At 58.0% G+C, this 56,786-nt stretch carries 51 protein-coding genes, 1 tRNA gene and 6 pseudogenes (2 of these 58 running past the window's edge); 36 read left to right on the top strand and 22 right to left on the bottom strand.

Going from position 1 to position 56,786, the window contains the following annotated elements; all coding sequences use genetic code 11:
- Positions 1 to 73, bottom strand: the beginning of a protein-coding gene (locus tag N8E89_RS16355; RefSeq protein WP_210203856.1) for an RNA polymerase sigma factor. It extends 554 nt beyond the left edge of the window; 73 of the gene's 627 nt are visible here — the first part of the coding sequence; the start codon lies at positions 71 to 73; the stop codon falls past the left edge of the window.
- Between the two features lie 68 nt (positions 74 to 141).
- Positions 142 to 693 carry a tetratricopeptide repeat protein gene (locus tag N8E89_RS16350; RefSeq protein ID WP_106667600.1) on the bottom strand — a complete coding sequence of 184 codons (552 nt, stop codon included), beginning with the start codon at positions 691 to 693 and terminating at the stop codon, positions 142 to 144.
- A gap of 288 nt (positions 694 to 981) precedes the next feature.
- Here N8E89_RS16350 and N8E89_RS16345 point away from each other — a divergent pair, with 288 nt between their 5' ends.
- A complete protein-coding gene (locus N8E89_RS16345; protein WP_106667602.1) occupies positions 982 to 1,302 on the top strand; it encodes a hypothetical protein in 321 nt (106 codons plus the stop codon).
- A gap of 38 nt (positions 1,303 to 1,340) precedes the next feature.
- Here N8E89_RS16345 and N8E89_RS16340 read toward each other — a convergent pair whose 3' ends face one another.
- Positions 1,341 to 1,883 (bottom strand): hypothetical protein, encoded by a 543-nt coding sequence (locus tag N8E89_RS16340; protein WP_146147895.1) that lies wholly within the window; start codon positions 1,881 to 1,883, stop codon positions 1,341 to 1,343.
- Between the two features lie 289 nt (positions 1,884 to 2,172).
- Here N8E89_RS16340 and N8E89_RS16335 point away from each other — a divergent pair, with 289 nt between their 5' ends.
- The 8 genes and pseudogenes from N8E89_RS16335 to N8E89_RS16300 all read left to right on the top strand — a co-directional run bounded on the left by N8E89_RS16335 (position 2,173) and on the right by N8E89_RS16300 (position 10,236).
- Positions 2,173 to 2,904 carry a FadR/GntR family transcriptional regulator gene (locus N8E89_RS16335; protein WP_106667604.1) on the top strand — a complete coding sequence of 244 codons (732 nt, stop codon included), beginning with the start codon at positions 2,173 to 2,175 and terminating at the stop codon, positions 2,902 to 2,904.
- The gene (locus N8E89_RS16330; RefSeq protein WP_106667605.1) at positions 2,901 to 4,481 is read left to right on the top strand and encodes an ABC transporter substrate-binding protein; all 1,581 of its coding nucleotides are present in this window, start codon (positions 2,901 to 2,903) and stop codon (positions 4,479 to 4,481) included. Before N8E89_RS16335 ends, N8E89_RS16330 begins: the two co-directional genes overlap by 4 nt.
- Positions 4,482 to 4,538: 57 nt before the next feature.
- Positions 4,539 to 5,495 (top strand): annotated as a pseudogene (locus tag N8E89_RS16325) (ABC transporter permease); the annotation flags it as partial.
- Between the two features lie 5 nt (positions 5,496 to 5,500).
- Complete coding sequence (locus N8E89_RS16320) at positions 5,501 to 6,376, top strand: ABC transporter permease (protein WP_106667607.1); 876 nt, start codon at positions 5,501 to 5,503, stop codon at positions 6,374 to 6,376.
- A gap of 18 nt (positions 6,377 to 6,394) precedes the next feature.
- A complete protein-coding gene (locus N8E89_RS16315; protein WP_106667608.1) occupies positions 6,395 to 7,312 on the top strand; it encodes a dihydrodipicolinate synthase family protein in 918 nt (305 codons plus the stop codon).
- A 7-nt stretch (positions 7,313 to 7,319) separates the two neighbouring features.
- Entirely contained in the window at positions 7,320 to 8,342 is a 1,023-nt protein-coding gene (locus tag N8E89_RS16310; protein ID WP_106667609.1) for an ABC transporter ATP-binding protein, read from the top strand.
- Positions 8,339 to 9,292, top strand: coding sequence for an ABC transporter ATP-binding protein (locus N8E89_RS16305; RefSeq protein WP_106667610.1), 954 nt, complete (start codon positions 8,339 to 8,341; stop codon positions 9,290 to 9,292). Before N8E89_RS16310 ends, N8E89_RS16305 begins: the two co-directional genes overlap by 4 nt.
- A 14-nt stretch (positions 9,293 to 9,306) precedes the next feature.
- A complete protein-coding gene (locus tag N8E89_RS16300) occupies positions 9,307 to 10,236 on the top strand; it encodes a dihydrodipicolinate synthase family protein (protein WP_106667611.1) in 930 nt (309 codons plus the stop codon).
- Positions 10,237 to 10,423: 187 nt separating this feature from the next.
- On the opposite strand, the gene N8E89_RS16295 is transcribed toward N8E89_RS16300, so the two are convergent.
- Together N8E89_RS16295 and N8E89_RS16290 are read right to left on the bottom strand one after the other, a co-directional pair.
- The gene (locus N8E89_RS16295; protein WP_106667612.1) at positions 10,424 to 10,693 is read right to left on the bottom strand and encodes a hypothetical protein; all 270 of its coding nucleotides are present in this window, start codon (positions 10,691 to 10,693) and stop codon (positions 10,424 to 10,426) included.
- A gap of 120 nt (positions 10,694 to 10,813) precedes the next feature.
- The gene (locus tag N8E89_RS16290; RefSeq protein WP_146147896.1) at positions 10,814 to 11,044 is read right to left on the bottom strand and encodes a hypothetical protein; all 231 of its coding nucleotides are present in this window, start codon (positions 11,042 to 11,044) and stop codon (positions 10,814 to 10,816) included.
- A 427-nt stretch (positions 11,045 to 11,471) separates the two neighbouring features.
- On the opposite strand from N8E89_RS16290, the gene N8E89_RS16285 reads away from it, so the two are divergent.
- From N8E89_RS16285 to kdpC, 5 genes are read left to right on the top strand one after another with little or no spacing between them, the layout of a single operon-like run.
- Positions 11,472 to 11,561 (top strand): K(+)-transporting ATPase subunit F, encoded by a 90-nt coding sequence (locus N8E89_RS16285; protein WP_100003438.1) that lies wholly within the window; start codon positions 11,472 to 11,474, stop codon positions 11,559 to 11,561.
- Between the two features lie 24 nt (positions 11,562 to 11,585).
- Complete coding sequence (gene kdpA / locus N8E89_RS16280) at positions 11,586 to 13,289, top strand: potassium-transporting ATPase subunit KdpA (protein WP_262260510.1); 1,704 nt, start codon at positions 11,586 to 11,588, stop codon at positions 13,287 to 13,289.
- 11 nt (positions 13,290 to 13,300) lie between these two features.
- Positions 13,301 to 13,474, top strand: coding sequence for a hypothetical protein (locus tag N8E89_RS16275; RefSeq protein WP_162707133.1), 174 nt, complete (start codon positions 13,301 to 13,303; stop codon positions 13,472 to 13,474).
- Positions 13,471 to 15,573: a potassium-transporting ATPase subunit KdpB gene (kdpB, locus tag N8E89_RS16270; RefSeq protein WP_106667615.1), complete on the top strand. Its 2,103-nt coding sequence runs from the start codon at positions 13,471 to 13,473 to the stop codon at positions 15,571 to 15,573. The genes N8E89_RS16275 and kdpB overlap by 4 nt, the downstream gene beginning before the upstream one ends.
- Before the next feature lie 12 nt (positions 15,574 to 15,585).
- Complete coding sequence (gene kdpC / locus N8E89_RS16265) at positions 15,586 to 16,155, top strand: potassium-transporting ATPase subunit KdpC (RefSeq protein WP_106667616.1); 570 nt, start codon at positions 15,586 to 15,588, stop codon at positions 16,153 to 16,155.
- 390 nt (positions 16,156 to 16,545) lie between these two features.
- On the opposite strand, the gene N8E89_RS16260 is transcribed toward kdpC, so the two are convergent.
- Positions 16,546 to 18,810 carry an arylsulfatase gene (locus tag N8E89_RS16260; protein WP_262260509.1) on the bottom strand — a complete coding sequence of 755 codons (2,265 nt, stop codon included), beginning with the start codon at positions 18,808 to 18,810 and terminating at the stop codon, positions 16,546 to 16,548.
- A gap of 391 nt (positions 18,811 to 19,201) precedes the next feature.
- Between N8E89_RS16260 and N8E89_RS16255 the strand changes: the two genes are divergently transcribed.
- The gene (locus N8E89_RS16255) at positions 19,202 to 20,017 is read left to right on the top strand and encodes a transporter (RefSeq protein ID WP_262260508.1); all 816 of its coding nucleotides are present in this window, start codon (positions 19,202 to 19,204) and stop codon (positions 20,015 to 20,017) included.
- Positions 20,018 to 20,035: 18 nt separating this feature from the next.
- On the opposite strand, the gene N8E89_RS16250 is transcribed toward N8E89_RS16255, so the two are convergent.
- Complete coding sequence (locus tag N8E89_RS16250) at positions 20,036 to 20,686, bottom strand: hypothetical protein (RefSeq protein ID WP_106667618.1); 651 nt, start codon at positions 20,684 to 20,686, stop codon at positions 20,036 to 20,038.
- Positions 20,687 to 21,012: 326 nt separating this feature from the next.
- Between N8E89_RS16250 and N8E89_RS16245 the strand changes: the two genes are divergently transcribed.
- Complete coding sequence (locus N8E89_RS16245) at positions 21,013 to 21,438, top strand: DUF2721 domain-containing protein (RefSeq protein WP_106667619.1); 426 nt, start codon at positions 21,013 to 21,015, stop codon at positions 21,436 to 21,438.
- A 37-nt stretch (positions 21,439 to 21,475) separates the two neighbouring features.
- On the opposite strand, the gene N8E89_RS16240 is transcribed toward N8E89_RS16245, so the two are convergent.
- The 3 genes and pseudogenes from N8E89_RS16240 to N8E89_RS16230 all read right to left on the bottom strand — a co-directional run bounded on the left by N8E89_RS16240 (position 21,476) and on the right by N8E89_RS16230 (position 26,580).
- Entirely contained in the window at positions 21,476 to 23,764 is a 2,289-nt protein-coding gene (locus N8E89_RS16240; RefSeq protein WP_106667620.1) for a tetratricopeptide repeat protein, read from the bottom strand.
- A gap of 44 nt (positions 23,765 to 23,808) precedes the next feature.
- Complete coding sequence (locus tag N8E89_RS16235; protein ID WP_106667621.1) at positions 23,809 to 24,816, bottom strand: HAD family hydrolase; 1,008 nt, start codon at positions 24,814 to 24,816, stop codon at positions 23,809 to 23,811.
- 92 nt (positions 24,817 to 24,908) lie between these two features.
- Positions 24,909 to 26,580: pseudogene (locus tag N8E89_RS16230) on the bottom strand (arylsulfatase).
- An 876-nt stretch (positions 26,581 to 27,456) separates the two neighbouring features.
- On the opposite strand from N8E89_RS16230, the gene N8E89_RS16225 reads away from it, so the two are divergent.
- Positions 27,457 to 28,245: a DUF481 domain-containing protein gene (locus tag N8E89_RS16225; RefSeq protein WP_106667636.1), complete on the top strand. Its 789-nt coding sequence runs from the start codon at positions 27,457 to 27,459 to the stop codon at positions 28,243 to 28,245.
- A gap of 119 nt (positions 28,246 to 28,364) precedes the next feature.
- Here the strand turns inward: N8E89_RS16225 and N8E89_RS16220 are convergent, their stop codons facing one another.
- A complete protein-coding gene (locus N8E89_RS16220) occupies positions 28,365 to 29,123 on the bottom strand; it encodes a hypothetical protein (RefSeq protein ID WP_106667624.1) in 759 nt (252 codons plus the stop codon).
- A gap of 476 nt (positions 29,124 to 29,599) precedes the next feature.
- Between N8E89_RS16220 and N8E89_RS16215 the strand changes: the two genes are divergently transcribed.
- The 5 genes from N8E89_RS16215 (at position 29,600) to N8E89_RS16195 (ending at position 35,616) form a co-directional block, all read left to right on the top strand.
- The gene (locus tag N8E89_RS16215) at positions 29,600 to 31,399 is read left to right on the top strand and encodes a sensor histidine kinase (protein WP_262260504.1); all 1,800 of its coding nucleotides are present in this window, start codon (positions 29,600 to 29,602) and stop codon (positions 31,397 to 31,399) included.
- The gene (locus tag N8E89_RS16210; protein WP_106667627.1) at positions 31,396 to 32,040 is read left to right on the top strand and encodes a response regulator transcription factor; all 645 of its coding nucleotides are present in this window, start codon (positions 31,396 to 31,398) and stop codon (positions 32,038 to 32,040) included. The genes N8E89_RS16215 and N8E89_RS16210 overlap by 4 nt, the downstream gene beginning before the upstream one ends.
- A 151-nt stretch (positions 32,041 to 32,191) precedes the next feature.
- The gene (locus N8E89_RS16205) at positions 32,192 to 32,518 is read left to right on the top strand and encodes a response regulator transcription factor (RefSeq protein WP_106667637.1); all 327 of its coding nucleotides are present in this window, start codon (positions 32,192 to 32,194) and stop codon (positions 32,516 to 32,518) included.
- A gap of 304 nt (positions 32,519 to 32,822) precedes the next feature.
- A complete protein-coding gene (locus tag N8E89_RS16200) occupies positions 32,823 to 34,904 on the top strand; it encodes an autotransporter outer membrane beta-barrel domain-containing protein (protein ID WP_262260503.1) in 2,082 nt (693 codons plus the stop codon).
- On the top strand, positions 34,885 to 35,616 hold the full coding sequence (locus N8E89_RS16195) for an autotransporter outer membrane beta-barrel domain-containing protein (protein ID WP_315975692.1): 732 nt from the start codon (positions 34,885 to 34,887) through the stop codon (positions 35,614 to 35,616). Before N8E89_RS16200 ends, N8E89_RS16195 begins: the two co-directional genes overlap by 20 nt.
- 15 nt (positions 35,617 to 35,631) lie before the next feature.
- Here the strand turns inward: N8E89_RS16195 and N8E89_RS16190 are convergent, their stop codons facing one another.
- Complete coding sequence (locus N8E89_RS16190) at positions 35,632 to 36,252, bottom strand: FMN-dependent NADH-azoreductase (RefSeq protein ID WP_262260502.1); 621 nt, start codon at positions 36,250 to 36,252, stop codon at positions 35,632 to 35,634.
- A gap of 125 nt (positions 36,253 to 36,377) precedes the next feature.
- On the opposite strand from N8E89_RS16190, the gene N8E89_RS16185 reads away from it, so the two are divergent.
- Positions 36,378 to 36,986: a TetR/AcrR family transcriptional regulator gene (locus N8E89_RS16185; RefSeq protein ID WP_106667630.1), complete on the top strand. Its 609-nt coding sequence runs from the start codon at positions 36,378 to 36,380 to the stop codon at positions 36,984 to 36,986.
- Positions 36,987 to 37,028: 42 nt separating this feature from the next.
- Here N8E89_RS16185 and N8E89_RS16180 read toward each other — a convergent pair whose 3' ends face one another.
- The gene (locus N8E89_RS16180) at positions 37,029 to 37,652 is read right to left on the bottom strand and encodes a TetR/AcrR family transcriptional regulator (protein WP_106667631.1); all 624 of its coding nucleotides are present in this window, start codon (positions 37,650 to 37,652) and stop codon (positions 37,029 to 37,031) included.
- A 277-nt stretch (positions 37,653 to 37,929) separates the two neighbouring features.
- On the opposite strand from N8E89_RS16180, the gene N8E89_RS16175 reads away from it, so the two are divergent.
- From N8E89_RS16175 to N8E89_RS16160, 4 genes and pseudogenes are all read left to right on the top strand, one after another.
- Positions 37,930 to 38,994, top strand: a complete 1,065-nt coding sequence (locus N8E89_RS16175; protein ID WP_106667638.1) for an efflux RND transporter periplasmic adaptor subunit — start codon at positions 37,930 to 37,932, stop codon at positions 38,992 to 38,994.
- A 1-nt stretch (position 38,995) separates the two neighbouring features.
- Positions 38,996 to 40,093, top strand: coding sequence for an efflux RND transporter periplasmic adaptor subunit (locus N8E89_RS16170; protein WP_106667632.1), 1,098 nt, complete (start codon positions 38,996 to 38,998; stop codon positions 40,091 to 40,093).
- Complete coding sequence (locus N8E89_RS16165; RefSeq protein ID WP_106667633.1) at positions 40,090 to 43,140, top strand: efflux RND transporter permease subunit; 3,051 nt, start codon at positions 40,090 to 40,092, stop codon at positions 43,138 to 43,140. The genes N8E89_RS16170 and N8E89_RS16165 overlap by 4 nt, the downstream gene beginning before the upstream one ends.
- 70 nt (positions 43,141 to 43,210) lie before the next feature.
- Positions 43,211 to 44,387 (top strand): annotated as a pseudogene (locus N8E89_RS16160) (alpha/beta hydrolase).
- A 166-nt stretch (positions 44,388 to 44,553) separates the two neighbouring features.
- On the opposite strand, the pseudogene ppk2 reads toward N8E89_RS16160, so the two are convergent.
- Positions 44,554 to 45,475, bottom strand: a pseudogene (gene ppk2 / locus N8E89_RS16155) (polyphosphate kinase 2).
- Positions 45,476 to 45,726: 251 nt separating this feature from the next.
- Between ppk2 and N8E89_RS16150 the strand changes: the two are divergent.
- Entirely contained in the window at positions 45,727 to 45,921 is a 195-nt protein-coding gene (locus N8E89_RS16150; RefSeq protein WP_106665242.1) for a hypothetical protein, read from the top strand.
- Between the two features lie 60 nt (positions 45,922 to 45,981).
- On the opposite strand, the gene N8E89_RS16145 is transcribed toward N8E89_RS16150, so the two are convergent.
- A complete protein-coding gene (locus N8E89_RS16145) occupies positions 45,982 to 47,586 on the bottom strand; it encodes a CYTH and CHAD domain-containing protein (protein WP_162707084.1) in 1,605 nt (534 codons plus the stop codon).
- A 393-nt stretch (positions 47,587 to 47,979) separates the two neighbouring features.
- Here N8E89_RS16145 and N8E89_RS16140 point away from each other — a divergent pair, with 393 nt between their 5' ends.
- Positions 47,980 to 48,303 carry a hypothetical protein gene (locus N8E89_RS16140; protein ID WP_162707085.1) on the top strand — a complete coding sequence of 108 codons (324 nt, stop codon included), beginning with the start codon at positions 47,980 to 47,982 and terminating at the stop codon, positions 48,301 to 48,303.
- 114 nt (positions 48,304 to 48,417) lie between these two features.
- Here N8E89_RS16140 and N8E89_RS29370 read toward each other — a convergent pair.
- Positions 48,418 to 48,528: pseudogene (locus N8E89_RS29370) on the bottom strand (IS1595 family transposase); the annotation flags it as partial.
- Between the two features lie 43 nt (positions 48,529 to 48,571).
- Between N8E89_RS29370 and N8E89_RS16135 the strand changes: the two are divergent.
- The 7 genes and pseudogenes from N8E89_RS16135 (at position 48,572) to arsH (ending at position 51,838) form a co-directional block, all read left to right on the top strand.
- Positions 48,572 to 48,928 carry an ArsR/SmtB family transcription factor gene (locus tag N8E89_RS16135; protein ID WP_106665239.1) on the top strand — a complete coding sequence of 119 codons (357 nt, stop codon included), beginning with the start codon at positions 48,572 to 48,574 and terminating at the stop codon, positions 48,926 to 48,928.
- A pseudogene (locus tag N8E89_RS16130) lies at positions 48,921 to 49,445 on the top strand (arsenate reductase ArsC); the annotation flags it as partial. The gene N8E89_RS16135 and the pseudogene N8E89_RS16130, both read left to right, overlap by 8 nt.
- Positions 49,419 to 49,853: an arsenic resistance N-acetyltransferase ArsN2 gene (gene arsN2, locus N8E89_RS16125; protein WP_410010385.1), complete on the top strand. Its 435-nt coding sequence runs from the start codon at positions 49,419 to 49,421 to the stop codon at positions 49,851 to 49,853. The pseudogene N8E89_RS16130 and the gene arsN2, both read left to right, overlap by 27 nt.
- Before the next feature lie 9 nt (positions 49,854 to 49,862).
- A complete protein-coding gene (locus tag N8E89_RS16120) occupies positions 49,863 to 50,003 on the top strand; it encodes a hypothetical protein (RefSeq protein ID WP_162707086.1) in 141 nt (46 codons plus the stop codon).
- Positions 50,003 to 50,710, top strand: coding sequence for an aquaporin (locus N8E89_RS16115; RefSeq protein ID WP_106665237.1), 708 nt, complete (start codon positions 50,003 to 50,005; stop codon positions 50,708 to 50,710). Before N8E89_RS16120 ends, N8E89_RS16115 begins: the two co-directional genes overlap by 1 nt.
- Positions 50,707 to 51,135, top strand: a complete 429-nt coding sequence (gene arsC / locus N8E89_RS16110) for an arsenate reductase (glutaredoxin) (protein ID WP_210203776.1) — start codon at positions 50,707 to 50,709, stop codon at positions 51,133 to 51,135. Before N8E89_RS16115 ends, arsC begins: the two co-directional genes overlap by 4 nt.
- A 1-nt stretch (position 51,136) precedes the next feature.
- Positions 51,137 to 51,838: an arsenical resistance protein ArsH gene (gene arsH, locus N8E89_RS16105; RefSeq protein WP_410010384.1), complete on the top strand. Its 702-nt coding sequence runs from the start codon at positions 51,137 to 51,139 to the stop codon at positions 51,836 to 51,838.
- Between the two features lie 170 nt (positions 51,839 to 52,008).
- Here the strand turns inward: arsH and N8E89_RS16100 are convergent.
- The 6 genes from N8E89_RS16100 to N8E89_RS16075 form a co-directional block, all read right to left on the bottom strand.
- Positions 52,009 to 52,099, bottom strand: a tRNA-Ser gene (locus tag N8E89_RS16100).
- A 158-nt stretch (positions 52,100 to 52,257) separates the two neighbouring features.
- Entirely contained in the window at positions 52,258 to 53,640 is a 1,383-nt protein-coding gene (locus tag N8E89_RS16095; protein ID WP_262260496.1) for an FAD-binding oxidoreductase, read from the bottom strand.
- Entirely contained in the window at positions 53,637 to 54,449 is an 813-nt protein-coding gene (locus N8E89_RS16090) for an ABC transporter permease (RefSeq protein WP_262260495.1), read from the bottom strand. Before N8E89_RS16090 ends, N8E89_RS16095 begins: the two co-directional genes overlap by 4 nt.
- Before the next feature lie 4 nt (positions 54,450 to 54,453).
- Positions 54,454 to 55,287 (bottom strand): ABC transporter permease, encoded by an 834-nt coding sequence (locus tag N8E89_RS16085; RefSeq protein WP_106665233.1) that lies wholly within the window; start codon positions 55,285 to 55,287, stop codon positions 54,454 to 54,456.
- A 69-nt stretch (positions 55,288 to 55,356) separates the two neighbouring features.
- Entirely contained in the window at positions 55,357 to 56,472 is a 1,116-nt protein-coding gene (locus N8E89_RS16080) for an ABC transporter substrate-binding protein (protein ID WP_106665232.1), read from the bottom strand.
- A 46-nt stretch (positions 56,473 to 56,518) separates the two neighbouring features.
- Positions 56,519 to 56,786, bottom strand: partial view of an ABC transporter ATP-binding protein gene (locus N8E89_RS16075; RefSeq protein WP_106665231.1) — the final stretch only. Its footprint extends 839 nt past the window's final position; the window shows 268 of its 1,107 coding nt (coding positions 840–1,107); the start codon falls outside the window, past its right edge; it ends in the stop codon at positions 56,519 to 56,521.

The following is a 56,786-nucleotide window of genomic DNA, read 5'->3' as shown; positions in this document are numbered from 1 at the left end:
GGACTTCCAGTGCTGACGACTGATATGGGTTCGCCCGACTATATGCAGAAAGTTCGAAATGAGCGATGGTCACTTTGATCCCTTGTTTGTGAACGCCTCACGACCATCGCTCGGGCTCTTCCAAGCCAGGCAATGGCCCAGTCAAATCTTCGACGGCTTCTCGATCGCTTCCTGAAGATCCTTGTATTCTTCGCATGTGGTTCCGCAGATCGACTTGATGGTCATGAGCTGCTCCTTGGCGAGATCGATCTGACCCTTGACGACGTAGGCTTCGCCCAGATATTCGCGAACTTTCGCATATTTGGGATCAAGTGCGACCGACTTCTTGTACCAGGATATGCCTTCGTCGGTTCGCCCAAGCTTGCGAGTTGCATAACCGCGATAGTTGAGGGCTTCCTTGGTGTTCGGATCTTTCAGCGTGTCGAGCATCTCCAGCGCTTCCTGGTATCTTCCTGCCTCGGCCAAGGCGTAGGCGTATTCGGTGCGATCCTTATCGGGAACGAAACTGCTGTTCTTGCTGACGCATTTCTTGCTCCTGGAATCGTAAACCTTGCCTTTCGCACAGGTGGGCGTTGCATCCCCACCCTCACCACCTGCGGCAAACACCGGGGTGGAGAGGGTGCTAACGGCAAGCCCGGCGCCGAGCAAAGCCAATGGAAGCTGATGGCGCAGTGATCTGACGATATTTCTCATGGCGTGTATCTCCGCTGAATAGAACTCACGGATGGAGAACACAGCTGGGCGAAGTTTTATTCATCGCCTGGAGATTATTTTGCAGCCAGGGCACGCGCGAGTGCGACGCCAGCGAAGTAAATCGATTTCCAGAACCTGATCAAAAACAAGAATCCCGTACTCATATCCAGTGTGATTTTAATCCTGAATTCGTTTCGCGCAGGACGGCGAAGGTCTATTCTTGAGACAATACAAATGAATCCATCCACGAAAAGCCCATATGTAATGAACTGCAGAACGGTTGAGCCCATGAACGCCGATGTTACCAGCGGAACGCTCCTGCAATCATTGCTTGCGGGATTTGATGGACGTCCCGCCAAAGCGCCGGATGACGCAAAGCGCAGGTTCGCAGAGCCGCTCTCTGCCGTTGACGCAGCGAAGCAGCTTGTCGACAAGGCCAAGCGCGCGGCAGATATCAGTCTCGATCGTGCGAAGGCGGCACCCAAACCTCACGAAATCACCAATCCGGTATTTGTCGCGCTGTTCGACGCACACCAGCGCGACAGGGAAGTTCTCTTCGCAGCGATGCGCGCGCTTGATGCGGCGCGCCTTGCTGTGAAGGGCCAATAGTTTGCGCATGCGTTGTCGTTAGGCGGTGCCCAAGTAGCTCACGTCCATCCTTCAAACTCGTGGTATGGAATGTCGAGCTCCCTGGCGCAGTATTCTTCGTAGCTCTTCACCTCGTTCCAGGCTTCCGCAACGATAGCAGCCGAGCCTTTGCTCATATTCCAATCGTCGTCCGAGCGAATGCCATTGAGAAGATTTGTCAGAACGGCACTCGTCAAACAGGCGAAGCGGAACTCAAATCGATCAGAGACACCCGTGAAGTGGAAGCTGACAATCTTGTTGTACTGGCCCTGCTGGGAATCCTCTTCAGAACCAAAATAGGGGTTGCCTTGCTCGTCCGCCTCAAAATCATAGATGGAAATTTCCACGCCGCTGACCAGGTCCTTACCCGCGATCTCCGGAAATTGAATCGCATCGAGACGGAATTTGAACGGCACAAAACCTGGCGAATCTGCAAATGAAACATCTGGGTGGATTTCGCAAATCATATCGAATTTGTTCAATTCTGAAACCAGTGCCGGAATTATCTCATCGGAGATTTCCTGCAATGGCGTATACACGGTATATTCCATGCTCATCAGCAATAATCCTTTGAAAAATATATGAAATTATCAATTCGTTCGATCATGGCAATGCAGTGCCCATTATGCATGTTCACGTTTTGTTTTCAAGGACCTCATTGATGTATTTGGCGGGTTTGTGCTGTCGTTGATCACATCGGGCTGCGAGCGTTTCACAATCTGAAACAAGGGTGGAACTGCTTAACAACCAAAGCGCCGCTTGTTCAGTGGATTGAATATCCTGTTGACAGATATCCTACAAGTGGTTAACCAATTCGAAATTGAAATTTCAGACCGGACTGGGTCAGCCTCGATGACGTTCAAATCACTCAAGCCGTTGCACCGCGCGCCATTGCTTCATGTTTCCGTGCAGGAGAGCCTGCGGGCCTACATCAACGAGAATGGCCTTGGAGCCGGTGCACCCATGCCGCCCGAGGGCGAGCTTGCCAGCCAGCTTGGCGTTAGCAGGAACTCTTTGCGCGAAGGCATAAAGGCGCTGGAATCGGTTGGTGTTCTGGAGTCGCGGCGAGGGGTGGGCGTCTTCGTCAAGGCATTCTCGTTCGAACCATTGCTTGACAATCTCGCCTACGGGCTCGGCGGTGCACTCCGTCAGATCGAGGAGGTGCTGGAGATCCGCCGCACGCTGGAGGTAGGCCTTATCGGCAAAACCCTCGAGAGAATTACCGACGAGGATATCCACGAACTGCGGCAGGTCGTGGCGCGAATGCGCATTCATGCTGAACGCAACGAGGCCTTTGTGGACGAAGACAGACTGTTCCACCGACTGCTGTTCCGCTGCCAGGAAAACGAGACGCTGGTCAGGCTCATCGAAGTGTTCTGGCTTGCCTTCTACAAGGCATCCGACTTCGTCAATCTCGAAAATACCGATCCGATGGCCACCTGGCGCGATCACGAAGCGATCGTCGATGCGGTGGAAGCCAGAAATCTCGAAGACGCGCGCAACCGTCTTGACAGTCACTACGAGGGGATCGCGCGGGTGATTGCACATAACAAGACCAATACATCCAATGGGAGGATACTATGAAACTAAGAATGATGGCTTCGGCGCTGGCGATATCCGCGGCACTGATGGGAGGCGCATCTTTGGCACCGGCCACCGCCCAGGCGGCAACCTTGTCGGGTGGTTTTGACGTGGGACCCGGAGGATTCCAGGGTAACTTCAATCCCCTGGCTGCGACAGCCGGGTTCACCTGGCTCAGTGTCTATTACGAGCCTCTCGTCACCTATGACGAGAAGTTGCAGAAGGTCACCGGAGTTCTGGCGGATTCCTATGCGGTCAGTCCGGACCAGTTGACCTACACGTTCAAGCTGGCCGATGCCAAATGGCACGACGGCAAGCCTTTCACGGCCAAGGACGCCAAATTCACGATGGGCCTGGCCATGGACGCGAAATCGGGATCGGTTCTTGCCGCGCGGTTGAAGGCAGTTGCCTCGGTTGAGGCACCCGACGATCATACACTGGTCGTCAAGCTCAGCGCTCCAAGCGCAAGCACGCTTGATACGATGACCAAGGTGATGATGCTGCCCGAACATGCCTTGGCATCCATACCCATCGATCAGCTCGCGAAGAACAGCTGGTGGTCGACGGCACCGGTCGGCACCGGGCCATTCAAGTTCACCAAATACGTGACCGACCAATATGTCGAACTTGCTGCAAACACCGAGTATCGCGGTGGCAAGCCTGCGCTGGAGCGGGTGATCAACCGCTATTTCGCCAATCCGGCAGCAGCTATCGCTGCACTTCGCGCCGGCGAAATCCAGTTTACCTACGTCGATTCCAATGACGTTTCGACGTTCAAGGGCGACGAAGGCTTCAGGGTGATCGAAGGCGACTCATATGTCGTGAACTATCTGGGCTTCAATCACGACTCGCCCATCTGGAAGGATGTCCGTGTCCGCCAGGCTGTGATGTATGCGATCAATCGCGACGCCATCATAAAGAGCCTCTATAGCGGCGCCGCCAAGCCGGCTAATTGCGCCTATGTGGTCGATCAGCTGTTACCGCAGGGCATCGACGCTTATGCCTACGACCCGGAGAAAGCGAAGAAGCTGCTCGAAGAAGCCGGATGGGCGCAGATCAACGGCGACAAGCCGATTACACTGCTGACCTATTATACGACACCGCTGGCGACCAATGTGCTCGCCGCCGTTCAGGCCATGCTCGCACAGGTGGGCATCAATGTCGTCCCGCGAGCGGTCGATACGCCGACTTACAACAGTATCGTGCTCAACCCGGCGCCGGACGTCGCGCAGTTCCAGATGGTGTATGCGGGGCTGCAGAACGGGCCCGATGCGGGCAGCATCAATGTCGGTCTTAACGAGAAGCAGATTCCGCCCGCAGGTCCGAATGTCGTGCGCGCCCGCATGCCCGATCTGAATGCGGCGCTCGATACGGCACTGGCCGAGCCCGACGCCTCCAAGCGCGATACCCGCTATCAGGAAGTCTGCAAGGTGATGAACGCCAATCTGCCATGGGCGACGCTGTGGGTCGCAAATCGCTATGGCGTGGTCTCGGCAAAGGTCAAGGACTTCACCTGGACGCCCGCGCCGGGCGGTGGACCCTATCAGGCCCATCCGGAAAAATGGTCCATCGCCGAATAGACCGTTTGCTTGCTTAAAGCGGGGTGGCCTTGGTCACCCCAACACAGCGGAAACAAAATGCTTCAGTACAGTCTTCGACGCCTGATGATAGGAGTGGGCATGCTCATCGCATTGAGCATGCTGATCTTCCTGCTCTTGCGCCTCACGCCGGGCGATCCGATCGATGCCTATATCGATCCCAATATCCCGATGTCGCCAGCGCAGCTCACCGACCTGCGTAGCCAACTCGGGCTCGACAAGCCCTTGCCGGTGCAATACCTGGCGTGGTTGCAGCAGGCCGTCTCCGGCAACCTTGGCCATTCGATCAAGCGTCAGGACCAGCCGGTATTGGGTCTTGTCCTTTCGCGGATCGGGCCGACCGTGCTGCTGATGGGTTCCGCATTGGTCATTGCCATTATCACCGGGATTGTCACCGGTGTTATCAGCGCCGTGCGCCGAAATTCCGCCACGGACCTGTCGTTCTCGGTTTTCGCGCTCGTCGGGATCTCCAGCCCGGCATTTCTCAGCGCCTTGATCGGTCTTTACATATTTGCCGTGCGGCTGAACTGGGCGCCCTCCGGCGGCATGCTGACACCGGGCGCGGAATTTTCAGTTGCCGATCTGCTCAGTCACCTGATCCTGCCGGCCGCACTTCTTTCCGTCGCGCAGGCCGCATTGATCATGCGCTATATGCGCTCTTCATTGCTGGAAGTGCTTAATCAGGACTATGTGCGAACCGCCCGCGCCAAGGGCGTCAAGGAATTCTGGGTCGTAGCGAAGCACGCCTTGCGCAATGCTTTGCTGCCGGTTGTGACCGTCATCGGTTCGACCATCGGACTGGCTATTGGCGGCGCTATCTTTATCGAGAGCGTGTTCAACTGGCCGGGCATGGGGCTTTTGCTGGTGAACGCCGTAGAAACGCGCGATTACCCGGTTATCATGGGCGCGACCCTTGTCATCGGTGCCTGCGTGATCGTCGTCAATCTGCTGACCGACATCACCTATGCGGTCATTGATCCGCGAGATCAAGGTGGGTTGAGATGCTTGCACGTACTCCTCCCTCCAGCCCGGGTCCAATGGCTCGCGCGTTCCATCGTTTCGGCCATAACAAGGCGGCGCTCTTCGGGGTCTCGGCAATCGTGCCGATGCTGGTGATGATTCTGTCCTATCCGCTGTGGTGGACGTTCAAGCCGAACGACATCGATCTTCTGGCCATGAATAGTGGACCCACCGTAACGCACTGGTTCGGTACCGACGGCGTCGGCCGGGACGTGTTTGCCCGCGTTCTCGAGGGCGGGCGGATTTCACTGCTGGTGGCAGTCGCGTCGACTGCCGTCTCGGCAATCATCGGTTTTCTGGCCGGGGCAATCTCGGCATTTGCCGGACGCTGGGCCGATGCCGTCACCATGCGTTTCGTCGATCTTGTGATGACCTTGCCGCCCGTTATCTTCCTTCTGGTGCTCGCATCGATCGCCGGCACCGGCATCTGGCCGACGGTGCTCGTCATTTCCCTGCTGTCGTGGCCACTGCTGTCGCGCATGATCCGCTCACGCCTGCTCGAATTGCGCGAACGCGACTTTGTCATGGCATCGCGGGGCATGGGGGCGGGGCTCGGACACCTCTTGTTCCGGCATGGCTTGCCGAACTCGATCGATATCCTTGTCGTTTACGCGACGCTACAAATCGCCAACGCGATCCTGCTGGAGGCGGGCCTGTCCTTCCTGGGGCTGGGTATCGCGCCGCCGGCTGCCAGCTGGGGCAATATGCTCAATGCTGCGCGGTCAACTGCGGTCCTTGAACAATTTCCCTGGCAATGGCTGTTCCCCGGCGGCGCACTGGTCCTTGCTGTTCTTGCAATCAATTTCATCGGCGATGGTCTGAGGGATGCCTTCGATCCTCGCGCAGAACTAAACTGAAAACGAAAGAAAGCGAAAATGACGAAATTCCATGGTGTTGTTCCTCCCGTCGTGACACCGCTCAATCCGGACTTCACGGTCGACTATCCGTCTTATACCCGCGTGCTCGAACATCTGATCGGGGCAGGTTGCCATGGCGTGTTCGTGCTTGGCTCGACGAGCGAAGTCGTATTCCACGATGAGACGACGCGCCGGCAAATTCTCGAACACTCGGTGAAAGTGGTCAATGGACGAGTGCCGGTCATCGCGGGCGTGATCGACGCGACGACGGACAATGTCATCCGTCACGCGAAGGTCGCAAAGGCCGCCGGTGCCGCCGCGGCGGTCGTGACCGCACCGTACTACACCGTGACAAGCCAGTCTGAGACGATGGACCATTTCCGCTATATCAAGGATGCCGTGGACATTCCGCTGGTGGCCTATGACATTCCGGTTTGCGTCCATGTCAAACTGGCCCGCCCTACGGTGACGACGCTGGCCAGGGAAGGCGTCATTGTTGGCCTGAAAGACTCCAGCGGCGACGATGGCAACTTCCGTTATGCCCTGCTCGATCTTGCCGAACACAAGGATATTTTCTTGATGACCGGCTCCGAGATTGTCGTCGACAATGCGCTGCTGATGGGCGCACACGGTGTCGTTCCGGGTCTCGCCAATGTCGATCCATCCGGCTATGTGCGGCTGTGGGAAGCGGCGCAGCGCGGTGACTGGATTGCTGCCCGCAAGGAACAGGAGCGGCTCTGCCGCCTTTTTGAGATCGTGTGGATCGCGCAAGGACGAGTGAGCGGCGGTGCCTCGGGCGTTGGCGGGTTCAAGACCGCGATGCGCAGCCTTGGCATCATCAGCACGAATGTCATGCCACGACCGCGGCAGGCGCTCAATGACGCGGAGGCGGCGCGTATCGATGCGATTCTGCGGTCAACCGGCCTGCTTGGCTGAGCCGGATATGGACAAGCGCATCGACCCAATACTCGACATTCGCGGGTTGCGGACAATCTTCCGCACCCGCGGCGGCGAGATTACGGCTGTCAACGGCATCGACCTGACCATTGCGCCCGGTGAAACGGTGGCGCTTGTCGGCGAATCCGGTTCCGGCAAATCCGTAACCAGTCTATCGGTCATGCGCTTGTTGACCCGCAATGTCGGGGCGATTGCGGCGGGCAGTATCCGCTTCAAGAGCAAGGATGGTGCGATCCGGGATCTGGTGGCGCTGGATGAACAGCAAATGCGGGGAATCCGCGGCGACGACATCGGCATGGTCTTCCAGGAGCCGATGTCGAGCCTCAATCCTGTCTTTACCGTGGGTGACCAGATAGCGGAGCCCATTCGGATTCACCGCAATGCGGATCGGAAATCGGCGATGACTGCAGCAATTGCACTTCTGGATCAGGTCGGCATTCCCGATGCGAGACGCAGGGCAGGGCAGTATCCGCACGAGCTCTCCGGTGGTATGCGGCAGCGCGCAACAATCGCCATGGCGCTGGCCTGCGATCCGACATTGCTGATCGCCGATGAGCCAACGACCGCGCTGGATGTGACGATCCAGGCGCAGATTCTCGACTTGCTGCTGAAGCTGCAGCGTGAACGCGGCATGGGCATGCTTTTTGTCACGCACAATCTGGGCGTCGTTGCAGAAATAGCCCATCGCGTGGCTGTGATGTATGCCGGTCGCATTGTCGAGGAAGGCCCTGTTGGCGAGGTTTTTCGCAATCCGCGCCACCCCTATACACTTGGGCTCCTCGCATCGATGCCGCGGCTTGGAGATGCGACCCGCATGAAGCAGGCCGGAGAGAAACTAGCGGCTATCCCCGGGGTCGTGCCGAGTCTCGCGGACATGCCGGGGGGCTGTGCTTTTTCTCCACGTTGCAGCTATGCCCTCGACGCCTGCCGGACGGCGGTGCCACCGCTCGCCGAGGTCAATGCAGCGCATCACAGCCGCTGCATCAGATGGCAGGAGGTAAGCCGATGAGCGTCCCATTCGTTTCAGTTCGTGATCTGGCGAAGCACTATGTTTCGCGCGGCACCAAACTCAATATACTCGAAGGCATTTCATTCGATATCGGCAAGGGCGAGGTGGTCGGTCTTGTCGGCGAATCCGGCAGCGGCAAGACCACGATCGGCCGCTCGGTGTTGCGTCTCGTCGAGCCGTCGTCGGGCAGTGTTCAATTCGACGGAACGGAACTGACGACGCTCTCGTCCGCACAGATGCGGCGGGCGCGGCCGCGAATGCAGTATATTTTCCAGGATCCCTTCGCCAGCCTCTCGCCGCGCATGACAATCGGCGAGATCCTGACCGAAGGTCTGAACATTCAGGGCATCGGAACCCGCAAGGAACGCCTCGATCGGGCGCGAGCCGCACTCGAACAGGTCGATCTGCCGGCCGAAGCGATCAACCGCTATGCGCATGAGTTTTCCGGAGGGCAGCGCCAGCGTATCGGTATTGCACGCGCTTTGACGCTTGCTCCCGAATTCATTGTCGCTGACGAGCCTGTTTCGGCACTTGATGTGTCGATCCAGGCGCAGGTGATCAATCTCTTGCGCGATCTGCAGCAGCGGCTCGGACTAACCATGCTGTTCATCTCGCATGATCTAGCCGTGGTCGAATATATCTGCGACCGGGTGATCGTCCTTTATCTCGGCCGCATCATGGAGATTGCCGCCAGCGCCGATCTTTATGCCCGGCCCCAACATCCCTATACACGGGCTTTGCTGTCAGCGATCCCATCGCCCGACCCGGACGCGCCGCGCAATCGCCAGATACTGAAGGGCGATATACCGAGCCCGGCCAATCCGCCCAGCGGCTGCGTGTTCCGCACACGATGTCCGAATGCGCTGGATGCCTGCGCCAATACGGTGCCGCAATTGCGCGAAATTGCGCCCGGCCAGTTCAAGGCCTGTATCCGCGATGATTTGAGCTGACCCGGGAGTTTGCTGTGATATCAGAAAACCCTGCCATTGCCGGTAATTGGGCCAGTCTGCTCCTGCCGATAGAGGCAGATGACAGTATAGAGTTCAGTAAACTGGGCGACGAGATCGATATCCTGATCGAGGCGGGTGTCGATGGTATCTATTCGAATGGCACTGCGGGCGAATTCCACAATCAGACAGAAGCGGAATTTGACCGCATCCAGCCGGCGCTTGCCGAACGTTGCAAGCGGGCGGGAATGCCTTTCGTCATTGGCGCGTGCCAGCCTGATCCGGCAATCATGCTGAACCGGGTGCGCCGCGCCGCATCGTATGGTCCGGCGGCAATTCAGGTAATATTGCCCGATTGGTGGCCGCTGACCAATGACGAAGCGATCGACTTTCTCCACAGGGCATCCGAGGTAGCAGGTGGGGTTGCGCTGATCCTCTACAATCCGCCCCATGCAAAGCGCGTTCTCTCACCAAAGGATCTTGCGGCAATATTGGCACCGGTACCTGGCGTAACCGGCGTGAAACTGGCTGATGGCGGCAACGACTGGTACGCCGAAGCCCGCACATATTTGCAGGCTGTTTCGCTTTTCGTTCCAGGGCATCATCTCGCCACAGGGGTCAAAGAGGGGGTTGCGGCGGGTTCATTTTCGAACGTCGCATGCCTCAGTCCGCGGGGCGCTCAACGATGGACGCAAATGATCAATGAAGACATTGCTGCCGCTCTGGAGATCGAACAGCGGATCTGCAGATTCATGGACGAACATATCGTGCCGTTCCGGCAGAAACTCGGCTATTCAAATGCCGCTCTCGATAAGTTGCTGGCCGCCGTGGGCAATTGGGGACCTGTGGGAACGCGCCTCCGCTTTCCCTACCGCTGGATTGCCCAGGATGAAGCAGAACGTCTGCGTGAAATTGCGAGGCGGGAATTGGCAGATATACTGGCGTGACTATCACATCCAGCTGACCCTCTTCAAAAAAGTGAGGCCCAGATTGCCACATGGTTTTTTTGCCATGGACGATACTGAGCCTCTGTCGAGATGCCTGTCGGAACTTGTCCGATGCTGTCTCGGCACTCATAAAACGCACTGACGCCGAGATTGTTCCAGCAATTCTGAAAAAAATTTATGGACTACCCTAATGGGATGTCAAAAGGGATTTTCTTATTTCGAACAGTGCTTTGGCTATTGCGATGTCGGCTTCTGAGCCGGCAGTTTCCGCTGTCTGCTGAAGAAGCTGTTCCCCCAGTTCGGACAGAGCCAGCGCTACCTCGTTGCGATCCCAGCCGACACTCAAGGCCTGCTCGGCCAGATACTCAAAACCCGGCTTCAGCGCTTCTTTGCATTCTCTGGTTCTGTCCGATTGATTGTCGGAGCTTTTTGTCGGTTCCATCATCATCATAGCCATGATTTTACGTTCGCAATGAACAGACACAAGGCGTCAAATGGGAGTAACATTCCGCAAATGGAGTAGGTAGCCGGCAGTTCGGGTCTAAACCGGTGTAGCCGGGAGACACTTGGTTGCGTCTTACGCCGCTGCCGCGGAATAAAAACGGTGATAAAGCTCGCGCTCCAGTTTGCCGAGGTCCGTATCGACCAGAGTACGGTCGCCGTGATGCAATAGATACACAGCGCCGCTCTTTTCGATGCAACAAAGGCCGTCGGCATAATAAAAGCCTTCGCCTTCGCACAAACCGAGCGCATGGAGGTCATCGCTATAATCACGCGAAGCTTGGAACTCCTCGAAGCTCATCGTCATTCCGGTCATCCTTCCTGCCGCCATTTCCGCGTCAGCGGATAGTTTGCACCGATTCGCCCGTGCGAAACCAACATCACGGCGGAGGAGGGGGCCTGTAACCACTGTTTTTTTAACTTTGGTATCGCGGCAGGCCGGGCGCCAACGCGAGATCCTTATAGTATTTTTATATCTCTCCCATGGATGCCGTCTCGAATTCATATGCCGTTCCAAGTCATATCTTGGCCGGTCCTGGCCCTGGAGCTATCCGCTCACGGCGGTGACCGATCGTTTTATTTACGTCTTTGCGGGCCCGATCGGACCCGGCGCAGTAATGGAAAAGGAGTTCTTTCGATGGACGTCGTTGTTCTTGGAATTGGCATTTTGTTCTTTGTCCTGTCGCTGGCTTACACCAAGGCCTGCGACAGTCTTTGACGGGAAGGAGTGCCAGATGACTATCGACTACATTCTCGGCGGCGCTGTGACTCTGTTCCTTCTCGCCTATCTCACCTACGCCCTCGTGCGCCCAGAGCGCTTCTGACGCCAGGCACGGAAAGTTCTTCCCATGACTCTCAACGGTTGGTTACAAATCCTGGTTTTCTGCGGGATCATCATTTTGCTCGTAAAGCCGCTCGGTGGCTACATGACGCGGGTATTCAACGGCGATCGCACGTTTCTGTCGCCCATTCTCGTTCCCGTGGAGCGGGGCCTGTATCGCCTGGCCGGGACAAGCGAACGCGAAGAACAGCATTGGACCATCTATACAGCGGCTCTGCTGTTTTTCAGTCTGGCCGGCTTCATCGTTCTTTATTTCCTGCAGCGGTTTCAGGGGGATCTTCCCCTTAATCCCGCGGGAATGGGTGCGACCGAACCCAATCTCGCGTTCAACACCGCCATCAGCTTCGTGACGAATACGAACTGGCAGAACTACGGCGGCGAGAGCACGATGTCCTATCTCGTGCAGATGGCCGGCTTGACCGTGCAAAACTTCGTTTCTGCGGCGACCGGAATTGCCATCGCAATTGCGCTGATCCGCGGATTTGCACGCGCATCGGGCAAGTCGATCGGCAATTTTTGGGTCGATCTAACGAGGAGCACGCTTTATATACTGCTGCCCATCTGTGTCGTCTTGACGCTTGTATACGTCTATCTCGGCGTGCCGCAGACACTGGGAACCTACGCCGTCGCGACGACGCTAGAGGGCGCCAAGCAAACCATCGCCGTCGGCCCGGTGGCCTCGCAGCTGGCCATCAAGATGCTCGGTACCAATGGTGGCGGCTTCTTCAACGTCAATTCCGCGCATCCGTTCGAAAATCCCGATGCGATCTCAAACCTCATCCAGATGGTGTCGATCTTTGTCATCGGCGCGGCATTGACCAATGTGTTCGGCCGGATGGTCGGCAGCCAGCGTCAGGGCTGGGCCATTTTCGCCGCCATGGGCTTGCTGTTCCTGGGCGGTGTGATCGTCTGTTACTGGGGCGAGGCCGCCGGCAATCCGCTGATCCATGCACTCGGCATCGACGGCGGCAACATGGAAGGCAAGGAGACGCGCTTCGGCATCGCCTTGTCAGCGCTGTTCGCCGTCATCACGACGGCCGCATCCTGCGGCGCTGTCAACGCGATGCATGACAGCTTCATGGCGATCAGCGGCATGATTCCGCTCATCAACATGATGCTTGGCGAAGTGGTTATCGGCGGCGTTGGCGCGGGGCTCTACGGTATCCTGCTTTACGTCATCATCGCCGTCTTCGTGGCTGGCCTGATGGTTGGCCGCACGCCCGAATATCTCGGCAAGAAGATCGAGGCCAAGGAAGTCAAGATGGCCATGCTGGCTGTCCTATGCCTGCCGCTGGCAATGCTCGGCTTCACCGCGGTTGCGGCCGTTCTGCCCTCCGCGGTCGCTTCCATCGCCAACGCGGGTCCGCATGGCTTCTCGGAAATCCTTTATGCCTATACCTCCGCCGCGGCAAACAACGGTTCGGCATTCGGTGGCCTGACAGGGAACACGCCCTGGTACAACATCACGCTCGGCGCCGGCATGTGGATGGGGCGGTTTTTCGTGATCATTCCGGCTTTGGCGATCGCCGGTTCTCTTGTGACAAAAAAGACTGTTCCGGAATCCGCGGGCACATTTCCCACCCACGGCCCGCTGTTCGTTGGCCTGCTCGTCGGTGTGATCCTGATCGTCGGTGGTCTCACCTTCTTCCCGGCGCTGGCCGTCGGACCGATCGTCGAGCATCTCGCCACCGGGCTCGGGCAGACATTCTGACGGAGCGCACCATGCGTCACGGCTATCTGCAATTCGACATTCAGGCCCGCGCAGGAAATCTGGCGCGGGGCGCAACCCGGCGCGTGCGCGCTTCCGACATCATTCTCGGCATGGCGATGATCATGCTGCTCGTATGGCTCGCTGCATACGCCTTCATTCACATCCACAACTGGAGTCTCTCATGAGCCAGTCCAAATCCGCGAGTCTGATGGACTCATCGATCTTGCTGCCCGCCATCGGCGGCGCTTTCAAAAAGCTGAACCCGCGCAGCCTCATCCGGAATCCGGTGATGTTCGTCGTTGCCGTGGTCTCCGCATTGACCACGGTGCTTTTCCTCAAAGAGGTGGCAACAGGCGGCCAAAGCCTCGGCTTCTCCTTTCAGATCATCTTGTGGTTGTGGTTTACGGTGCTCTTTGCCAATTTTGCCGAGGCAGTCGCCGAGGGGCGGGGCAAGGCACAGGCGGATTCGCTGCGCAAGGCCCGCACTGAAACCCAGGCGAAGCTGCTCTCCGGCGACGACGCCGCCAAATTCAAGCTGGTTCCCGGCACCAGTTTGAAGGTCGGCGATGTCGTCCTCGTGGAAGCCGGTGACATCATCCCGTCCGACGGCGAGGTCATCGAGGGCGTCGCTTCGGTCAATGAATCGGCGATCACTGGTGAATCCGCTCCTGTCATCCGCGAGTCCGGAGGTGACCGCTCGGCCGTCACCGGCGGTACGCAGGTCCTGTCCGACTGGCTGCGTGTCCGCATCACGGCGGCAGCGGGCTCGACATTCATCGACAGGATGATTGCGCTTGTCGAAGGCGCTCAGCGTCAGAAGACACCGAACGAGATCGCCCTGAACATTCTCCTGGCAGGCATGACGCTGATTTTCGTCCTGGCAACAGCAACCATTCCGAGCTTTGCCAGCTATGCGGGCGGCGCTATTCCGGTCGTCGTCCTGGTCGCCCTGTTCGTGACCCTGATCCCGACAACGATCGGTGCGCTGCTGTCGGCAATCGGTATCGCCGGCATGGACCGGCTCATCCAGTTCAATGTACTGGCAATGTCCGGACGCGCGGTTGAGGCGGCAGGCGACGTTGATACGCTGCTTCTGGACAAGACCGGTACGATCACCTTTGGCAACCGCCAGGCCACCGAACTCCTCCCGGTACAAGGCGTCACCGAAGAGGAACTGGCCGATGCCGCCCAGCTCGCCTCGCTGGCCGACGAGACACCCGAGGGCCGTTCGATCGTCGTGCTCGCGAAAGAAAAGTACGGCATTCGCGCCCGCGACATGCAAACCCTGCATGCCCACTTCGTACCATTCACCGCACAAAGCCGCATGAGCGGTGTGGATATTGACGGATCGTCGATCCGCAAGGGTGCTGTTGATGCCGTCCTTGCCTATGCCGATCAGACGGCGATGGCAGCGGCGCCCGCAGCGGGTGGGACGGTCGCGACAATAGGAAGGGGCGCCAGCGCCGGGACCGTCCGCGATCTGCAGGCTATCGCCGACGAAATCGCCAAGGCCGGCGGTACGCCGCTTGCGGTCGTGCGTGACGGCAGGCTGCTTGGGGTGGTTTACCTCAAGGACATCGTGAAGGGCGGCATTCGTGAGCGTTTTGCCGAGTTGCGCCGCATGGGTATCCGGACGGTTATGATCACGGGGGATAATCCGCTGACGGCGGCAGCTATCGCCGCGGAAGCCGGCGTCGACGATTTCCTCGCCCAGGCAACGCCGGAGAACAAGCTGTCGCTCATCCGCGACGAACAGTCGAAAGGCAAACTTGTTGCCATGTGCGGCGACGGCACCAACGATGCCCCGGCATTGGCGCAGGCGGACGTCGGCGTGGCGATGAACACAGGCACCGTGGCCGCGCGAGAGGCCGGTAACATGGTGGATCTCGACAGCGATCCGACCAAGCTGATTGAGATCGTCGGGATCGGCAAGCAGTTGCTGATGACCCGCGGGGCGTTGACGACCTTCTCCATCGCCAATGATATCGCCAAGTATTTTGCCATCATTCCGGCAATGTTCCTGGCGTTCTACCCGCAGCTGGACGCTCTGAACATCATGGGATTGCAGACGCCTCAAAGCGCCATCCTGTCGGCGATCATCTTCAACGCGCTGATCATCGTCGCGCTCATCCCGCTGTCGCTGAAGGGCGTCAAATACCGGCCGGTCGGCGCCGGTTCTCTCCTGGGCCGCAACCTTCTGATTTATGGCCTCGGCGGTGTCATTGTCCCCTTCATCGGCATCAAAGCCATCGATGTGGTCATCACGAGCCTCGGGCTCGCATAAAGGATCATCCCAATGTTGAAACAACTCAAACCCGCGATTGTCATGGTAATCGCCCTTACGGTCATCACAGGCCTGATCTATCCCTTAAGCATGACCGGTATCTCACAGCTACTGTTCCCTCGTCAGGCGAATGGCAGTCTCATCGAGAAGAACGGCACCGTCATCGGTTCGGAACTGATCGGCCAGGCATTTTCCAGTGACAACTATTTCCATGGCAGACCATCCGCTGCGGGCGACGGGTACAATGCCGGTGCCTCCAGCGGTTCCAATCTCGGACCCACCAATCCGAAACTGATCGACCGTATCAAGACGGATGAGGCAGCATTGAAGGAAACCAATCCGAATGCGGCCGTACCGATCGATCTTGTCACCACGTCAGGCAGCGGTCTCGATCCGCATATTTCGCCGGAATCGGCTTATTTTCAGGTACCAAGGGTCGCCAGAGCTCGTGGTATTGACGAGACGCGCGTTCGCGAACTGGTCGATCAGAATGTCAAAGGGCGCGAGCTTGGTTTTATGGGTGAGCCCGTCGTCAATGTTCTGGCGCTGAACCGGGCGCTTGATGATCTCAACACACAATAGTCGAATGGTGCGGATGGGAAGGCGCGCCGGCGCCTTCCTGTTCATGGCCGCAGTCATGCCGGCATGCAACAAATGCATCCGGTTCGGAAGCTGGTCCAGGTGCTGGGCGAAGCGGTTAAATGTGAAACACGCCGATTGTGATGCCGAGGCTGAGGCCGATGGTGAAAACGGTCAGGCAGTTAAAGGCTGTCAGGCGCATGAGGTTGTTCCCCCGTCATTGTTGATTGCCAATGCATCATCTGACAAATGCGCCGTGCCGACAATCACCCCAAAGGGATGAAGGCCCTGACGGCCAGGGATGGCGGAACTAGTGTCCGTCCAGTCTTGCAGCCATGGACAAATCGACCTGGGGACATTGATGCCAATGCCCCTTGTACGCGCCATCCATGTCTAGGGTTGCAGGTTAACCGTCAGCTTTGCGATCTCGCCAGTGAAACGGAACGGCACCTGGTAATCGTTGTCTTCCACACCCGTGCGGGTGTCCACCCCGACGTCGAAGGTCTCATCCCATGGCATTATGATCGGGATCGTGTGCGGAATTTTCTGACTAGCAACCTCTGTGCCATCCACCTTAAGGACGCCTGCACCACCCTTGCCGAAGCCTGGGCCATCAGCCTGGAAAGTGAAGACGATCGTATGCTTTCCTGGCGTCAGCACCTCAGGCCCCTCCCAGCGGAAGCGCTCCATATCTACCAAATTGTAGAGAAAAACGGGCTTGCCCTTGAGCAGATAAAGCCCGTATCCGCCAAAGCGGCCGCCAGTGGTGACGAGCATGCCGTCGCCGCCGCCCTCCGGTATGGTGACGTCCGCAGTGATCGAGTAGGACTTGTTCAGGATGCTCGGAGCATCGCTGGTTGGAAGGCCGGACAAAACGCCTGAGTATGTGAATTCGTTGCGCCCTGCGGTCGCACTCGGTCGTGATGTGAGGATGCGCTCGAGGATCGAGTTATCCAGCGGGAACACGTTGTACTTCGCCGCCTCCATCAGAAACATTTCCTGCATCTCACGTAGCTTGTCCGGCATTTTTGCAGCCAGATCGTTGTACTGCGAGAAATCCTCCGTGAGGTTGTACAGTTCCCAATTGTAGCCATCAACGACATCGGGCATCTTGCTTTTGCCCATCAGCCAAGGTGGGGCGGGCGGTGTCGTGGCAGCGACCCAGCCGTCGTTGTAGATCGCGCGGTTGCCGAACATCTCGAAATACTGCGTCTTCCGTGCCGACGGAACATTGGCGTTCGCCTTGTCCCAACTGTAGGTCATGCTGACGCCTTCGATCGGTTTCTGCGCCACGCCATTGACCATCACCGGCGCGGGTATCCCGGTCGCCTCGAGAATCGTGGGAACGATATCGATCACGTGGTGGAACTGGCTACGGATGCCGCCCGCGTCCTTGATCCGTGCCGGCCAGGCCATCGCCATGCCCTGCCGCGTACCGCCGAAATGCGAGGCGACCTGCTTTGTCCATTTGAACGGCGTGTCGAAGGCCCATGACCATGCCACAGACATATGCGGATAGGTCTCGTCTGAACCCCAGACGTCATAAAACTTCAGCTGGTCTTTGACGGGAATGTCGATGCCCTGGATTGTGATCACTTCACTGGGCGTACCGAGTGCACTTCCCTCTGCGCTGGTGCCATTGTCGCCCTCAATGTAGATGATGAGTGTGTTGTCGAGCTTGCCGACGTCCTCCACGGCCTGGATCACCCGCCCGATCTCGTTGTCGGAATAGGCGACATAGGCAGCAAACACCTCCGCCTGATGTGCGAAGAGTTTCTTGCTGTCGGCGTCAAGCGTATCCCATTTCGGCAGATCATCTGGCCAAGGCGTCAAATGCGTGTTCGCCGGAACCACGCCGAGGTTCTTCTGGTTGACCAAAATCTGCTCACGCATTTCGTTCCAGCCCATATCGAACTTGCCCTTGAACTTGTCGATCCACTCCTGGGTCGGATGGTGAGGTGCGTGCGTGGCACCGGGCACGTAATAGACAAAAAACGGCTTGTCAGGCGCTGCGGCATTCAGCTGCTTGATATGGTCGATGGCGTTGTCGGCTTCGTCAGTGATGAGATTGTAGCCGGGCTTGCCAACCCATGGAAAAATCTGTGTTGTGTTCTGGAACAGGTATGGCTGCCACTGGCTGGTGTCACCACCCATGAAGCCATAGAAATAATCAAAACCCATCCCGGTTGGCCACTGATCGAACGGCCCCGCAGCACTGTATTGAAAGGCAGGCGTGTTGTGGTTCTTGCCGAACCACGAGGTCGCGTAGCCGTTTTGCTTCAGGATTTCGCCGATCGTGGCGTTGTTCACGCCGAGGATGGAATCATAGCCAGGATACCCGGTCGCCTGCTCTGAAATAACACCAAAACCGGAGGAATGGTGATTGCGGCCGGTGATCAATGCGGCCCGTGTCGGCGAACAGAGCGCGGTGGAATGAAACTGGGTGTAACGCAGACCCGCATTTGCTACCCGGTCCAAAGCCGGCGTCGGGATGACACCGCCAAATGTTCCGGCTACGCCGTAACCCGCATCGTCGGTCATGATCAGCAGGACGTTGGGTGCACCCTTGGGCGGCACGATTTGGGGCGGCCAGTAGGGTTTGGAGCTCTTGGCATCGAGACCGATTTGCCCGCCGAACGCCGGAGGCTGATTGGGCAAGTATTTTCCATCGATCGTCGTTGTTGCGCTCGGCGAACCAGGCTCACCCGTGGCTTGCTCGCATCAGCACGATGGTACGAAACCGCCGTCAAACTCAATGTCGCAAGAAACAATGTGCCGATTCTCAGCATCGTCGTAGCCTCCCGTTCGTTCAGCTATAAACTTGTCACCATGGGCAACAGGCACAAGTACGTTACGGTAACGCAATCGCTGGTGCCCGCACCTTCCTCCAAGGTATGTGGCCCGCCATTCGGCGGTTGAGGCTCAACTGTTCAATGCAACAGCCAGCTTTCGAGTGGCAGAATGCCATGGAGCAAGGGTCCAAATGCAGCTGTCACGCTGTTCTTCCCTTTTCAGCCAACAATGTTACGATGCGTCGGGGGAAACTCACATGGATATTGTCAAAAGCTGGTATTCAATCCCGATCGTTGCAATCACTGTGCTGCAGCTCGTCAATTCCGGCGCTTCAGCGCAGGAATCAAGTGAAGACTTGGCCAAAAAACTTTCAAATCCCATCGCATCACTAATCAGCGTGCCATTCCAGGGAAACTACGACAGCGGCTACGGCCCCAACGACGGAGAGAAATTCTACGTCAACATCCAGCCCGTCATTCCGTTCACGCTGAACGAGGATTGGAACCTCATCTCGCGAACCATTGTTCCAGTTGCCTGGCAGAACGACGTCGCCGGACCGTCCGGCGACCAGTTCGGCCTTGGCGATACAACCCAAAGCCTTTTTTTCTCGCCCAAGAAGCCGACAGCTGGTGGCATCATCTGGGGTGCCGGTCCGGTGTTCCTCCTGCCGACTGGAACGGACGATCTGCTCAGTGGCGAAAAATGGGGCGCAGGGCCCACAGCGGTCGTCCTGAAGCAGGAAGGACCCTGGACCTTCGGCGGGCTGGCCAACCACATCTGGTCGTTTGCCGGTGATGACGACCGCAATGATGTCAACGCGACGTTCCTGCAACCCTTCATCTCCTACACTACCAAGGATGCCTGGACCTTCACGCTGAATACCGAGTCGACCTATGACTGGGAGGCCGAACAATGGTCGGTGCCAGTCAATTTCACGGTGGCGAAGCTTGTGAAGATCGACAAGCAGCCGATCAGTCTGTTCGCCGGATTGCGCTATTGGGCTGAAAGTCCGGACAGCGGACCCGATGGCTTCGGCGCGAGGGCCGGCATAACCTTTCTCTTCCCGAAGTGACGCCGAAAGCCCGCACAGCTACGGGAGAACGTTGACCGCGCGGGCGGCAACGATGACGAGCGTCAACAGCGAGATCGTGCTCTCCAGCATCATCAGCATCTTCGCGCGTCTCGTGAGCGGAAGGACGTCGGTGGGACTGAATGCCGTCGCCGTGTTGTATCCGAGAAACAGGTAATCGAGGAACAATGGCTGCCAGTCGGGTAATGTGACCTCGGGTGCCGCCGCCTGCGGAAAGAGCCAATCCGGCTTTATTGTGGTTCCACGCGCCCGGGAGAATGGCCCGCCGCGATCGATTTGCCAGTAAAGCAATGAGAACGTCAAAACATTGGTGACCCAAATCGCAAGCGATGAGGAGAGCAGCGAGACAGCGCGGGTTTCCGGTGGATGAAGCGTGATGATCCCGATCATGTCTGCCAATTCTGCCGCCGTGTTGGCGATATAGGCCGCACCAAGGAGCATGATCACGGTCTGCTCAATGCGTGTCCATAAACTGCTTGCAGTTAGTGTGACCACAATCATGGGCACAATAACCACAAGCGCGACGATGTAGGAAACCCACGCTGGCATCAGACGCACATGGTGGGGCAGCACTGCCAAAAGACCGAGCACGGCCAGTATCGCCAGCGCAGGAGCCCATCGTGGTTCGTCGCGGACAGGGTGCTCGCTCATGGGCGTTGCAACAGTTCAGCGTCGATTGATTCCGTCTTGCGGCGGCCGGATCGGAAGTCCGTGCAATGGGCAAGACCGGGTCCATATGTGATCTTTGGTTCCATAGTTGCTCTCGCTGCCCAGCCGCTCCCAACCTGATATCCGACGAGAAACCTGCATGTTGCCTGGAAGGTGCACCGGCAGACTATCCCCGGCACTTCGATGTCACAAGGCAATTGCGCTTAATGCAGCGGTCGCGAGGCGATGCCAAGGCCCATGTTTGCCGAAAAGTCCAATCGGTGACATGTTCAATCTCGACAAGATCAAGCTAGCGGCAGCAAAAGAATATGTCTGTCAACGTCGATCAACTTTCCACAATGATCGCTCATGCGGTGGCTCCAGCGTTTCTGCTGGCCTCCATCGCAGCTCTGGTGTCGATCCTGATCAACCGGATGGCAGGGGTGACAGACCGAATCCGGTCCATCAATCAGATTGCCGATGATGATCCTGCTCGCACGTGGCTAAAGTCGGATATCGCCCGGTTGAAGCGCCGTGAGACATTGTTGAATCAGTCGCTTCAACTGGCGGTCACGGGCGCGATCGGGATCGTCGTCCTCCTGCTGTTTGGGTTTGTCGTGGCTCTCCTCGGATATCGCCATGAATTGGGCGCAGGTGTGTTGTTCATCGTCTCCCTATGCCTGCTGGTCGGTTCTCTATTCCGGTTCCTGCAGGATATAAAGATCTCTCTGAGCGAGCACGATCATCACCATTGATGTTGATCCCAATGGGAGAACGCTGCTCATTGCCGCTTCAATTTTTCCCAACCACCGCCCGCAACTGTCTTACAAGGTCTGCGATCTGCGGATTGTTCGGCTGCAAGCGGGCTAGCGCCTCGGCATGTTTGAGTGTTTCTGGAAAGCGCCGAAGTTTTAGGCCAAATTGGATCGCAACGCCGAGCATGTTAGCGTCCGTTTCCCTCCCAGCTTTGTCAATTATCGCCAACGCGTCCGCAGTCCGGCCGGCCGAATCCAATGCAATGGCGAGCGTCGTCCTATACCGGGAATTGTCTGGATCAAGACTTACCGCCATCTCGAATTCCGCAATTGCGTCCGGCAACGCCTTTATGCGGACGAGCGACAATGCGTGGCCGTAGCGGAGGTCGGCCTGTTCGGGCGAAATCGCGATTGCCTCGGCGTAGGACCGTTCGGATTTTTCGTTCTGGCCGGAGGCGCGGTAGAGCTCGGCAAGATTAATGCGCGCGCCCGAAAACGCCGGATCGAGCACGAGCGCCTGGCGGAACACTTTCTCTGCCTCGTTCAAGCGTTGCTGGTCGAGCAGGAAGGATCCATAATTGTTCTGGACCTCGGCGACATCGGCGTTGGCCTGGACATATGCCCGCAGATCTTCGATAGCGGCCTCGAAAGTGCGGCGTTCATTGCCGAGGAAGTCCAGCGATGGTATGCGGCCAAGTGCCGTGACGGCCGCCACCCGAACGGCGCGTGTATCATCGCCGAGCAGCTTCCCTATTGCTTTTAGCCTGCTCTCCAATGGCAAATTGCCCGCCGCTTCCGCGGCTCCGAGCCGGACAAGCGGATCGGAATGTCCCGCTGCCGCCTCGACGTCTGCCGCAACATCTGCTCCACCGACCCGGCTCATCGCGGTAATCGCGCTGCCCTTGACGATGCCTGCCTGATCACTGTCCGCGACAAGCTTGCGCAGTGCGCTGATTGAGGCCGGATCATTCTGCGCCGCGCCTGCGAAAGCGTGCGCTATGGTCGAACGTTCACGCCAGGCCGTGCCGTACCACTTATCCATGGTTTCGGCGGCCCAGGCACTGGTTTTACCAGCATGGCACGTGGTGCAGCCATTCGGCGTGCCGTACATTTCGGAAAGGTCGGGACGCGGGGTCACGAAGGAATGATCGCGACGCGGGTCGACCTTCATATAGGTGCGCTGGGGCATATGGCAGTTGGCGCACTGCGCTCCGGACGAGCCCATCGGGTGATGGGTGTGGGCCGGTGTGTCGAAGTCGCCGCCTGGATTGAATTTCACAAAGCGCTCCGGAGCGTTTGCTGTATGGCATTGCGTGCACAGAGCATTGCCCTCTGCCTTTAGTGTTGCCTCATGCGGCCGGTGACAATCGAGGCATGTGACGCCTGCTTTGGCCATCTTGCTTTGCTGGAAGGAGCCGTATTCGAATACCTCGTCGAGGATCTGTCCGTCAGGAAAGTAGAGGTCCGAACGAAGCAGCGCCGGGGAGAAATGATCGAGAAAGCGTTGTCCGGGTTGATAGCCGTCCAGAACCTTGGTCCGTCGCGAATGACAGCCAAAGCAAGTGCTCGCATCGATCTCTGACAGACCCAGGGTCGGTCCGATCGTCGTCAGGACTGCTTGCGATTTCGTCTCGGCCCATTCGACATGTTTTGCCCCGCCGCCGTGACAGGATTGGCAGCCGATGCTGGTCGCGACATAGGTTGATCTGTATTCATTCGCCTGCGGCTGATAGTTGGTCTGAGGATCGGTCGAATGGCAATCGATGCAGGTGCGGTTCCAGCGGTAGAATGGGCCCGTCCAGTGATATGTGGACCCTGGTCTAGCGGGTTTGCCTTCGCCAAGCCAAAACCATTCCTGCTTGTTGGTGTCCCAGGCGATGTCGAGAGCCTGCAATCGCCCGCCACCGAGATCGATAAGGTACTGCTGCAGCGGCTCGTAGGCAAAGGTGTATTTGACCTCGAACTCCGCTTGCTTGCCGTCAGGTCCTTCAGTCCGGACGAACGAGCGACCGTCCCGGCGAAAGAAGCTTGTCACGATGCCATCGTGATCGAACTGGACGTCGTTGAAATCAGCCCGCACGGTTGTGTCGCCGGCGAGGGCCATTGCTTTGGCGTGATGTGATTTGGCAAAGGCCTCCGCCTCATCGGTGTGGCAGGAGGCACATTTCTTCTCGTCCACGAACCCCTCGTGCATCGAGATCAATGGATCGACCACAGCAGTGGCGGCGCTCTCTGCGCCGACAGCCTGCCCGGTGAGCGCAAGCAGGCAGCAAAGGCCAAGGGCTGCCTGATAAATTGCCGTTGAGCGAACGTGAACACTGCCCATTGCGTCGAGTTGCTCCTTGGCGCGGAAACGTAGGTAACAATGGTTCAATCGCGAAAGATTTGCTTCCAATCTGCCTTCATGTCCACAATCGTCCACTGATTCACGGAAGCGGCATCAAGCGCCGTGTCGAGGCGGCCGAACTCGGTGTTCCGATCATAGGCATATTCGCGCTCCGCATCGGTGTGATGAATGAGCATGCCAAAACCGGGCGTTCCGCCCAATGTTGTCCACTGCAGCATTTCCAGGTCGCCATCGGAATTTCCGAACGCGGCAATTGGACGACGGCCAATGTGCTCGTTGATCCCCACGGGCTTGCCGGCCTTGTCATCTATGAAATTTATCTGCGGCAGGCGAAACAGTGTCGGTGCGCCGTCCTTCATCTCGAACTGCGTCTTGATCGACGAGCCGACGACCTGCTCGGGCGGGATGCCATAGACCTTTTCGCTCCAGGGCCGCATCATCTCGATGCCGCCGCCCGATACGATGAACGTCTTGAAGCCATTGGCACGCAGATAGGTGAGCAGTTCGAGCATCGGCTGATAGACCAGCTCGGTGTAGGGTTTCTTGAACCGCGGGTCACGCGCGGTTGCAATCCAGTCCGTTACGATCTTCTGGAACTCTCCGGTGGTCATCCCGGCATGCGTCGCCATGATGAGCTCCACGAGGCCTTTTTCGCCGGCGGCTGCGAGGGTCTTCATATCACCCTCAAGCGCCGCCTTGAACGGTTGCGTGTCCTTCCACTCCGGATGCGATGCGGCTTCAGTTTTCACCCGGTCGAGGGCGAAGGCGAGCTGGGTGTACATCGGATGTTCGACCCACAGGGTGCCGTCATTGTCAAAGACGGCGATGCGTTCCGGCTCCGGGACGAAGTCGGGCGAATTTTCGGTGGTCACCTTTTTGACAAACTCGATGATGGCCGCCTTTGGTGCCGTGTCGTTCCACGAGGGGAGAGCGTCATTTTGAGCCAATGCCGGTACAACGACAAGAAGGATGGCCGCGATACAGAGCGCCCCAGCACGGGCGACTTTGGCAAGATCATGAGCCTCGTACATAAGGGCTTCCTCCAATGCGAGCTGCGCGTCCCAGACGCGCCGGCGGTGCGAACGAGAGGACCCCCGGTTCAGGCCGGGGGTCCAATTGAATGTCAATTGCCCGTTGGTAACGGAATGCTGACACCTTCCTTCGCGAGCGAGTCCCGCACCCACTGGAACCGCTCATAGTTCGAGAGCGTGATCGGTCCTGTGTACCCGACACTCTGCATCTTACGCGGGGGATACTCGACGTAAGTGGCCATGATCTTCTTCAACTCCTCACCCATGACCACGCCCATCCAGGTCCGCTCCGTGAAGTTGTTCATGAAAATGTCGTAACGTTCCTGGGGATCCTGCCATAAATCGAACACCTGGGGCACCGTGGCGACATATTTTTCCGCGCCTTTCCAGCCGAGATTCTGAGTCAACCGCCAAGCCACCGGTCGGGGCCCCGTCATCGCCGCGAATATTGAACGCGAACTTGTAGTTGTTGACGCGAATAGCACCGGGTGAAAGCTCGTTCTCGGTGAAATAGAACCAGGATTTGCGCTCGGATTTGCCGGTACCAAGCAAGACCGGCGACATGTCATAGCTGTCGAAGATAATGGGCTTGTCTTCGCGGTCCTTGTCGGGAAGCGGAACGCCGGCAACAGAGGCGAATGTGGCCATCAGATCGAGGCCGCCGACGACGTCATGATTCTTCGTGTTGGGCTTGACCTTGCCGGGCCATACCGCAATCGCGGGAACGCGGTTACCACCCTCGCGCAAAGTGCCCTTGCTGCCGCGGAAGGGCGTGTATCCGGCATCGGGATAGACGTCCTGCCACGCGCCATTGTCGGTGGTGTAGAAAACAAGCGTGTTCTTGTCCATGCCGGTTTCGCGCAGCTTGTCCAATATGCGTCCGATATGGGTGTCGAGTTCGACAACCGAATCTGCATATTTGCTTTTCGACATTGACTTGTGCTCGAATTCCGGTGCCGGCATGTTCGGCTGGTGCACCTTCATGAAGTTAACGTTGATAAAGAAGGGCACGTCCGGCTTCTGGGAGGCCGTATCAAGGAATTCAATTGCGGCTTTCTCGACGTAGTTGTCGAAGAACGGGATGCCGACGATACCTTCCTTGCCGTCAATCGTGGGAGTATCGACATATTGGCCGTTGACCTTGAATTCCTCTGTCACCGGGCCTCCGGCCTTGCCGGACAGTGCGCCTTTCGTCACTTTCTGAAACATTGCGCGGAGTGCCGGGTCCATGTCGGGGAACCACGTCGGATCAGCATAGGTGTAGGCGTTGAGATGATACAGACCAGCATATTTCATTTCGTCGTAGCCCTGCGCATTGGGCAGCGAATAATCCGCCTCACCGAGATGCCATTTGCCGGTAAAATAGGTCTGGTACCCGCCTCGTTTCAGCACTGAGGCGAGGGTCCATTCCGCTGCCGGAAGCCCACCACCCTGGCCCTGGAAGGCTACTGTGGTCATACCGCTGCGGTTGGGAATGCGCCCGGTCTGCATGGCGGCGCGGCCAGGGGTGCAACTCGGCTGAGCATAGAACGAGAAGAAGGTCATGCCTTCGCTTGCCAGCTTATCGATGCTGGGAGTCGGCATCCCGCGCCCTTCACCGCCACCATAGGGACCAAGATCGCCATAGCCGGTGTCATCGGATACGATGAACAGAATGTTGGGCTTTCTTTGCGCTTCCTGGGCCTGTGCGGGGGCAAGTGCGCCCCAGAGAACGGACGTAACAGCAAACGCACTGATACTATAGTTTAGAACCTTGCGACGCATTTTCTTCTCCTCCGTTTGACCCTCCAGCTTGTCGATCAATGAGGGGTGCTGACAGGCAACGACAATTCAATGGATGCCGCTGCCGCGTGTTCACCTTGAATTCAATCGAAACAACTGGAGCTCTTTTAATTCCGCGCACTCTTCAAGCTGGAGCGACGTCCAGCCCAAGTGTCGCGAACCCATCGCCAGCATCCTACTTAACCGCGACCGCCGGCGGTATTGTACCTTCGGGCAACACTGTTTTTTGTGAGCTTGGGCTTCGTCGAAATACTTCATTTCCAGCACGTTCCGGTTGCCGCACCAGTGTTTCGCCTCTACGATCGTATCGATGCTCTGAGGGGGAGAATCTAAATGCGTCTCATGATGCCCATAGTATTTTTCTCGGCGCTGATGCTGGCCGGTTGTCAAACAGGCGGCGATGGCACGGGGGCGGTTCCAGCGTCCGCCGTACCGCCGAGTATGGTTGCAACAGCAACGGCCGCTAACGGCGGGCCAATGGATGTGGCCGATTTGGTGAATGCGCCAGCGGGCACAGGAAGATCCCAAATGCTGGCTCGTGGATATAGAATTGGTATGGAACAGGGGCAGACCATTTTCTGGTGGAACCCGAAGACAACAATTTGCGCGACTACCGTTACGGCCAAAGGCCGCTATCAAACAATTGGAACTGCAGAGGCCCGATATTGTGGGCAAAATTCCAGTTAGAAGCGAGCTATAAGAAGAACGCTACGGAATTGCGATCACCACCATGCGCTGCCGTGCCCCAAGGCCGGTGGCGGCCGCGCCGGAAGGGTGGTACCGTGCCTACGGGAGCGAATCTGGTTGGCGTGCAATGACTTTGTTGCAGACAGCCGCAGCTATGTTGAGGGGAACAACATGAAGTATTCCGTTTCTTTGATATCAATGGTGGCTGCTGGTCTTCTGGCCGCAGGTCCCGTGCGCGCAGCCGACATCGCGTCGCCGATGGCACCTGAACTCAAGCAAACCGAACAGGACGGCTGGACGTTCGCGGTGAGCCCATATTTCTGGGCAGCAGGCATGTCCGGAGATACAGGTCTGTTTGGCCTTCCGACAGTGCATACCGACATGGATTTCGGCGATATCCTGAATGATCTCGATTTCGCAGCCATGGCGATAGGCGAGGCGCGGTACGAGCGCTACAGCATCTTTGGCGATATCATGTATTCGAAGATTTCTAGCGGTTCCGGTACGCCGAGAGGCATCATTGCCGACGATGTCGACGTGACCTCCGAAACCTTTGCCGGGCTTCTCGGCGCTGGCTATTCGGTACTGCAGAATGACCGGGGCAATCTCGATCTCGTCGCAGGCCTGAGGGTATGGCATGCGAGCACGGAGATCTCGTTCAGCGGCGGCATTCTCGATGGTGTGAGCCGTGAAGACAGCGCGACCTGGGTCGACGGTCTCGGCGGGATACGGGCAAAATATTCAATCACCGACAAAGTTTATTTTACGGGATGGGGGCTTGTCGGAGGCGGCGGGGCCGATGTCGACTGGGATGTGGCCGGTGGTATTGGCTACAGTTTCAACGAAAAGATATCCGCGGTCGCCGGGTACCGGGCGCTTGGCGTCGATTACAGCAACGACGGCTTCGTCATGGACATTGTTGAACAGGGGCCGATCTTCGGTGTCGTCATGCATTTTTAGCCGCTGCGGCTTAGCGATCCTTGGCGGGGGAGATAGCAGGCAGCAAGGCTGGTAGAGCGGCGGCTGACCTTCAACGGTCAGCCGCAATCGGCCATCCTGATTCAGATCAATCGATCAGTTCAGTAGCAAGGTGGAAGCGGATAATATCCGCATTGCGGGTAATAGTAGGGATTGGCCGCCGCCCCAATGGCCGCACCTGCCACCACTCCCGCTGCGACCGCACCGCTGCCATACCAGGCCCCGTGGTAGACGGGGGCGTGCCAGTAAGCCCCGCCGACATGAGCAACATTGACATCATTGACATGGGCGAAACTGCCGTGGAACCCGCCTGCACCGACATCGCCGCCATGGAATCCGCCAGCCGCAAAGCCTCCGGCGAAATGATCGATAAAGAGTGCGGCCGGCCCGGACCCGCCATCGAGACTTCCTTCGAGAACCGTAACATCGAATGTGAGGTTACTGCCTTCAAGCTTTGGAGATTTGAGGGTGACCACGGCCTCACTCACGTCTGATCCGTCGCCGCCCAGCACCGAAACCGTAGCGTTTGGCGGATCAATGGCAAAGTTATCCTTGCCCTCATCCCACTGCATTATGAACTGCTCGGTGGTGACATGCCCGGCAGCCCGTACCGGGCGATCGGCAAAGACGACAGAATTCGCCGAGACCCCGGTGAGAAGAAGCTTACCGCCATCAAGCTTGGCACCAGACGAATTAATGACTGCGAGGGACGGCACCGGGCCAGTCGGTGTGACGGTACCAATGGTTTTTCGCAAGGGCACATTTGGCTTTTTGACAGGATCTTGGGCAAATGCTCCAGGTGTTGCTCCCGAAAAACTCCCGACAACGGCTATAAAGCCTACGATGGGAAAGATTTTCATATCAGTAACCTCCAAGTAAGAGCGGAATGTGCTGGTAGGTTCTAACAAAGCACTGGACAGGACATGCACACGTCGCGACCAACGTGTTCGCCTTGACCCGTCTGCTCAGCCAGAACTTCTTCGAGATTTCGAACCGCGTGCCTTGGAAAATGGTGCGCAGGTCGCAAACATCGTACGCAAGAGCGGGCCGAGGCGATATTGTACTTTGGGGCAACACGCATGCATCAGCCATCGATCGGACCGCCATCGGTAGCCCCGGAACCCAATATATCGCGATAATCGTCTTGCCAAAGAGTGGGGGCATTTCCCGGATGGGCATCCATACTTCCCCGGATAGTACTACCCGGCCAATCTGTTACTATGGATCAGCTTGTTGGGGGCAAGTACGATGGGCATGGTGCGCAATTGGAAGGTTCGATCGAGCCGATCTCGCCCAGAATCCGGGCGTATTGTGTTGCGTATTTCTCGTGCTCCTCATGGCGGCACCGGCCGCCTCGATGGAGATTGTGGACCGCGCTCCCCGCGTTCTGATCCTTTATCCCTACGATGAGAGAATAGCCGCAACAACTGAAGCCGGGGAAGCAGTGCGAAACCGGCTGCGGGAAAGGACATCAGGCAAGATCGATATTTTCTCGGAGTTTCTCGATCTTTCGAGATTTCCGGAAAAGACCCACATCGAGAAAATGGCCCGCTTTCTCACTGGCAAATATGCCGATCGCCGCCCGGACGTGGTGGTTGCGCTCGGGGAGGAATCGGCAAGCTTCATCGTCACAAACCGCAATATCATCGCTCCCGGAGCGCAAATCCTTGTTACCGGCTTCAGCAAATCGACCGCCGAGAGTATGCGCTTGCCCAGTGATGTCGTCGGTGTCTTCAACGAGTATGACGTAACGAAGACGCTCGAGTTGGCACGCAGCCTTCAGCCCCAGGCGCGGCATCTTTTCATTATCGGGGGATCGGCGGACTTCGATCGTGCGTGGCTCGCAACGGCTCGTTCCGACCTTGCGGGCCGGGCCAAGAATTATGAAACGACCTATCTGGAGAACTTGACGATCGATGAGTTCGTCGATCGCGCCGCTCATCTTCCCCCCGACAGCATCGTCCTCGCCCTGACCATTTTCAAAGATCGCACCGGGCGCAACTTCATACCGCGCGAAGCCATCAAACAGATAGCGGCAACTGCCAGCGCCCCGTTCTACGGCCCTTATCCAACCTACCTCGACTACGGCATCGTCGGCGGCAACATGGTGACATTCGAGTCGCTGGGGCTGGCCGTTGCCGACCTCGCCATCGATGCGGTAGCCGGGAAGCCGATTGCCAACGTCGATGCTCCGCAAACCTATATTGCCGATGCGAGACAATTAAAGCGCTGGGGGCTTTCGGAGAGCGATCTGCCTTCCGGAACTGTCCAATGGTTCCGGGAAAAAACACTCTGGGAACAGCACTGGCTGGCGGTCCTCGCCACACTCGCTGTCATTGCTGCGCAAGGCGTCGTCATTACCGGCCTGCTTATCGAACGCCGCCGCCGCCGTGCCGCGGAACTGGAATCACGCGTTCGTCTCCTTGAGCTTATCCATCTCAACCAGTCCGCGACGGCTGGCGCGTTGACGGCGTCTATTGCACATGAACTCAACCAGCCACTCGGCGCGATCCGCAGCAACGCTGAGGCGGCAGAGCTCTTGCTCCGGGGCGTGACGCCGGATCTCGAGTTGATAAAGCAGATTCTCGTCGACATTAAAGATGACGATCAGCGTGCGGGCGATATCATTGCCCGTCTAAGGGGGCTGCTCAAGAAGCGCAGTGAGATCGATTGGACGGAGTTCGACCTCAATGATGTGATAAACGGTGCGATCCAAATTCTCCGGCCAGAAGCCGAGCAGCGAAGCATCGTGGTCAGTTCCCTCGGCGTGACGGAGGAACTACGCGTGCGCGCTGACAAGGTCCATATCCAGCAAGTCATTCTCAATCTCGCCACCAATGCGATGGATGCCATGCTCGACGTGGCGTCGACCGAAAGGCGTCTGGTGTTCCAGACCCGGCTGACGAAGGAATCCAAGGTCGAATTGTCGATTTCGGATACCGGCCGCGGCATCCCCAGCGAAAAGCTTGTCGGAGTCTTTGACGCGTTCTACACGACCAAGCCGACCGGCACCGGGCTTGGCCTTCCCATCGCCCGGATGATCGTCGAAACCTACGCGGGCAAAATATGGGCAGACAATAGTCCGGGAGGCGGCGCTGTTTTCCGCTTCGTCCTGCCTCTCGCTCGAAACGGATAAGCCAGGTGAGACCAGTTATTCACATCGTCGATGACGACGCCTCGTTTCGAACTGCAGTGGGCCGGCTGGTAGAGGCATCCGGTTTTCGGGTGGCGCTCTATGAGTCCGGCGATAAAATTCTCGCGGTCTTACCGAACTTCGAACCTGGTTGTATCCTCCTCGACCTTCAATTGCCTGGCCTGAGCGGGCTTGAACTGCAACAGCATCTCGTGGAGAAAGCACCGTTGCTGCCGATCATCTACCTCACAGGCCAAGGCGACATCAAAGCCAGTGTGATGGCGATGAAAGCGGGCGCAGAAGATTTTCTAGAGAAGCCGGTTGTTGGCAAGACCTTATTGGCGGCGATCGAACGAGCGCTGTGCCAGTATGAAAAACGGCATGTCGAACAGGATCGGATTCATAGCCTTCAGGTTCGGGTGGGAAGCCTCACTCCACGCGAAGCGCAGGTTTTCGATCTGATTGTTCGCGGCAAGCTGAACAAGCAAATCGCCTACGTTCTGGGAACGTCTGAAAGAACGGTCAAGGCACATCGGCACTGCGTCATGGAAAAACTTGGAGTGCGCTCCCTTGCCGAGGCGGTATTGATTGCGGAGAAAATGGGGCGCCTCGATCCTGCGTCAAACCCATCGCCTTATGAGTGAAGCCTGCGCACTTCCCTTTAGGACAGTATCGTTGGTCCTTAGTCAGCTCTATCATCCATCGAGCTGACCATTTTCTCAACACTGGCTGAAGTGAGGCACAAAGTTGGAACGCCCACCAAGCATCGTGGCTGTCGTGGAAGACGATCCGAGCATGCGCAGGAGCGTTCGGCGCTTGCTGAATGCCCATGGCTTCGTGACGGAGGAATATTCGTCGGCCGAAGACTTTCTTCGTCACTCTGCCGCGACCGAAATCAACTGCCTTGTCCTCGATATTGATCTCGGCGGCATATCCGGGATCGAGTTGCAGCGCCGATTGAGGGCTTCGGGGTCCAAGCTTCCGGTGATTTTCATCACTGCTCTCGAAGACGGCGCACTGGAAGCGGAGGCGACACAGGCCGGTTGCATTGCCTATCTGCGCAAGCCATTTCCGGCCAACCTGCTAATCGACGCCATCAACAGTGCTTCAGCGGCGGATTGAACGGCGGATACCGGCTTATGCCGGCGCAGGGCGGACACTGCAGAAACGTTCACGTGAAAACGATCAAGAGCCTGGCGCCATCGCTCGATCCCTGATTTTTTGTATTAACTTTGCCGTTTTGTTCCACCAATGAAAAACAGTATTTAACCAGTAAAAATTGCATGTTGCCGACATGCAACCAATGGTTGTTATTTTAACCCTACCGTTAAATTGATCTGGTTGCGTCACTTGCCTGTTAATCGAATCCCGCCATTGATTGGACCAACTAGCGACACTCGCTATTCAGACAATCTTGGGAAATAGCATGAACGATAGGTTCTATACTGCCAACCGGGTCAGAAACAGGCATCTTCTCGCGGGCGTGAGTTGTGCCGCACTGGCCCTCGTTTGCGGAATTCCCTCGGAAGTCATGGCAGGGACGTATACGGCCAGCGACCCGGGACAGCTCAATGGAGCCATTGCGGCGGCGAACGCCGATGCCGATCCAAATGCAACGATCCAGCTTACCGGCAGTTTTTCGGTTACAACCACAAGTCTGACCGCACCCGCCAAGCCCATCACCATTGACACTCAAGGTTTCACACTTTCCGGCCAAGCCGGTGCCGGTGCAAGCAGTGGCGGCGGGGTGAACCTGGTTGGTGGAGCCGGCGGCATGTTTACGCTGGTGGGGAACTTCAAAGGCGGTAACGCGGATTTGGGAGGCGGAGGGCAAGGTCTGCAGATACGGCTTGGGGCATCAGTGACCAACAACGGATTTGTGGAAGGAGGAAGCAGCCTTGGTGGATCTGGAGGACCGGGCGTCATACTCGGCGGACCGGGCGCACCAGGCACTTTGATCAACAAGGGCACGATTCGGGGCGGGACAGGAGCCCTCGGCGGCGGGCAAGGCTTGCAGGTTCGCACCGGCGCAAACCCGGTCGTCAACAGTGGTACGATTGAAGGCGGAGCGGGGGCTCATGCGATCCAAGCGAATACGGCGACCGTAAGTCTCAATCTCATCAACAGCGGCACAATCCGGGCAGGTGCTGGCCAGGCGAACGCGATCGGGCTGGCGCCGGGAGCGACGACAGGCATCATCAACCTTGAACTGCAGGCCGGATCGGTGATTGAAGGCAATGTCGTTGCGAATGCAGCGGCAACCACCGACACCCTTCGCCTTGGCGGAACCGATGACGCCATCTTCGACGTGTCGGCCATCGGCCCGCAATATCAGAACTTCGATATCTACCAGAAGACCGGTACGAGCGACTGGTATCTCACAGGTACAGGTACAGCCACGACGAACTGGGATATCCAGAGCGGGTTCCTGACCGTTGGCAATGGCGGCACCAGTGGCAGTGTCATCGGCGATATCACCCTGAATGGCGGAACGCTCGGTTTCTTCCGCTCCGATACGGTCACCTTCGACAATGTCATCACCGGGACCGGCGAGGTCATGCAGTATGGCAGTGGCAAAACGATCCTGAACGGCAATTATACCTATAGCGGCCTGACGTCCGTTGTTGCCGGCACTTTGGCCATAAATGGCTCAATCGCGACGCCGGTTTCCGTGGCCAGTGCCGGTACGCTTGGCGGCATCGGTACGATCTTCGGCGATGTGACCAACACTGGTACCGTTGCTCCTGGCAATTCCATCGGCACATTGACCATAAACGGCAATTATATCGGAAGCGGCGGTGTGCTCGAGATCGAAACTGCGCTCGGCGGCGACGCCTCGCCGACGGACCGTCTGGTGGTAACCGGCGACACCTCCGGCAGCGCCGGTGTACGGGTAATCAATGTCGGTGGTACCGGTGCGCAGACGATCGAAGGGATCAAGATTGTCGATGTGGGCGGCGCCTCGAATGGCGCATTCTCGCTGCTCGGCGATTATGTGATCAATGGCGAACAGGCGGTCATTGCCGGTGCCTATGGCTATACCCTGCATAAGAACGGGGTGAGCACCCCCAGCGATGGAGACTGGTATCTGCGATCTGCACTTACTTCGCCGGCCGAACCTGGTGAGCCGGAAAACCCTGGGGAACCGGGTGTACCTGGAAATCCTGGTGGACCTGAGGGCCCGATCTATCAACCCGGCGTGCCGATCTACGAAGCCTATGGTCAGGTCCTGCAAAGCCTGAACGGTGTCTCGACCCTGCAGCAGCGCGGAGGCAATCGCTATTGGGCCGGGGCAGGCAATGGTGCGCTGGCGCAAGGCGATGGCTCGGGCATGGTCGAAGCCGCACCGCTCCCCTCGGAAGGTGGCGATATCGCGATCGATTCCCGTGGTATCTGGGGCCGGATTGAAGGTGCGCATGGCAAGTTCGAGCCCAGGACTTCAACTACGCTGTCTGACTATGATGCCGATACATGGGAGGTAGAGAGGGATCGATGGCCAGTTCCATGAAAGCGATGCCGGTAAGCTCATCGGCGGTCTCACCGCCCATTACGGCCATGCCTCCGCCGACATAGCCTCGTTCTTCGGTGATGGCTCGATCGACACCGATGGATATGGTCTCGGCGGCACGCTGACCTGGTATGGCCAGAACGGCTTTTACCTCGACGGACAGGCGCAGGCGACATGGTATGATAGCGATCTCACCTCCACCACGCTTGGGAGCAGTCTCGCCGACGGCAATGACGGCTTTGGCTACGCCTTCGGCCTTGAAACCGGAAAACGGTTCAATCTCAACCAGAACTGGACCATGACGCCGCAGGCGCAGCTGGCCTATTCCAATGTCGATATCGACGACTTTACCGATCCGTTCGGCACCGACGTGTCGTTTGGCAGCGGCGACAGCCTCAAGGGCCGGATCGGCGTTTCCGCCGATTATCAAAATGCCTGGGAGGACAGAGCCGGAAAGCTCACCCGCACCAATCTCTATGGCATCGCCAACCTCTATTATGAGTTCCTGGATGGCAATGAGACCGACGTCTCAGGCGTGAACTTTGCCACCGCCAATGACCGCACCTGGGGCGGCATCGGGGCAGGCGGCAGCTACAATTGGAATAACGACAGTTACTCGCTCTACAGTGAGGTCTCCGTCAACACCAGCCTGTCTCACTTCGCCGAAAGCTATAGTCTCAATGGGACAGCGGGGTTCAGGGTGAAGTTTTAACGCCACCCGGAACACTTATGCTATCGCAAGGGTACCGATCTCCGCCTGCGCCGCCTTTAGCGATACCTCGCGCTGCCGAGCGCTGATATTAACGCCGTCGGCAGTGATGACTTCCGGATCAACGATGCCGACGAAGGCGAACACGCTCCTCAAGTAACTCAGCGTGTGCTCAAAATTCTCGGCGGGGGAGCCCGGTCCGTAAAAGCCGCCGCGCGCCAGCGCTATGATGACGCGTTTGCTGCCAAGCAGGCCTTCGGGTCCCTTTTCCGTGTAACGGAAGGTCTTGCCGGGGACGGCGATGCGATCGATCCATGCCTTCAGCTGGCTGGGCACGCTGAAATTGTACTGCGCGACGCCGAGAACGACCGTGTCTGCGGTCAAAAACTCCTCTAGAACGTTTGCCCCAAGCGCAAGGTCCGTCTTTAATGCAGCATCCTGGCCGACATCCAAGCCCGCCCGGACCACGCCGACGTATTTGCCCGACAGGTGCGGGATCGGTTGGGCCGCAAGATCGCGATAGACCACTTCAGTCATCGGATCGAGAGACTGGATCCGTGCGACCACCGCCGCCGAAAGCGCCCGGCTCACCGAGTTTTCGCCGAGTATGCTGGAATCGAGATGAAGAAGGGATGGCATCAATAACCTCACACCTGTGTAGCAACAGGATTTCATAACAATGGGACAGTCGCCCGTTATCTTAATTGCACTTTTATGTCATTTCGACTAAAAGGTCAATATGACATTTGGATAGAGGATGGCTAATGGCGAAGATTGATCTGGCACGGAGGGCAAAAATCGGACGCGACCGGCGCGAGAGGACCCGCGCACATATCCTCAACGCGGGAGCGACGCTGCTTGCGGAAGGGGCTGCGCTGACCTTGGATGCCGTGGCAGAGGCGGCGGGCCTCGCCAAGGGCACGTTTTACTATCACTTCGGCAACGTCGAGGAGTTGATTGCTGCGGTGAATGTGCAGCTGGAACGGAGCTTTGACGAGGTGCTGGCACCTCCTCATGCGGGGTTAAGCAATCCGGTCGCGCGCCTGTCCTTTGCATTTGCGCAATCCCTGGAAAAGGCGCTTTCCGATACTGCCTGGGCGCGGCTGGTAGTTCAAACCTCGCAAAAGCCGAACAAGTTCGGCGGCGGAGTTCGCAAAAAGCTTACGGCCGATATCGCCGAAGCGATAAGACAAGGACACATGGCCGTGCTGGACCCGGAACTCGCCACTGACATCTTCGTCGGAATTTGGCTCCAGGTGACACGAGGCACTTTCGAGCGAGCCCCAACGCCTGATTTGACTCGCAAGGCCTTGCAGGCGGCGCTTCGAGCACTCGGGAGCGCTCCGCCTGAGGGATTATCCCTATCGACATGATGGCGCTTTGTCCGGCCAGTCTATCCTTGCTGACCAAGACTACTACATGCCAGCGGCTGGCAGGCGCTTGAGTACCGATCCCGCCTGCTGGGCGCTGAGGCCAATCGCGCGCAAGATGGCACTGATGACAGCATCAGGGTCGAACGAGGACAGTCTGTCTTCACCGATCACGCGCAACATGTGGAGCATAATCCCGACGACAATCTCGACGTTCAGTTCCGCCGCCGGCGCTTCCTGAGACAGGTGTTGGAGGTCCTCGAGGAGACGGCGGCGGATGTTGTCGCCGCTTTGCGGATTGGTTGCTGTCATCCTTGCGACCACTGCGGCCCATCGGGAGTCATTGAGGGCTTTGTCGATGAATGCTCTACAGCCGAAGGCAATGCGCAGGGCAGGCTCGGTGAGGGCGGTCCGGCCCGGCTGCAGCAGTTCATCGAACGACTGGACCAATTCCTCCGCGACCGCCGCGGCCAATGCTTCCAGGCTATCAAAATGAGTGTAGAACGTTCCCTTCGCGACGCCTGCCTCCTGAACCACGTCATCCACCGTGACGGATTCCACAGCCCGTCCGGCAAACAGAACATTGGCAGCTTCAACAAGCTGCGCACGGGTTTTTACGCGCTTTTCGCGTCCAATTTCGGCTCGGCGGATCAGGTTGATGTTTGCCATCGTGATTCCTCAAAATTCTACCTACAAGTAAGTCATATTGACCTGAAAGGCCAGTTCGAAGCCGGAGAGATTTACATTTCCATTCTCTTGCATAGCACCCATGCGCCTATTTCATATTGACTATAAGTTCGAAATGACTTAATAGTCACTGAAATGTTGATCCGCCGCTGGCAGGCGTAGGATTTCTCACACCATAAAAACCTCGAACCCTATCGCTGAGGCTGAGCTGCGCCCCTGGCTCATACCTTTTTGGTTGCAAACCGTAATGGAGCAAAAAATGCAGCCTATACGTCTTATTGGAATCGGTCTCGCCTGCGTCCAACTCGCCGCCTGCGAAGACAAAGCAGAAGTCGCACCGCCGCCGCAGCATGTCCGCGCCATTCACGCCTCGCTCGCCGAATATCAGCCGCGAGCGGAAATCACCGGCGAGGTCAAGGCCCGGATCCAGTCGAACCTTTCGTTCCGGGTAAGCGGCAGGGTGATTGAGCGCTTTGTCGACGTCAGTTCACCCGTGCACGCCGGCGACATTCTCGCCCGCCTCGATGACAGCGAACAGCGTGCCGATGTGGAAGTCGCAAGGGCGGGGCTGCAGTCGGCGCAAGCGGTCGCCACGCAGAAGACGCTGACTTACGAGCGGTATGAGGCGCTGCTGCGCTCGCGGTCCATCTCCCAGGCCACTTTTGATGAGGCTGATAAGGAGCTGCGCACGGCGCGGGCCTCCCTGGAAGCTGCCGAAGTGGCGCTGGGGACGGCGGAGGATGCTCTTTCCTACACCAAACTGAAAGCCGACGCCGACGGGATCATAACCGCGCGGGACATCGAGGTGGGCCGGGTGGTGTCGGCGGCGCAGCCCGCCTTCACACTTGCCCATAACGGGCCCCGGGACGCCGTTTTCAATATCTTCGAGGCCTTTTTCCTCGAAGGTCAGCCGTTATCCGGTGTCGATGTTGCACCGGTGTCGGATCGCACCCCCGGAGCGCGGGCGACGGTGAGGGAGGTCTCTCCCTTCATCGACACGAGAACCGGAACCATCCGTATCAAGGTGGCACTCCCCGAAGATGCGCAATGGCCGCTCGGCACGCCCGTTGTCGGCGAGTTCCGCTCGCCGCCACGCCAGGGGATCGTTTTGCCTGCGAGCGCTATCGCCTCCGCCAAAGGCGAGCCCGCCGTGTGGCTCGTCGCCCCGGGCAGCAGTTCTGTCTCACTCCGGAAGATCGCAGTCGCAAGATACCGCGATCGCGACGTGATCGCGTCCGGCGGTATCGCCCCGCAGGACCTGATCATCACCGAGGGAGGAAAGTTTCTCAAGGAAGGTCAAACCGTGGCCTGGGAGGACAAATAAGATGTCCCATTGCCGCTTTCATTGCTCGATTTCAGTCCTTGCGTTAGTCGCTCTTCTTGCCGGCTGCAATCAGGACGCCAGCTCTGGCGAGCTGGCTGGACCGCGCCCCGTCAAGTCCGTAGCCGCCAGCGCAACGCAGGCGCAGACAGTGCGCTTTCCTGGCGTCGTCCAGGCGGGAGTGCAAACCGATCTCGCATTCCGCACGTTGGGGCGCGTCGTATCACGCAAAGCGGGTGTGGGCGACCTCGTGCGTGCCGGCGACGTCGTGGCCGGGATTGATCCGCTCGCGCTTGAACTCGCCGTCCGCAGCGCCGAAGCCGATCTGCGCAGCGCTGAAGCGCACCGTGGGAACGCCCTGTTGACGCAGGAGCGCAAGCAGAGGCTGGCGTCGACGAGCGCCGCGAGTGCCGCGGATCTGGATCTTGCCGAGCAGGAGTTGAAATCGGCGCAGGCTAACGTGGCAAAGGCCAATGCCGGCCTCGCTAAGGCACGTGAGCAGCTTGGTTATGCCGAGCTCAAGGCCGAGTTCGATGGTGTTGTGGCGGCCACGTCCGTTGAAGTCGGACAGACGGCAACCGCCGGCGAGCCAGTCCTCACACTCGCTCGCCTTGACCAGCGTGACGTGATCGTCGACGTTCCGGAAGAGTATCTCCGGTCTGTGCGCGTGGGCGACCATTTCGACATCGCCCTCCAGCTCGATGACACGCTGCGGACCTCAGGCGTCCTGCGCGAGATCGGCCCGCAGGCCGATGCCGGTACCCGCACCCACAGGCTGAAAATCGCCATCGATAAAGCACCGGATGTTTTCCGTCTTGGTTCGGTGGTCACCGCTACGCCGCCAAAGGCGCAACAGGGGCTGCCCGTCGTGCTGCCTGCAACGGCGCTCGTCAAGAGCGATGGCACTGACCGTGTCTGGGTTGTCGACCCCGCAACCCACACCGTTTCACTCAGACCCGTACGACTCGACATCTCCCCGACTGGCGTCCGCTCCATCCGGGTCCTCTCTGGGCTCAAGGACGGAGAAGAAGTGGTCGTCGCGGGCGTCAACCAGCTGGCCGAGGGGCAGGCCGTGAGAACACAACAGGAGCAGCGCCCGTGAACAAGTTCAACCTTTCAGACTGGGCACTCGAGCATCGCTCGCTCGTCTGGTATTTTATGATCATCTTCGCAGTGGCCGGCGCGTATGCCTACATGGCCCTCGGCCGCGAGGAAGACCCGTCCTTCACAATTAAAACGATGGTGATCCAGGCCCAGTGGCCCGGCGCGTCCGCCCAGGAAGTGACGCAGCAGGTCACCGACCGCATCGAAAAGAAGCTGCAGGAACTCGACAATCTCGAGCATACCCGCAGTATCACCACCGCCGGACAGACGATCGTCTTCGTCGATCTGCTGCCGAAGACGAACGCGCAGGACGTCAAGCCGACCTGGTCGCGGGTCCGCAACCTGATTGACGATATCAGGCACGAGTTCCCCCAAGGGGTGGTTGGTCCGTTCTTCGATGATCAGTTCGGCGACGTCTACGGCAATATTTTTGCCTTTAGCGACGACGGGCTAAGTCAGCGGGAGTTGCGTGATTTCGCCGAGAACGCCCGAACCCAGATCCTCAAACTACCGGATGTGGGCAAGGTCGACATCGTCGGCGAGCAGGACGAGGTTATTTATCTCGAGTTCTCAACCCGCAAGATCGCTGCCCTTGGCCTCGACCGCGCCGCAATCATCTCGGCACTGCAAGCGCAAAACGCCGTGACACAGTCCGGTTTCGTCGAGGCGGGTCCGGAGCGCATCGCCTTGCGCGTCGGCGGCCGATTTCTCTCCGAAGATACCCTGCGCGGCATTAATCTGAGGGTAAACGACCGCTTCTTTGCGCTGACCGACGTCGCCAGCATCAGTCGCGGCTACGTCGATCCGCCAAGCTCTCTTTTCCGCTTCAACGGGAAGCCGGCAATCGCGTTGGCGATTGGCATGAAGACAGGCGGAAACCTGCTGGCCTTCGGCGAAGCGCTGGAAAAGACCATGACCAGGATCGTTCAGGATCTTCCCATTGGCGTTTCGGTCGAACAGGTCTCCGACCAGCCGGAGGTGGTTCACGAGGCAGTGGGAGGCTTCACAAAAGCGCTGTTCGAGGCGGTCGCCATCGTGCTTGCGATCAGTTTCATCAGTCTCGGGTTCCGTGCGGGGCTTGTCGTGGCGATCGCTATTCCGCTCGTTTTGGCCATCACCTTCATGGTGATGCTCTATTTTGGCATTTCGCTGCAGCGGATTTCGCTCGGAGCGCTCATCATCGCGCTCGGCCTTCTCGTTGACGACGCCATGATCGCGGTTGAGATGATGGTGGCACGTCTGGAATTGGGTGACAGTCTCACCAAGGCGGCTACCTATGTCTACACGTCCACAGCCTTCCCGATGCTCACCGGCACGCTCGTGACCGTCGCGGGATTCATCCCGGTCGCGTTCAACAAAAGCAGCGCCGGCGAGTTCACCTTCACCCTCTTCGTCGTCATCGCCGTATCACTCATCGTATCCTGGATCGTTGCTGTAGTGTTCACGCCCCTTATCGGCGTGACCTTGCTGCCCAAGTCGATGAAGAAGCATGCACAACACAAGGGCCGGTCCGCGAAGGTATTTTCGCGCTTGCTACAATTCTGCCTGCGCTGGCGCTGGATGACGATCATCGCCACGGTTCTCCTCTTTGCCGGATCGGTCGTCGGCCTGTCGATGGTGCAGCAGCAGTTCTTCCCGAGCTCCGACCGTCCGGAACTCATCATTGACTGGAACCTGCCGCAGAACAGTTCGATTGCCGAAACAGGCGGTCAGATGGGGCAATTCGAGCGCGAGGTGTTAGCCGGCAACCCTGCGGTCGAGCATTGGTCGACCTATGTCGGACGGGGCGCGCCCCGCTTCGTTCTTTCCTTCGATGTCCAGCCGGCCGACGTTGCCTTCGGGCAGACCGTCATCGTCACCAAAGGGCTCGATGTCCGCGACAAGCTGAAGAAGGACGTCGAAGCTTACCTTCAGAAGACCTTTCCCGGAACTGACGCCTATGTGAAGCTCCTCGAAATCGGACCCCCCGTCGGCAAGCCGATTCAGTACCGCGTGTCCGGCGAGGATCTTCAGACGGTGCGTGATCTGGCACAAAAACTGGGGTCTGTCGTCGGCACCAATCCTTCCCTCAAGAACCTTGCCTTTGACTGGAATGAACCGGCGCGCGTTGTGAAGATCGACGTGATGCAGGACAAGGCGCGCCAGCTTGGCGTCTCGTCCCAGGACATCGCCATGGCGCTCAACACCGTCGTTCAAGGAGACTCGGTCACGCAGGTCCGAGACGACATCTATCTCGTCGATGTCGTCGGCCGTGCCGCGGAAAAGGAGCGCGGCTCGATCGGCACGCTGCTCGACCTGCAGCTCCAAGCCAGCAGCGGCCAGCCGGTGCCATTGTCGTCGGTCGCAACGTTCCGCTATGAGCTCGAACAGCCGACGGTCTGGCGGCGCGACAGGCTCCCGACGATCACCGTCAAGGCCGGGATCAGCGATACGACGCAGCCGGCAACCATTGTCAAAGCGCTCACCGACAAGATTGCGGCGTTCGAAAAGACGTTGCCGGCAGGCTATCACGTCGAAGTCGCCGGCGCAGTCGAGGAAAGTGCCAAATCGCAAGGTCCGATCGCGCGCGTCATCCCGGCCATGCTCCTCGTCATGGCAACACTGCTGATGGTGCAGCTTCAGAGCTTCCACAGGCTGTTCCTGGTGTTCTCTGTTGCCCCATTGGCCCTCATCGGCGTGGTCGCGGCCCTTTATCTGAGCCATGCCCCGCTCGGCTTCGTTGCCCTCCTTGGCGTGCTCGCGCTCGTCGGAATCCTCATCCGCAACTCGGTGATCCTGATCGTGCAGATCGAGGAATTGCGAGCGGAGGGAATGTCGCCATGGAAGGCGGTCGTCGAGGCGACCGAACATCGCATGCGGCCGATCATGCTGACCGCGGCTGCGGCGACCTTGGCGCTGATCCCTATCTCGCACGAGATCTTCTGGGGACCGATGGCCTACGCAATGATGGGCGGCATCGTCGTGGGAACGGCGCTGACGCTACTTTTCCTGCCGGCGCTTTATGTCGCCTGGTTCCGGATACCGCGTGAGATCGAGGAGCACTGAGATGGACGCCAGAATGTCTTCCGCCCTCTTTCGAAGATGCGCTCCTCAACTGCTTTCGGTGGCGGTGCTCATGTGCATCGCCATAACCGGATGCGCGACCCGGGTGGAAAACGTCCTGCAGCCTCAAGTGGCCGTGACCGCAAGCGATGCCAGCCGGGTGAACATGCTGGTAGCGACGACGCGCAAATCATCGGACGATCCCGGTCGGCTCTATTCGGGCGAGCGCGGAACGGCGATCTCGCTCAACAACGTCTCCGTCTCCATTCCTCCAGATCGAAACCGCAAGATCGGCAAGGTGCAATGGCCCTCACGCCTACCGCCGAATCCGCAAAAGGAGTTTGCAGTCCTTGAAGCCGGCAAGGTTGCGACGGAAGGACAGGCTTTCAAGTGGTTTCGCAAGAACCGTAACGCCAAGCGGCAGGTGCTCATCTTTGTCCATGGCTTCAACAATACCTACGCCGACGCCGTCTTTCGCTTCGCCCAGATCGTTCACGACCTCGGGCACCGATGCGGCACCAATTCTCTTCGCCTGGCCATCGCGGGCGCGGGTTTTCGACTACCTTTATGACAAGGAAAGCGCCAACTACTCGCGACGAGCCCTGGAGGACCTGATCCTTCAGGCGACCCGGAGCCCCGATGTCGACGACGTAACCATCCTCGCGCATTCGATGGGGACCTGGCTCGCGGCGGAGGCACTGCGCGGGGTTGCCATGCGCGAAAAATCTATCCCGGCCAAGATCAAAAATGTCATCCTTGCATCGCCAGACATCGATATCGATGTGTTTCGCCGCCAGTTCATCGAAATGGGACCAAAACGGCCGCATTTTGCGATCCTGACATCGACGCGCGACAAGGCTCTGGAGGTCTCTGGCTGGCTCTCCGGCGGCGTCGACCGCGTCGGTGGTGCAGATCTCAAACCATATGCCTCTGTACTTGATAAACTTGGCGTTTCGGTCATCGACACGAGCGCCATCGCCTCGAACGATCCGCTCGGCCACAATGCCTTTGCCGATAGTCCTGAGATCGTACGCCTGCTTGGGAGACGGCTGGCCGGGCAATCGCTATCGGGACGAGAGGCGTCATTCGCGGATCGCGCGGGGGTGGCGGCTGCCAACTTTGCCGGGTCGGCGGCCCGTGTGGCCGTTGCCGCTCCGGTCTCGGTCATCAGCGGCGAGGCTCGCGACGTGTTGAAACGCGAACTTTCCCCATCGACCGGGCAGCTCGTGGACGGTCAGATCTCGTATTGAAGTCATGTCCGATCACTCCGAATGGGGAATGTCCACAACGGGCGAACCAAGGGTTACGAAATCGCTAGAGCGGTAGTAGTCGTAGACGGGACGCCCATTAACTTGCCACGCGAAGGTGCCAGCGGCAGCGATCATTTATGCTTCGGCGGCCTGTTTCCCAACCCGATCAGTATTTTGAGGGGACGTAGAGTTCCGGCGGCAAGACCTTTCGCTCGTAGTCTGGATTGAACACCCGCTGGGGCAGCGTGATGTCCTCGTGTGGAACATCCTCATAGGGAATTTGTTGCAGGAGATGATCCATGCAATTCAGGCGGGCCCGCTTCTTGTCATTGCCCTCGACGATATACCACGGCGCTTCGGGAATATTGGTGCGGGCGAAGGTCTCTTCCTTGGCCTTGGTGTAGGCTTCCCAGCGCACGCGCGATTGCAGATCCATGGGTGACAGTTTCCACTGCTTCAAGGGGTCGTGGATGCGCACAAGAAACCGCATCTGCTGCTCTTCGTCGGTGATGGAAAACCAATACTTCACCAGACGGACGCCGGAGCGCACCAGCATGCGTTCGAATTCGGGTACATCATGGAAAAATTCCGCAACCTGGTCTTCGGTGGCAAATCCCATGACCCGCTCGACGCCCGAGCGGTTGTACCATGAGCGGTCGAAGAGCACGATCTCGCCGCCGGCAGGCAGATGCGGCACATAGCGCTGGAAATACCACTGGGTCTTTTTCGCGGTCGGACGGGGCAGGCAGCGCCACCACCCGCACAATGCGCGGATTCAGCCGCTGGGTGATCCGCTTGATGACACCGCCTTTGCCGGCAGAATCGCGCCCCTCGAAGATCACGACGACCTTCTCTTTGTGATAAGCGACCCAGTCCTGCAGCTTGATCAGCTCTGCCTGCAGCGAAAGCAAGGCGCGGAAATAGTCTATGCGCGGCATCGATGGCGGATGCGCCTTGCGATAGATCTTGCGGATTTCCTCCGATAGCGCCGGTTCGGAAAGTTCGAGTTCGTAGTCCTCGTCGAGCGTATCGGCGAGCTCTGCTTCCAGCCAATCCGTATTTTCGCCCTTGTCCTTCGAATAAGTCATCGCACCACTCCAAATTTGGCCAACTGTTGCGCCCGTTTTATCCCTTTATGCCATGATCGCGTGACGGTAATTTAAAGTTTTGTCGTGATCAAAACCGTGCCGTCGATCCAGCGGCTCGAAGGCAGGCTCCGCCTGCAGCTTGGTCCTGAAGCCTGTAGCGGCCAAAACGGGCGTGATTTACCGTTTCGACTCTTGATTGTGACAGAGACATTGCGGATATGTGACGCCCGTCGTGACAATTGGAAGAGAAGATGCGCCTCAGAGAACTACAGGAAATGAGATACGATCAGGACACCGGGCAGCTCAAGCTTTCCGGGCTGAATGCTTTCAACAAAGCAAAGAGTGTCACGGTCTCTATCGATAGCCCCGAGGAGTTTCTCAACGCGGTCAAGACAGCGCTTGCGGATGCCGACAGCAAACCGATTGCCATGGGCAAGGACAGATAGCACCCTCCAAGCGGTCATTCTGAATGAATTATCGGGATTAGGGGTCTTGCATCAGGCGGGTCAGTGCGGCCAGAACGATTTGGTGTGCAGAAACTTGCGCCAGCATCTGTTCAATCCGCCGGCCCCGGAAATCGCAACATGGCCCTGCCAGCCAATCACTGCGCCAATCGCACGTTGCACGTTGGAATCCTCTGTCGTTTCACGCACATCGGATAACAATCCCCGCGTGGTCTGGATGTCGTTAGCCACGCCGAGTGCGTCCTGCAGTCGCGAGAGGGACTTGAGATATTTTTGGGTGGCCGCCTGATTGCCATAGAGCGGCTGGAAAAATTCCATCGCGTAACGAAATTTCTTCAACAGAATCCGTAATTTGTGTCGTGCTTCCGGTTGCATATGACGAAAATGACGTCCGCGCTTTCTTGCCTTGCGCTCAAGCCCGGCAAGGACGCGCGCCGCGAGCGTCTCGATGGGGTCAGCCAATGTGGCGAGATCCTTACTTTCGATATCGCTGCGCCAGCTTCGTTGTTCGATGGCGAGCCCCAGCGACAATAGGAAACGGTTGGTTTGGCGGTCGGAGATTGCCTCCCGCACCTGCAGGTACGCTTGGTCATGAAAGGGCATGGAATTCGCATGCAGACCTGAAAATTCAATGTCAACGAGGCCTGCCTTTTCGATCGCCGGAAGCGTCGAGCCGATAAAGACATCCCAATTCCGCGCTGAATCCAACCCGTGGGCAAAGCGTTGGGCTTGCGTGTCGAGCGCCTGCAGCGACGGAGCATCAAATTCGCGGCGCAACAGGTAAAGCGCCGCGCGCAGTCGCCGCAAGGCGACGCGCAGTTGGTGAACAGCTTCCGGTTCTCGTCCGATTGCGGCCGGGCAAAGATTTGCCAGGATCTGGTTGTGGCATGCTGACAACAACGTGGCGATCCCCTCGTCGACAGTCTCACCGCCGCGCAAATTAGACTTACCCGCCTTACAGGCAGCGGGTTGACTGCCTAAAGCAAGGGCATAGCCGCGGGCCGATTTCGACTGCGTTGCGACACGCAGCGAGGAAACATCCATCAATGCCAGTCCAAGCTGGTAAAGAGTCGCGGCCTTGCCCTGTTTCAATTCGAGTTCGATCTCCGATATAGGCTCCTGCAGGGCTCCTGCCTCGATCAATCCTTCATCGAAGGCCACCTCGATTTGTCCATCGGTTAAGTCAACAGCGATCGTATGCCGCCGAACCTTGGTGATAAAAATCGGCACCAACTGATTGACGGTGATCTTGCTGAAAATCTCGTCGATTTCGGCGGTCGGCAATGCGCCAAGATCAGGTTGAAGCGCCGCCACGGAGGCTTCCCATTCGTCGCGGGAAAGCCGATCCTTGTCTGACAGGCGTTTAATCGTTTGCACATAACGCCTTCCGCTGCGTCGAACACGGAGGGTCAGGCCGGCACAAAGTAGTTGATAATCTGCCGTGTCGTAGTACGTCGCTTCAAGCCGCCGGAAATTTCCCTTGTTGCGTGAGAACTGAAGGATAACGGGTGAATTTCTCAATTGGACTAGCGTCTCGGGATCACAATGCAGTTTCAACTCGGTCTCGACCGGAACAGACTGCTGTTGCTGAGAAGCGGTTTTCCCCGTCTCGGGCCGATTTTCTGCGTTATCGACAGACACCACCATTATGCCGCTACCCACATCCCTTATGAACCGGACCATGGTACCGAATTGACTGAGCTTTGGAAAAGGTAAATTGGCTTTCGGTCCGTGATCAGCCCGACCAGAAGCATCAGACAGCTTGAACGCGGCCTGAGTCGTAAAGAGTTGCTCTGGCTGTTCGCCGGACGCTCGGGATAACGTTAAGCAGATGACATATAAATCGAAGGAATGTTCGCCGACTTGACGCTCTCATTCGTGCCCGCTGCATCAAAAGGTGGAGCGGGCACATGCTTAATCTAACTTCCAGCCTTTTGGCTAGAAACCTCGTCGAGGCGCTCTGCTCACCTTAGGTTGAATTCAAGGTAAACGCCGTTTCTGCGACCATAATAATACGGATCGCCTAGTAGGGATCATAGTATGGTCGATAATAGTATGGGCGGTATGGGCGATAATACGGACGGCGATAATAGCGACCACGATAATATCGACGGTTCCATCCAAGGTGGCGGCCACGATTCCAATGACGATGATAGTATCGACGGTAGTGGACTTTCTCACCGTTCGCAACTGGAGCAGTTGTCGTTTCCAACGGTGGCTGAATTATCAGCGGTGCAGCGCTTGGCGTTTCGACGACGCCAAACGTCCCGGCCGTCAGCAGGACTGCGCAAAGTCCTGAAATCAATCTTCTCATTTTGTCCTCCAATCGAAGGTCCAAGCTTCGGAAGGCATTCAACATGTTAACTGAAAATTAAACATACGCTCTGTCCCCTGAACGACAAATGAACAACACGGAGGACACTGCTTCATTCTTCTCGATTAATTGAGCACCGCTGCGGGTCCCACACCGGTAGGCACCAGAAACCACGTCCTAAGCGGCAGACGCCTCCCATGCATCACTGTCCCGGCAATCAGGGAGGTCTGGCGGCCGCAAGCCGAAGATTCCGCCCATAGCCGCGACTCGAGCCGAAGAACCTTGACGGCCTAGCATAATATCGGTAAATCCCGATATATGGAAAAAGATCGCACCATCGAAGCCTTTTCGGCTCTTGCACAACCTACTCGCATGGATGCGTTCAAGCTCATCGTCATGCATGAGCCCGACGGGATCGCAGCCGGCGAAGTCTCCCGAATTCTCGACGTGCCTCAGAACACCATGTCGACGCATCTTGCGATCCTGTCTAGGGCAGGATTGATCTCTTCGGAACGGCAGAGCCGTTCGATCATTTACCGGGTCAACTTCGAGAACCTTCGCGAGGCGATCAATTTCCTTCTGAGGGATTGCTGTGCCGGACATCCGGATATCTGCGCACCGCTCATCGCCGACATCGTTCCGTGTTGTCCGCCCAAGGAGAGATTCAATGGCTGACCATGTCTACAATGTCCTCTTTCTCTGCACTGGGAATTCTGCTCGTTCGATCCTCGCTGAATCCATTTTGACCAAGGAAGGCAAGGGCCGCTTTCGGGCTTTCTCCGCAGGAAGCCAGCCGAAGGGTGAAGTGAACCCGTTCGCGCTGAAGGTTCTTGACGCGCTCGGCTATCCAACTGAAAGCTTTCGATCGAAAAGCTGGGATGAATTCGCTGTCCCGGGCGCTCCGAAGATGGATTTCATCTTTACGGTCTGCGACACCGCCGCAGGCGAAACGTGCCCGGTCTGGCCGGGTCAGCCCGTCACGGCTCATTGGGGTATCGAGGATCCGGCCGTGGTCGAGGGAACCGATATCGAAAAGGAGACTGCGTTTTCATTGGCGGCACGCTACATGAAGAACCGGATCGGCGCGTTTCTAAACCTGCCGTTGGACTCTATCGACCATTTGTGGCTAACAACACAGCTGCAGGCCATTGGCCGTCGCGAAAAGATCGAAGCCCACGAGATTTCTGCATCCGACGTTGCCTTTAGGGACGCGCTGCGCGCTGCGTCGCTCCCAGTCGAAGATCTCAATGAGTCGAGCGGAACATTTTTTCGCTTCTTCGACAAGAACGGCGCTGCCATCGGCTATGGCGGCATCGAAATTTACGGCAAGAATGCTCTGCTGCGCTCAATCGCAGTGCCAGAACAGCTGCGGAAAAAGGGTCACGGCAGTGCTATCACGCGTCTGTTGCTTCGCCTCGCAGAAGCGGAGGGTGCGGAGTCAGGCTATTTGCTGACGACCGACATTGCGCCGTTTTTTGGCAAGTTGGGCTTCCACGTCGTCGACAGGGCAGCGGCACCATCTGAAATCCTGGCTACTCCTCAGGCCTCCAGTCTCTGTCCTTCGACGGCGTTAGTATTGACCCGACGCGTTTCCCTCTAAGGAGATACAATGTTCGAATTCGACCGTTATCTCCCGCTGTGTGTGTCCTCGTGCAACGTCCTCGGTATCATGCTCGGCCATGCGATGGCGGACATATCTCAAGCCATCTGTTCGTCCGAAATTGGCCGCAATCTGCCGAAGGTGGCTTAATGGCTGTAATACCCGACCTGTCCCGCCGCCTCGCGGCAGAAGCACTCGGCACGGCGATGCTCGTTACCACTGTCGTCGGTTCGGGAATCATGGCCGACCGACTGACCAACGATGTGGCACTTTCCCTGCTCGGCAATACGATCCCCACTGGCGCGATCCTGGTGGTGCTGATCACCATCCTCGGACCAATCTCGGGCGCGCATTTCAATCCGGTGGTGACGATGGTCTTCGCGCTACGGCGGGATATCGAGGCGAATGCATCATTTCTCTATATCGTTGCCCAGATCGCGGGTGGCATGGCCGGATCACTCATAGCCCACGCGATGTTCGAACTTCCAATCATCGAAGTTTCGGCCACGGTTCGCACCGGGACGGGACAGTGGCTTGCGGAAGCCGTGGCGGCCTTCGGACTCGTCTTTACCATTCTTGCCGGCCTCCGCTTCCGGCCGGATGCAATACCCTGGCTGGTCGGACTCTACATTACCGCCGCCTACTGGTTCACGGCCTCGACATCGTTTGCCAATCCGGCCGTCGCGATCGCACGGGCCCTGTCGAACACCTTCGCGGGCATCCGGCCCGCCGATTTGCCTGGCTTCATTATTGCAGAGTTCCTCGGCGCTCTGCTGGCTATGGCGCTGGCCAGTTGGATACTGACAGATCAGAAACCCGCCACCCAAGCGCTCAACAACCTGAAAGGTGCTGAATGACCATGAACGTCACCATCTACCACAATCCGTCTTGCGGCACGTCCCGCAACACATTGGCTCTCATCCGCAATGTGGGCATCGAACCGATCGTCATCGAATATCTAAAAACGCCACCCAGCCGTCAGGAGCTCAAAGACTTGATCCGCAGAGCCGGACTGACGGTCCGGCAAGCCATCCGCGAAAAAGGCACCCCGTATGCCGAACTCGGTCTGGATGACAAGACGTTGACCGACGAGCAACTGCTCGACGCGATGGAAGCCCATCCGATCTTGATCAATCGTCCTTTTGTCGTCACGGAGAAAGGTGTGCGTCTCAGTCGGCCGTCGGAAGTGGTCCTCGACATTCTGCCAAGGTCGCAACAGGGGGCGTTCACAAAGGAAGATGGCGAGGTCGTAATCGATACCGAAGGAAAGCGTGTTGGCTGATCTGCCGAATATTCAATCCGATGCGCTGCAGGTGCCGGAACCATCGAAGCTTTCTCCTCCGCGATCCACGCACTGTCCGCGCATTTTGCTTCTCTATGGATCGTTGCGGAAAGTCTCATATAGCCGGCTCCTGACGCAAGAGGCGGCGCGGCTGCTGGAGCATTTTGGAGCCGAAACCCGCATTTACGATCCGGCCGGGTTGCCGTTGCCTGACGACGCGCCGGTCGACCATCCGAAGGTGCAGGAACTGCGCGAACTATCTCTGTGGTCGGAGGGCCAAGTCTGGACCAGTCCGGAACGCCACGGAGCGATGACAGGTGTGATGAAATCGCAAATCGACTGGATACCGCTGGCAATGGGTTCGATCAGGCCCACCCAAGGGCGTACGCTTGCGGTCATGCAGGTGTCAGGCGGTTCGCAATCGTTCAATGCCGTCAACCAAATGCGGGTGCTCGGGCGCTGGATGCGGATGATCACGATTCCCAACCAATCATCGGTGGCCAAAGCCTACCAGGAGTTCGACGAGAACGGCCGCATGAAGCCGTCGGCCTATTATGATCGCGTCGTCGATGTGATGGAGGAACTGGTCAAATTTACTCTACTGACACGAGATACTTCCGGATACCTGACGGATCGATACAGCGAGCGCAAGGAAAGTGCAGCCGACTTGGAAAAGCGCGTCAATCTCAAGAGTGCGGTTTGAATTTCCTCCGCACTTTTTGACCACCTTGTGACCTCAGTTGCTGGCGCGAGCCATCACAATCGAGCAGTTCAACGACGGCAAGAAGGGCAACAGGTCAACGCCCGCCACGCCGATTGCCAAAAATGGCGACATCTGCAAATGATCCAAAGGTTCGCACTTATATCGGTAACTGGCGGAAGAGGTGAGATTCTGAACTCACGGTACGGTTCCCCGCACGACGGTTTTCAAGACCGTTGCCTTAAACCACTCGGCCACTCTTCCAGCCTCGTATAGCGCTTGCCGCTTTTCAACGGGCGAACAACCAGACTCTGGTTTCCAGTGCGTTACACGCGGCCTTTATAGCTTTTCGAATTGCGGCGTCAACCTGCTCCATTGAGGTTAATTGACGGGTTGTTCCGGAGATTGGGCGAGTAAGCTCCTTATCCAATGATCTTTCCTGGATTCATGATGCCGTTGGGATCGATCATCTGCTTGATCGACTGCATGAGCCTGAGCTTCACCGGATCGATGAGCGCATGCAATTCCGGCTTCTTTTCGAGTCCAATTCCGTGCTCGGCGGAAAATGATCCGCCTGTCTCGCGTATATTTGCGTAGACAATTGATTTTATTTTGTCTTTGTCGGGTTTTGCGGTTTCACCTGCAACACCGATATGCAGGTTGCCATCGCCCAGGTGGCCGAATGCGAAGCCTTTTATATCGGATCCTAACGCGGCGATGCCGTTGTTGAATTGCGTCAACCAGCTTTCAAGATGTTGCAAGGGAATGGAAATATCGAACCAGTAGCCGTGCGGACAGACGCGCGTGACCACATTGCTGTCTTCGCGAATGTTCCAGATTTCGTTCCGCTCTTTCTCACTTTGGGCGAGGATCGCATCGAGGACAAGACCTGCGTCGATCGCTGCCGCCAGCGCCTCTTCCAGCGCCGTTTGCGCAATTTGCTGATCGGTAGCATCGCTCTCAATAATGATGTAGGCGGGCGCACGGGTGAAGGCAGCCAATGAAGCGGGACCGAGGTTGCTCGAAGCCAGCGCAAAATACTCCCGCGCCATAAATTCCGCGCGCAGGAGATTAAGGCTGCGATTGCGCTGCAGTGTTTGGAATAGTGCGACTGCATCGGTTGCGGAGGGGCACGCAACGAGCGCCGTGGCGGTGAATTCGTCGCCAGGTGCAAGCCTGATGACGGCGCGTGTGACGACCCCGAGTGTGCCTTCCGCGCCAACGAACAATTGCTTGAGGTCGTACCCTTCGTTGGATTTGGTGACCTGTGCCATGTCGCTCATGATGGAACCATCCGGCAGTACGACTTCGAGGCCAAGCACGCGTTGACGCATGACGCCATGACGGAAAGCATCCATGCCGCCAGCATTGGTCGAGATCATGCCGCCAATCGTGGCGCTGCCGCGCGAAGCTATATCGATGCCGGTGGAAAGGTTCACCCGCGCTGCAGCCTCTTGCAACGCCTGCAGTGTGACACCGCTTTCGACGATGGCGGTGCCGGCGGAAGCGGTGAGGGATCTGATCCTGTTCAAGGCGGAGAGCGACAGGATGATTTCTCCAATCGCCGATACGGCGCCACCTGCCAATCCTGTGCGCCCGCCATGCGGCACGACGGCAATGCGGTGTTCGTTGCAAAAACGAAGGATGGATGCGACCTGCGCGGTATTTTGCGGGACTACCATGACACCGGCGTCGAGATTGTGCTGGTCGGCCCCGGGATCAAGAACACTGAGCGCGTCGCCGGTCTTCAGGCCGCTTGCCCCCACGATTTCACGCAGGTCAGCTAGAATGTCGCCGGCGATCATTGGGGTTCTGACGCTCCGCGTCTTTCGATGAAGATCTGAAAGCCAAGTATGACCGCCGTGATCACGATCAGCAAGACGGAGATGGCGGCGATTGCCGGATCGATATTGTCGCGCAGCCCCATCCACATCAGGCGGGGCAGGGTGATGGCGTTTACACTGGTGATAAACAGGGTGACACCGATCTCTTCCCACGAAAGCACGAAAGACAACAGCGCGGCCGTCGCGATGCCGAACTTGATATTGGGGATGATGATCCTGAAGGCGCGTGTCGCCAGATTGGCGCCAAGGCCGCGCGCAGCAAGGTCGATGCGGCGGTCGACCTGATAAAGGGCAACCAGGATGAGGACGACCGCGAACGGCGTGATCATCACGGCATGCGCCAATGCAACGCCGAGCCAGGTGTCATAGCCGATCCAGTTGTTGAAAGCCGAAAGGGTGGTCATCAGGAAATACAGCGTCATGGCGGAGACAACGGGCGGTACCACCAGTGGCAGGAGCACGAAGCCGATCAGTACCGCAGCAAATCGCGGCTGGAACATCCAGATACCGAGCCCGAACATGGTGGCCAGCGCCGTTGCGATGGCACTCGACAGAATGCCGATGCGCAGGCTGAGCAGGATGCTTTGGCCCCAGGCCGGATTATCGATCAACGCCTGATAGTGCCGCAGCGACAGGGTCCCGGACGGCATGGAGAGAAAGCGTGCCGGTGTGAACGATACCGGTACGACGGCAATCAGCGGCATCAGCAGGAACAGGGCGACAGCTGTTGCGGCGATGAGCAGAACGGGGCCGGGACGGGATGATGGCATGATCCTATCCCACCAGGTGCGCAGGTTTGATGAAGCGCCGCATCAGCGCGAGGAGCACGCCGATGAACAGCACCAGAACGACGCTGATGGCCGCACCGAGACCCCAATCCGGGCTCTGGAAAATGCGCAGATAAACGAGTTCCGCCACCATGACGCTGCGGCCGCCGCCGAGGATGGCCGGCGTGACGAAAAAGCCGAGCGCGAAGACGAAGACGATAAGCGCCGCGCCGATCAGTCCGCCATAGGTGAGCGGTACGAAGACGGTCCAGAAGATGCGGATACGCGATGCACCCATGCCGCGTGCCGCCAGCAGGACACGCTCGTCGATACTGCGCATAGCTGAGGCAATCGGGAACACCGCAAAGGGAATGAGAAAATGCGTCATGCCGATGATGACACCGAGCTCGTTGCGTGCCAGCGCCAGAGGTTCGCTGATGATGCCGGCGGACTGCAACCATGTGTTGATAAGACCGCGGTTCGACAACATTGCCAGCCAGCCGAAGGCGCGCGTCAAAACCGAGATCCAAAAGGGGACGAGGATGCAGAACTCCGCCAGCATGCGCTGCACCGAACTGCCGCGCACCCAGACATAGGCGATGGCATAGGCCATGACGAGTGTTGCGGCGGTCACGACCAGGCAGATGCGCAGGGTGCGGGCGAAAACCGACTGGACGAGGGGGTCGGTGAGCAGCGCGCGGTATTGGCCCACCCCCGGCTCCGGCAGCGTGAAACTCCAGCGAACAACACCAAGAAAGGGAACCACATAGGCAAGCCCGAGGAACAGCAGCAGCGGTGCCAACAGCAACATTTTTCTGGAGGTGGCTGACTTCCCGGTCATTCAGAGTCCTTCGTGTGGTGAAAAAGTCAACGAAGCGGCGCGAGAGCGTTCACTCTCGCGCCGCGCGCCTCAAGCCGAGATGACTTTCGTATATTCGTCGAACGCCTTGCCGTAGTTTTCAGCATACCATTCCATATTGAGCGGGATCTGCTTCGTCATATTGGCCGGATCGACGCAGTTCACCCGCTTTTTGTCGGCCGGGATCAGCGCATCGGTCGCCGGATTGGCTGGACCCTGACCGAGCAGGTTGAACATTTCCAGCTGGCGTTCCGGCGTCTGGGCGCTTGCTATGAATTTCATCGCATTGTCCTTGCCGCCGGGATTGCCCTTCATTACGCCAAGCGCGCCGGGCGAAATCAGGCCCTGATCCCAGATGAATTTGATGTTGCCGCCGGAATCCTGTTCGAGCAGTTGTGCCCGTGTGGACCAGATGATCGCCATCGACGCTTCGCCGTCCATCAGCACTGACTGGCTTTCGGCGCCGCCGCCCCAATAGGCCACGACGTTTTCCTTGAACGCCGCGATCTTGTCATGCGCGCGCTTGAGATCCAGCGGGTAAAGTTTCTCAGGTGCAACTCCATCGGCGAGTAGAGCTGCTTCCCACATCGCCGATCCCCACTTGTAGAGCGATCGTTTGCCGGGGAATTTTTTGACGTCGAAGAAGTCGGCCATGCCGGTCGGCACCTGGTCGCCGAATTTCGAAGAGTCATAGGCAATGATATAGGAGAAGAAATAAGTCGAAGCAGCATGATCCCAGCCGAAGCCTGGCCGCATCTTGCTCTTGTCGACGATTTTATAATCGATTTCCTCAAGCATCCCCTGCTTGCCGAGCGATATTCCGGAGAACGGGTCTATGTCCAGCAGGTCCCAACTCGGCTTACCGCTCTTGAACTGGGCAGTGATGGCGCCTTCCGTCGGGCCAGAGCCGTCCATCTTGACGGGAATGCCCGTCTCCTTGGTGAAGGGCTGACCATAGGCCTTGTCATAGGCGGTCATGGCATCGCCGCCCCAATTGACCAGGACAAGCTCCTTGGCCTGGGCGGAGGATTTGGTCGAACGCAGAAGTGCGGGCGCTCCGGCAAGCAGCATCGCCGCCATCTGCGTGAAACGCCGCCGGCTGATTTCACCATTCTCGACCTTGCTGGCCAGTATCTCGAGGCAGTCTTTTTGAAATGCGTTATCCATTTTGTTTCCCTCTGGATTGTTATTGTCACATTCCTGATGCTGCCGCTTAACCTCCGGCAGGCAGCAAAAAGCCCTGATGCACCGGCCAGGACACCCACACATCTGTTTGCGGTGCGATGGGCGATGTCGCGGCAGTTGGCATTGAAACCGCCAGGCTGGTGCCCCTACGTGTCTTCAAATGGTATTTGGTCGAGGCGCCGAAATAGGTCGCGCCCTCGACCCGGCAGGTGATGGCATTGCGGTCGCCATTCTGCGGACCCGTGCAAATGACCATATGTTCGGGACGTACGGCCGCCACTGCATTTGGTCCGGTC

Source organism: Phyllobacterium sp. A18/5-2, assembly GCF_025452215.1.
Lineage (GTDB): Bacteria > Pseudomonadota > Alphaproteobacteria > Rhizobiales > Rhizobiaceae > Phyllobacterium > Phyllobacterium sophorae.
Note: the sequence above shows the minus strand (reverse complement) of the source record. Positions and strands in the feature narration are given on the sequence as shown.

Excerpts from the sequence above, each read along its gene's own strand:
- N8E89_RS16350 (WP_106667600.1), bottom strand. The coding sequence starts at position 693 with ATGAGAAATATCGTCAGATCACTGCGCCATCAGCTTCCATTGGCTTTG.
- N8E89_RS16345 (WP_106667602.1), top strand. The coding sequence starts at position 982 with ATGAACGCCGATGTTACCAGCGGAACGCTCCTGCAATCATTGCTTGCG.
- N8E89_RS16335 (WP_106667604.1), top strand. The coding sequence starts at position 2,173 with ATGACGTTCAAATCACTCAAGCCGTTGCACCGCGCGCCATTGCTTCAT.
- N8E89_RS16330 (WP_106667605.1), top strand. The coding sequence starts at position 2,901 with ATGAAACTAAGAATGATGGCTTCGGCGCTGGCGATATCCGCGGCACTG.
- N8E89_RS16320 (WP_106667607.1), top strand. The coding sequence starts at position 5,501 with ATGCTTGCACGTACTCCTCCCTCCAGCCCGGGTCCAATGGCTCGCGCG.
- N8E89_RS16315 (WP_106667608.1), top strand. The coding sequence starts at position 6,395 with ATGACGAAATTCCATGGTGTTGTTCCTCCCGTCGTGACACCGCTCAAT.
- N8E89_RS16310 (WP_106667609.1), top strand. The coding sequence starts at position 7,320 with ATGGACAAGCGCATCGACCCAATACTCGACATTCGCGGGTTGCGGACA.
- N8E89_RS16305 (WP_106667610.1), top strand. The coding sequence starts at position 8,339 with ATGAGCGTCCCATTCGTTTCAGTTCGTGATCTGGCGAAGCACTATGTT.
- N8E89_RS16295 (WP_106667612.1), bottom strand. The coding sequence starts at position 10,693 with ATGGCTATGATGATGATGGAACCGACAAAAAGCTCCGACAATCAATCG.
- N8E89_RS16290 (WP_146147896.1), bottom strand. The coding sequence starts at position 11,044 with ATGACGATGAGCTTCGAGGAGTTCCAAGCTTCGCGTGATTATAGCGAT.
- N8E89_RS16285 (WP_100003438.1), top strand. The coding sequence starts at position 11,472 with ATGACTATCGACTACATTCTCGGCGGCGCTGTGACTCTGTTCCTTCTC.
- kdpA (WP_262260510.1), top strand. The coding sequence starts at position 11,586 with ATGACTCTCAACGGTTGGTTACAAATCCTGGTTTTCTGCGGGATCATC.
- N8E89_RS16275 (WP_162707133.1), top strand. The coding sequence starts at position 13,301 with ATGCGTCACGGCTATCTGCAATTCGACATTCAGGCCCGCGCAGGAAAT.
- kdpB (WP_106667615.1), top strand. The coding sequence starts at position 13,471 with ATGAGCCAGTCCAAATCCGCGAGTCTGATGGACTCATCGATCTTGCTG.
- kdpC (WP_106667616.1), top strand. The coding sequence starts at position 15,586 with ATGTTGAAACAACTCAAACCCGCGATTGTCATGGTAATCGCCCTTACG.
- N8E89_RS16255 (WP_262260508.1), top strand. The coding sequence starts at position 19,202 with ATGGATATTGTCAAAAGCTGGTATTCAATCCCGATCGTTGCAATCACT.
- N8E89_RS16250 (WP_106667618.1), bottom strand. The coding sequence starts at position 20,686 with ATGAGCGAGCACCCTGTCCGCGACGAACCACGATGGGCTCCTGCGCTG.
- N8E89_RS16245 (WP_106667619.1), top strand. The coding sequence starts at position 21,013 with ATGTCTGTCAACGTCGATCAACTTTCCACAATGATCGCTCATGCGGTG.
- N8E89_RS16240 (WP_106667620.1), bottom strand. The coding sequence starts at position 23,764 with ATGGGCAGTGTTCACGTTCGCTCAACGGCAATTTATCAGGCAGCCCTT.
- N8E89_RS16235 (WP_106667621.1), bottom strand. The coding sequence starts at position 24,816 with ATGTACGAGGCTCATGATCTTGCCAAAGTCGCCCGTGCTGGGGCGCTC.
- N8E89_RS16225 (WP_106667636.1), top strand. The coding sequence starts at position 27,457 with ATGAAGTATTCCGTTTCTTTGATATCAATGGTGGCTGCTGGTCTTCTG.
- N8E89_RS16220 (WP_106667624.1), bottom strand. The coding sequence starts at position 29,123 with ATGAAAATCTTTCCCATCGTAGGCTTTATAGCCGTTGTCGGGAGTTTT.
- N8E89_RS16215 (WP_262260504.1), top strand. The coding sequence starts at position 29,600 with ATGGCGGCACCGGCCGCCTCGATGGAGATTGTGGACCGCGCTCCCCGC.
- N8E89_RS16205 (WP_106667637.1), top strand. The coding sequence starts at position 32,192 with ATGCGCAGGAGCGTTCGGCGCTTGCTGAATGCCCATGGCTTCGTGACG.
- N8E89_RS16200 (WP_262260503.1), top strand. The coding sequence starts at position 32,823 with ATGAACGATAGGTTCTATACTGCCAACCGGGTCAGAAACAGGCATCTT.
- N8E89_RS16190 (WP_262260502.1), bottom strand. The coding sequence starts at position 36,252 with ATGCCATCCCTTCTTCATCTCGATTCCAGCATACTCGGCGAAAACTCG.
- N8E89_RS16185 (WP_106667630.1), top strand. The coding sequence starts at position 36,378 with ATGGCGAAGATTGATCTGGCACGGAGGGCAAAAATCGGACGCGACCGG.
- N8E89_RS16180 (WP_106667631.1), bottom strand. The coding sequence starts at position 37,652 with ATGGCAAACATCAACCTGATCCGCCGAGCCGAAATTGGACGCGAAAAG.
- N8E89_RS16175 (WP_106667638.1), top strand. The coding sequence starts at position 37,930 with ATGCAGCCTATACGTCTTATTGGAATCGGTCTCGCCTGCGTCCAACTC.
- N8E89_RS16170 (WP_106667632.1), top strand. The coding sequence starts at position 38,996 with ATGTCCCATTGCCGCTTTCATTGCTCGATTTCAGTCCTTGCGTTAGTC.
- N8E89_RS16150 (WP_106665242.1), top strand. The coding sequence starts at position 45,727 with ATGCGCCTCAGAGAACTACAGGAAATGAGATACGATCAGGACACCGGG.
- N8E89_RS16145 (WP_162707084.1), bottom strand. The coding sequence starts at position 47,586 with ATGGTGGTGTCTGTCGATAACGCAGAAAATCGGCCCGAGACGGGGAAA.
- N8E89_RS16140 (WP_162707085.1), top strand. The coding sequence starts at position 47,980 with ATGGTCGATAATAGTATGGGCGGTATGGGCGATAATACGGACGGCGAT.
- N8E89_RS16135 (WP_106665239.1), top strand. The coding sequence starts at position 48,572 with ATGGAAAAAGATCGCACCATCGAAGCCTTTTCGGCTCTTGCACAACCT.
- N8E89_RS16120 (WP_162707086.1), top strand. The coding sequence starts at position 49,863 with ATGTTCGAATTCGACCGTTATCTCCCGCTGTGTGTGTCCTCGTGCAAC.
- N8E89_RS16115 (WP_106665237.1), top strand. The coding sequence starts at position 50,003 with ATGGCTGTAATACCCGACCTGTCCCGCCGCCTCGCGGCAGAAGCACTC.
- arsC (WP_210203776.1), top strand. The coding sequence starts at position 50,707 with ATGACCATGAACGTCACCATCTACCACAATCCGTCTTGCGGCACGTCC.
- N8E89_RS16095 (WP_262260496.1), bottom strand. The coding sequence starts at position 53,640 with ATGATCGCCGGCGACATTCTAGCTGACCTGCGTGAAATCGTGGGGGCA.
- N8E89_RS16090 (WP_262260495.1), bottom strand. The coding sequence starts at position 54,449 with ATGCCATCATCCCGTCCCGGCCCCGTTCTGCTCATCGCCGCAACAGCT.
- N8E89_RS16085 (WP_106665233.1), bottom strand. The coding sequence starts at position 55,287 with ATGACCGGGAAGTCAGCCACCTCCAGAAAAATGTTGCTGTTGGCACCG.
- N8E89_RS16080 (WP_106665232.1), bottom strand. The coding sequence starts at position 56,472 with ATGGATAACGCATTTCAAAAAGACTGCCTCGAGATACTGGCCAGCAAG.